We start from the raw sequence: 47,329 nt of genomic DNA on the forward strand, positions 1-47,329 counted from the left end.
TGCTGTATTTAACCCCTGTAATTTGGACTTTACAAACATTATCGTATAAATACTTAATACCAAAACAAACAGGCTTAAAATCACCCATAGGATTAAAGGCAGCTATAACGGAAATAGGCTGACGGCTATTATAATCAATTTTAAATTGCGGACTACGATCAGGTTCGAAGAATGGCATAGTAATTACCTCACAAGTTAGATTATTATATATTATACGAACATGTGTTCTTAAATACAACAGTTAATTGCTGGAAAGGAGAAGAATTATTGACAGAAAAGAATAAGGAATATATTTTGCGACGGCCTGATCCGTCAAGAGTTAGAAAATGTAGTGAATGTGAGCATGTAAACGAAAAAGGTTTTTGCAGTTTCTTCATGCTTTACGCAGGATTGAAAGGGGCGTGTTTGATTGAATCAACAAACAGCAGATGAATTAATTGAAAAGGCTGTAAAGTCAGCCATTAAGGAATATAGTAAAGAGCAGAAAGCGGAGCGTAAGAGAAAAGCATTACATAATACAAAGCTTCTGCTTAAGAATTATCATAAAATACAGACCAGCATAGAAGAAGCTGTATCTGATATAAAGCAGCTTGAACAGGATTATATTATCATGGATGATTCGGACGAGTTGTATATTGATAGTATAAGGCGAAGTAAATTAAAAAGTCTTATTGTTATAGCACATATTGATAAGGCCCTTGATCTAGTCCAGGAGGAATGTAAACGAAAAGGGGTTCCAGAAAAGTACAATGCGTTCGTTAGTTGTATGATGGATGGTATGACTTATGATGATGCGGCAAAAGAATATATGTCAAGCAAACCATCAATAAGCAGATGGATTAATGAAATTACAAAAGAAATCAGTATACAGCTATTTGGTGTAGAGGGCATAGACTTTATCTGAAATTACCATGAAATAAAAACGGAATTTACATGATATTTTAACCTGTGGTATTATTAAGGTGGAAAGTTTGAAAAGTTTTCAACCTCCTGCGGCTGCCAGGTGTCAAAAGCCTGGTGGCTGTTTTGCGTATAATTGCAAGTTAACTTAAAAGATGTTCTATTCATAAAAAAGCATAGATATTACATAATGTAACATAATTATTATTCAAACATATCATATATTGTCACAAAATATCAAAGGAGAGGATATAATGGATAATTATTATAATTATTGGAACAATCCAAGCTATTATAGAGATAATGTTATGTTACGTATCAGCAATTACGATAGAAGAATGGTTGGTCCAGATCAATTTCTTCCATTAACAGGAAGTTTGTTAGACATACCTAATAATAACAATAACGGTTATAGAATTAACCCTGATTATCTGCAATTTGAACCTGGAATATACTGTATATCATATAATGTGACTGCAAGAATACCAGTTGCTGCACCAACAACAATTCCTCTTATTATTTATGAATCTCATGGTGGAAGACCTGGTATGCGTTTTTATGCATCAGCATATAATATCGACAATACAGCTACTGTGTCAGGGACTACATTGATTAGGGGTATTGGCTTTGATGGCAGGGGCACTTCCTTTGAATTAAGAAATTTAACAAGAGATTTAAATGGGCAAGCAAGTTCAATTGAATTAGTAATGCTTGAAATAGCAGCTTTTAAAATATTAGATATATAACAATGGTTTATGGAAATTAATAAACTATACGGCTACTGGCTTTCATCGGTCGGTGGCTGTTTTCTCCATGATGGAGAGCCCCTAATTATTATACTCCCATAAAAAGACATTCAGCGTCCGGCATGTCCGGCTGGGTGTCTTTTTGCATTGAAAAATATTGGAAATAGGTATATAATTGGAAAAAAGGAGGATTATAAAATGAAGATATATTTGCATCAGCCTGTAGATATTCAAAATGATAGGTTCCCTCATTGGTGGAGTAAAACTTATAACAGTTTGGCTATTCCGCACAAAGGGGATTATATTGAAGATCCGATTTGGAAAGAGCCAGGTGAATTTGTGGTTGAAGATGTAACAATCAATTATTATGATGATAGTTGTTATGTTCAAATCGCAAAATATAATTATGTGATACCTCAAAGCAGAAAAGATGAAATGAGCCATATAGCAGAATTACATGGTTGGGAAGCAAGCTTTAGAAAAAAGATATGAGATTATAAGCATCCTCTTGGGTGCTTTTTTCACACAAAAAAAGAGTCATTTACACAATGGCTCTTTCCCTGTTAAGTTACTACTTCTGAGTATTACATATTGTAATAATAAGTATAAAAAATAAAATAAAACAGATAAAATTAAACATTGACTCATGCTTGAGTATGAACCTACGAAGTATTTTAAAAATATAAACTCCGTACACTCCCAAAAGTAATAAACTTAAGTCTTTTAAAATGATGGTATCCATCATGTAACTTCCTCCTTTCTTTAGTATTTGGGCTTACATCATAAATAGAATGCCAAATATTTTAAAGGTGAAGCTACATATGGTGTACTATCATTGCTACTGATTAGAGGATATTGCTATCCTTAATTAAAACTATGTATGTCAGTAGCGATAAACATTGTACCATAAAGCAAAAAAAATGGCAATATATTACTAAACTGAAGCGAGGTGAACCTGATGGCATTAACAGATAAACAGAAGTTATTTGCAGATGAATATTTGATAGACCTTAATGCCACCAGGGCTTATAAGGCTGTCTATAAGAACTGCAAGAATGATGAATCAGCGGCTGCAGCTGGTGCAAGAATGTTAAGAAATGTTAAGGTTGCAGAATATATCGATCAGAGGATGAAAGACCGGGAAAAGCGGACCGAGGTAACCCAAGATAAGGTTTTAAATGAGCTTGCAGCCATTGCCTTTGCTAAAGGTTCAGACTTTGCCCAGGTTGTTGAGGAACCAATTATACTGCATGGTCGTTATGTTATGGATCCGGATACTGGCAAGATAAGAACTGAGGATGTTGTAAGGATAACTCCTACTGATAAGCTTCCGGAAGATAAGCAAAAAGCCATATCCGGTATTAAGCAGGGTAAAAACGGAATAGAGATTAGTACCTGTGACAAGGTGAAAGCCTTGGAACTTCTTGGTCGTCATTTAGGTATGTTCAAAGATAAGGTTGAGGTTACCGGTAATATTAATAACCCTTATGAAAATTTATCAACAGATGAATTAAAGAAGCTGATAAGAGATGGATAAAGAACTGATAAAGCTTGGTGCTAAAGTGGAACTTGCGAAACGTGAGTTCTTTTTTTATTGCCAATTAAAAGCTCCAGACTTCTATAAATCCGATAGACAATACCTTGTATCCCTGTGTAATGAATTCCAGGAGTTCCTTGAATCGGATGAAGAGGTCATGATAGTAAATGAACCGCCCCGGCACGGCAAGTCTCGTACAGCTGGTAATCTGGTTGAGTGGGTGCTTGGTAGAGACCAGACACAGAAGATCATGACGGGATCCTACAACGAGACACTTTCCACTATGTTTTCTAAGAATGTCCGTAACAGCATTATGGAACAGAAAGCAGATCAATATAAACCAGTATTTTCGGATGTGTTCCCAGGGGTATCTATTAAGCGTGGTGACGGAGCTATGAACCTGTGGAGCCTTGAGGGTGGATATAACAATTATCTCGCTACTTCTCCGACCGGTACCGCGACTGGATTTGGCTGTTCCTTAATGATCATAGATGACCTTATCAAGAATGCGGAGGAAGCGAATAACGAGGCTGTAAAAGAAAAGCACTGGGAATGGTTCACGAATACAATGTTATCCCGTTTAGAAGAGGGCGGGAAGATAATTATTATTATGACCAGGTGGGCCAGTGATGATCTGGCCGGTAGAGCTTTGGAACATTATACGCAGCAAGGAGTTAAGATAAGGCATATCTGTATGAAAGCCTTAGTTGACAAAGAAAAGAAACAGATGCTTTGTCCGGAGGTGCTTTCCTATAAGTCTTATTTGGGCAAGATAAAAGCTATGGGTGAGGATATAGCCAGTGCAAACTATCAGCAGGAACCTATCGACCTAAAAGGTAAGCTGTATAGTAGCTTTAAGACCTATGCTAAGCTTCCGGTTGATGAAAAAGGTAATAGCCTATTTACTGGTATTTATTCATATACAGATACAGCTGATGAGGGTGACGATTGGTTGTGCTCTATTATATGGGGTGAATACATGAAAGAGGCTTATGTACTAGATGTGTATTATACCAGAGACGGCATGGAAATTACTGAAAAAGAGACCGCAAGAAGACATGCAGAATATAAGGTCAATAAAGCCAGAATAGAGAGTAATAACGGTGGTTCTGGATTTGCCCGGAGCGTAAAGCGGATATTAAGAGAGGTATTTAAAAGTCTATATACAGTAGTTACCTGGTTTCATCAATCAAAGAATAAGAAAGCAAGGATACTTTCTAATTCCAGCTGGGTTATGGAACATATCTATTATCCGGTTAACTGGAGAGATAAGTGGCCGGAGTATTATGCTGCTATGAATAAATATCAGCGTGACGGCGAAAACAAACACGATGATGCTCCGGATGCTACGACAGGGATTGCGGAAACGATGATAAAAATAGGAGGTTGATATTATGAGTACATTACACTTAGTTATTATTTGCTTTACAGTCTGTATATGCATCTGTGCAATCTGCAACACCATAGAGAAAGTGGGTAGGAAGTAATGGGATGGTTTAAGAACATGGTAATGAAATTACTTAAGATAACACCTGCCCAGGACCGTAAGATAACCATCATAGAGCCGTTGAGTTTTCAGGGGAATGTCCTTAAAAATCAGATCTGGTATCGTGGTGATCCGTCTGAGATAGAACAATTCTTTAAACAGGCTGCTTATGATGAAGTATCAAAAGCTAGGTTCTGGGCATCTGTACCGCAGACTAGGGTAAGAAAAATACATAGTGGTATAGTACAGATCGTTATTGACCGGCTAAAGGATATTGTTGTGGCTGATCTGGATAGTATTGATTTTGGCGAGAAAAAGAAAGGTGACGAGGATACAAAGACCCCTATCAAGGATCTATGGGACGAGATAGCAAAAGATAACGATTTTGAGGACATTCTCGGTCAGGCGATACAAGGAGCATTATCTTCCGGTGATGGAGCTTTTAAAATATCGGTTGATGAAGTAAGCAAATACCCGGTTATTGAGTTTTATGAAGCGGATTCAGTCGACTTTAATACAAAACGAGGACGTATCCAAGAAATATTATTTTACACTACATACACGAAAGGGAATAAGGATTATAGACTACAAGAGACTTATGGAAAAGGATATGTAAAATATAAGTTATTTAGTGAGGATGGCAAAGAGGTCCCACTGAATACCTTGGAAGAGACCGCTAATTTAATCGATGTAACCTTTGCTGGCGATTTCATAATGGGTGTGCCATTAAAGATTTTTTCCTCTACAAAATGGAAAGGTAGAGGAAAGGCCTTATTTGATTCTAAGACAGATGATATAGACGCACTGGACGAGGTAATCAGTCAATGGTTGGATGCGGTCCGGTCCGGTAGGGTAAAAAGATATATTCCAGAAGATTTAATCCCAAGAAATCCAAACACCGGTGAATTAATGGAATCTAACCCTTTCGATAATCAATTTATAAAAGTAGGCTCAAGCATGGCTGAAGATGATAAATCTAAGATTGATGTATCTCAACCGGATATTGCCTTTGAAGCTTATGTCAGCTCTTATGCAGGATGGCTTGACCTTGTCCTACAGGGTATTATTAGTCCTGCTACGCTTGGTATTGATCTAAAAAAGACAGATAATGCAGAGAGCCAAAGAGAAAAAGAAAAGGTTACTTTATATACCAGAGGACAGATAATAAATGCCTTAAATAAGACTATACCAGAATTAGTAGGCATAGCAATGATGGTTTATGATACTATGCAGGGTAAAGCTCCGGGTGAATATGAAGCATCTGTAAAATTTGGTGAGTATGCTGCTCCTGGATTTGATACCACTGTTGAGGTAGTTGGTAAGGCTAAAACTTACGGAATCATGTCAACTGAAAAATGCGTAGATGAGTTATATGGTGATACCATGACTGATAAAGAAAAGGATGATGAAGTAGCAAGGATTAAAGCAGAGAATAGCTTTAGTACTACTGAACCATTGATAAATCAGGATGATAATAATTCGGATGGTGATATGGATGAATGATTATGACGTTGGATCCATATTCCAAGAGATAGAAATTGAGCTTATTAAATCCATGCGCCGTAACCTTGGGAAACATCTTGACTGGGAAGAGGATGAGGGCTTTAAGTGGGAGCAGTGGCAGGCTAAAAAGATACGTGAGATAAGAAAGTACCGGGCGCAAAATGAAGCTATAATGAGCAGTTATTCTAAGAAACTGGACGTAGCTACAAAAAGATTGTTTAGATAAAAAAGATTATATTGATAAAAAAGCTCATAATCCGATTAATAAAATACCGGTTTATAATAATATGGTAGCTCAAAATATAAAACACCGTAATATTAATAGTAAGCATAATAAAACACAAAATATAATGAGTTCATTAAAGAACTGTTTAAGGTCATGGATTGATAACAGCAATAAGAATAAAGATAAAGTTCAGAATACGGCTGGAACACAGGAAGAAATAGAAGTAGACAGGGAGATCTGTTATTTTGGGTGGAAAATATATACACTGGCATCTGTCTCTGTTTTCGTTGGGGTTTTAACTTTTATATTTGCGTTACAGTTAAAATTATTGCATAATTCCTTTGGTACACACATTGATATGTTAAAACTCATCTGCTGTATAATTATTATAAGTTCTATTGAAGTGTTTATATTTATGAAATTATTTGATAAAAACAATAAACTCACCCGGATAAAAACGGAAGTGGAATACAGGGAGCCGTACGAAAACCAGCAAAGCATGGAGATTCATCAGTCAGATACAATTAATCAACTGAATTCATATTGTCAACCAGATATAATTCCTCAACAGTCATGCTCATACTATCAACGGGATACATTCTTTCAATCTGATCCATCCTTTCAAACCGAGTCATGTGATGAAGTAATAATACCAAAGAAGAATACTAAAGTTGATATGATACATGGTGAGACCCAGGTTTTATGGAGTGAACAGGATAATTCTGAGCAGGACAAAACTGTAATACTGTCAAAGATTATTCCAGCTATTAGTTATTTTCTGATTCCTTTGAATGATTCGGATGATAAAAAGATAATTGTGGATCGTTTCCCGTTTGTAATTGGTAAGCAAAAAACAGGAATAGATTTTACTGTAGAAAATATATCGGTAAGCCGCCGTCATGTGAGGTTTACAAGAGAGGAAAAGGGAGTATACCTTACCGATTTAAATTCAACCAACGGAACCTTTTTAAATGGAATCAAATTAACGGAAAATAGACCTTATCTGATTACAGATAAAGATGAAATCATGTTATCACAATTAAAATATGTATGGTCAGTCAGTAGTAAAGTGTAGGGAGGGAGTTTAATTACAAGTTAAATTGTACTTCTCTTGTAGAAATAATGAATATGGTATTATTTAAATAGATTTTCGATATATTATTGTATATTATTGACAATTTAGGCGGTTTTAGTATATTATAACAATATATATTGGTAATTTATAGAAATTTAATATTTTCTTTTGATTAATATTATCTAATGGATGGAAGGTGATATAAACAAATAACTAATCGTACTTTTCAGCTAGTTGTTTGTTAAAAAACTGAATATGTTTCCGTATATATATTTTATTTTTTAAAATCAAGGAGTAACATATGAAGAAAAAAATAATAAAATGTGTAATCCTTAGCTTTTTTTCTTATCCTATTGGTATAATTTTTGCAGTATTAATGAGCTATATAAGACTTTTATTTCCAGTAATGATTCGCTCTTTTATTAGCAAGGAAGATATTATAGTATCTACAGTTATAACAATTAATACAATAGTTTTAATATGTGCAGGTTATATTATTACAACTAAATAAAATGAATAAAAGAGTATATTTAAATATGATAGGAGTTGGTTATATGAAAAATAAAATTAAAATAGTAATAACATTTGCTTTATGTCTTATTTTTTCACTTTCAATTAAATCAATAGCATGTGCCCAAGAGTATAGTACCGATAATCAAGATGATATAAAAACCCAAATAGAACGAGATAATGAAAGGGCAAATCAGTTATGGCAAAAAGCTATAAGTAAAGGCGGACCGGTGTACTCATCAGATGATTTATCGACTATTATACCTTATTCTTATACAACCATTAAAGGAACTATGGGGAGCAATTAACTTAAAATTAAATTTTTATAGTTGCATTTACCAGTATCTTTTTAAAATCCCGGTTATACTGATAGGTAAGAGTTTATGTACCTTAATGTATGACTGGGATTTTGCTTTAGTAATATTATTTTATAGAGCAAATAGCTTTTTATAATTGGAAGTTCCCTTGTATTAAAAGCGAAAGAATAGTATAATCTAGCATAAGGAATCGTTTATTCCATTGTTTTTTAGGTATAAAAACATTAATTATGGAGGGAATTTACGTGAAAAAATATGTAATGGCGTTGGACCAGGGAACCACCAGTTCCAGATGTATACTATTTGATAAAAGGGGGCAAATTCTTAGTATTGCGCAGAAGGAATTTGAACAGATCTATCCGGTTGCCGGTTGGGTGGAACATAATCCTATGGAGATTTGGTCATCGCAGATTAGTGTAGCAGCAGAGGCCATGGCTAAAGTCGGAGCAAATGCGGAGGAAATTGTTTCGATCGGAATTACAAATCAAAGGGAAACAACGATTGTATGGAATAAATATACCGGTGAGCCTGTTTACAATGCTATTGTGTGGCAGTGCAGAAGAACCTCGGATATGATTCAGGAAATAAAAAAATCCGGGTTTGATAAGGTTATTCGCAACAAAACCGGTTTAATTCCAGATGCATACTTTTCCGGTACGAAAATTAAATGGATATTAGATCATGTAGAGGGTGCAAGAAAAGAAGCTGAGGCAGGTAATCTATTATTTGGTACGGTTGATACCTGGTTAATATGGAATCTTACAAAAGGAAGAGTGTATGTCACTGACTATACCAATGCTTCCAGAACGATGTTGTTTGATATTCATAAATTGCAATGGGATGAAGAAATTCTAAATAAATTAAATATTCCAAGGTCCATGCTTCCGGAAGTAAAACCCTCCAGTTATATTTACGGACATACGGATTCAGGACTATTAGGCGGCACGATACCTATCGCAGGGGTAGCAGGTGATCAACAGGCAGCTTTATTTGGCCAATGCTGTTTCGAGCAGGGAGAAGTTAAGAATACCTATGGAACAGGTTGCTTTTTACTTATGAATACCGGAGAGGAAGCGATTTTATCCCAAAATGGTTTATTAACCACCATAGCGGCAAGTGAAAAGGATAAGGCGCAGTACGCCTTAGAGGGCAGTGTATTCGTTGCAGGAGCAGCGATTCAATGGCTTCGTGATGAGCTGGGTATCATAAAAACAGCAGCTCAATCGGAAGAATTGGCTGCCTCAGTAAAAGACAGCAGTGGTGTTTATGTGGTTCCTGCTTTCTCGGGACTTGGCGCACCCTATTGGGATCAGTATGCAAGAGGTACCATAGTGGGCATAACGAGAGGTTTTAATAAAGAACATTTAGTTCGTGCAACGTTAGAGTCTATAGCTTATCAGACTTATGATGTACTAAAAGCTATGGAACAGGATGCAGGAAATACTTTAAAAACTTTAAAAGTAGATGGAGGTGCCTCTTCCAATAATTTTCTTTTGCAGTTTCAGGCAGACATACTGGATGTGGTTGTACATAGACCTTCCTGTATTGAAACCACGGCATTGGGAGCAGCATATCTGGCAGGCCTGGCTACGGGTTACTGGAAAGATAAAGGCGAAATTAAAGAGAACTGGGCTTTATCCAAAACCTTTACACCGGATATGATTAAAGAGCAGAGAGACCAACTAATACACGGATGGAAGAGGGCAGTACAACGTTCTTTTGAATGGACGGAATAAATTAGCCAGAATATATAGTAGAGTCCTATCTATAAACTTATAATATTTACGGGCACCGCCTTTAATCAGAAGATTGAACACCAATCCAGATAACATATTCGATAGGGCATCTATTATTTAAAGGAATATATTTGTATGATCATTGAGAAAATCAGAGACAAACTAGTTGATAAAGGATTTCAGAAGGTGGAGGTAAATGTCAACGGCATTTATCTTTTTTATCATGCCTATGACCAGTCAATTAATTTATTTGTAATATTTGACTTCCAATCAGGTACTGAATTTACTTATGACCAGTTTAAAAATATTCAAACACAGCTATATAAAAATTATTCGGAAAGAGGATTTACCGCTATCTACATTCAGGTTATAATCTGTACCGACAACGTGGAAGCCGCGCGTAACTTTACATTAAGCGGAAAGAATGTATGGATTATTGATACCTCAAATGTCAGATTAATTATTTATGAGGATCAGAATCCGGATTTTATGGGTATTCGTAGTGACTTAGAGGATATTCTATTAAGTCTGCAAATCTCCGGAATGGGGGCTGCCTTTACAGAACCATTTCTTAATACTCCTGATGAATACAAGAAAAATACAGTAAGCGGATCTTTTTGGACAAAATATTTTGCAAAGTGTAATACCTTTCTGGTATTTCTAAATATACTTGTGTTTTTTATCCTGGAAAAAGGTTATACCCCCTTTATAAATAATGGTATTGTAGATGCAGGGGCATTATATTGGCCTGCAATAAAATATCAGGAGGAATATTACCGTTTATTTACTTATATGTTTTTGCATGGGGGTATGGAACATTTAACTAATAATATGATTGTGCTGCTTATTATTGGTGATAATGTGGAAAGGGCCTCCGGTAAGTGGAAATACTTATTAATCTATTTTGGTTCAGGAATTATTGCAGGGATTGCATCCATGAGTTATAATATGGTAAATAATTTAAATACCATTTCTATTGGTGCTTCCGGTTCAATATTCGGAGTGGTAGGCGCTATGGCATATATAGTTACTGTAAATAAAGGCCGGCTGGAGGATATTAGTACCAGGCAGATTATACTATTCGTAATATTCAGTTTATATGGCGGACTGACAAGTCAGGGAGTGGATAATGCTGCTCATATCGGGGGACTGCTGGCTGGTATTATACTTGCAGCTATCTTGTATCGTAAACAAAAGAAAAAGAAACCGGAAAGGGGTTAAAGCATGAATGTAAATATATATTATGGCGGAAGGGGACTGATAGAGGACCCGACTATATACGTTATTAATAAATTAACCGAGGTATTAAATGAAATTCGTGTTAATGTTGTCAGGTATAACCTATACGAAGAAAAAAATGCAATAGCTGTTTTGCCTAAGACCTTAAAAGAAGCTGATGGTGTTATACTGGCTACAACAGTGGAGTGGATGGGTATTGGCGGGTATATGCAGCAATTTTTGGATGCCTGCTGGCTTTATGCAGATAAGGAACATATCAGTAAATTATACATGCTTCCTGTGGTTATGGCAAATTCTTACGGTGAAAGGGAAGCTGAATTATATTTAATTAAAGCCTGGGAAATGCTTGGGGGAATTGCCTGCAATGGTCTGCATGCTTATGTAGAGGATCATGTAGATTTTGAAACGAATGCTGCATATGGGCAGATTATTGAGAAGCAGGCAGAGTCATTCTATAAGATAATTAATCAGAAAACCAAGATGCTCCCGGTAAGTAATTCAATTATTCGAAACAATGTTTTAAGATCTGCATCCATTGATTTAACGCCTCAGGAAAGCGAACAATTGTCCATGTATGTATCGGATGATACCTATGTCAAAAAACAAAAAGAGGATATTGAGGAATTAGCCCAAATATTTAAGGGAATGCTTGGCAGTCAGGTAAATGATAATCATCAGGAGTTTATTCGAAACCTGAAAGAGAATTTCCATCCTCTGAAAGAATTTAAAGCCATTTATGCTATTACAATAACGGATACGGATAAGACATTGGTTATAGAAGTTGACGGAATAAAATTGAATTGCTTTTATGGGGAAAAAGAAGACGTCGATGTTAATGCTAAAACGACATATGATATTATTAATAAAATAATTAGCGGCCGCATGACGATGCAGAGAGCTTTTATGTCGGGTGATCTTACGGCAAAAGGTAATTTTAAAACACTACGAACTTTTGATCAGGTATTTCAATTTAATATTTTATAAATATTGATATATACTAACTTTGTAAGCAGGCTTAAATAGTCGCAAATTTCAAAGGATTAGCTATTAAGCTAATCCTTTGAAATTAACAGGTATTTGGGATCAAAATTATGTAAAGTGAGATTATGTCCTGAACATCAGAATAAGCAGTATGGGGGGAGTTCCCATATTGTTTAAACAGTTGTTATTCAAATAGGGGCAATTGGATAATAAAGCTTGTTTTTTCCTCAGAAGAGGTCACTTCGATCGTGCCGTTATGAGCTGCTATGATATTGGAAGAAATCGCTAGTCCAAGACCGGAACCACCAGACTTATAGGTTACAAAAGGTCTGAAAATAGTGGGCAATTCATCAGGGGGTATCATTTTACCGTTATTTTGGACTTCAATTGTCAGAAGTGATGGTGCAAATACTTTGCAAACTATGTTAATATAGCAGCCGCTTTCCGATGCTTCAAAAGCGTTACGAATTAAATTCGTAAAGACTTGGCTAATTTTAACTGAGTCTAAGGGATAGCTGATATAGTAGGGGATATCAGCTTCTGCTATCGTTAATGACAATTCAATACCGTTTTGCTCGGCTAGGGGTCGAAAGGTGCTTACTATCGATTTGAGTAAAAGAAGGAAATTTTGCTTTTGTTTGTTAACAGCCTCACTGTGATTGAATTTGCTAACCTCTATTAATAAAGTTTCTAATCCGTCAATATCTTCCTTTAATTGATTCCAGTATTTAAAACCCTTAACTTCAGGATTTGCGGTTTCAATTAATTGTGCAGTACTTTTAATTAGGGTTAGGGGGTTACGTATCTCATGTGAGATTTGTGAGGTAAGAAGCTTACTTTCATTTGTAACTTTGTTAAAATAATAAGCAAAATCATTGTTAGAATTTACTAATTCTGTTAGCTTTTGTTGTTCTTCCTTCGTAAACATTTTGTTCACCTCCTGAGCTAATAGTAGCAGAATATGGTGCATTATACAATAAAATCTCATTTACAAGAAACGACAGTAAACACTTTTAAAATACTTAATAAGAGATTATAAATGAAACAAAAATTGTAGAATTTTATATTATAAGATTTTGGAGGCAGAAATATGAATAATAATTGTATATTTTGTAAGATTATTGGGAATGAAATTTCTTCTGTTTCGCTGTATGAAGATGACGATTTTAAGGTAATAATGGATATTTCCCCCGCAGTGAAAGGACATGCCGTCTTGATACCGAAAAAACATATTGCCAATATTTTTGAAATGGATGAGAATACCGCATCTAAAATTTTCGTTGTTGCAGCTAAAGTAGCAAAAGCCATGCAAGAAGAGCTTAAGTGTGACGGGCTTAATATTCTGCAGAACAATGGAGAAGCAGCGGGACAGACAGTTTTTCATTTACACATGCACCTGATCCCCAGATATTTAAACGATACCGTACGTATTACCTGGGCACACGACAGTTACAAAACCGGAGAAGCAGAGGTGATTGCCGCTGCGATAAATAAGAGAATCAAATAAATTGATATTACGTTTAAGAAACTTTTTATAGCAAAAAGCTGCCCTCCATCAATCGGTTTTAACCCTTTTATCAGATCTCTTCTAACAGATGGAGATTAGGTTAACCGGTTTATGCGTGGCAGCTTTTTCCTGTATATATGACATATTAAATAGCACAGACTCATACCGGACAGGCGCAGAAACAAAGTGACAGCGCGTCAGCACTAGAGTCTTTAAAGCCAGACTCTTTCTTGTTGCATAGGAAAGTTCTTCGAACTTACCTATGCAATAAAAAAGCCTTCCAGGCAGGATGCGCATGACGCACTTAAGGAAGATGTCACTGTCGTGACAGTGCGTCAGCGCTAGAGTTTGGCGAGCCAGACTCTTTCTTATTTAGAAACTTCAATAATTAACTGTATAATTGTTTCAATGGAGTTATTTAAATTACTCTGATTCATGGCATCCGTATATACTTTTCTATTACTATAAACGGTTTCAACTGCATTTAATAAGGATTCCCCGTTCAAAGCCTCTTCTTTTAAAACATAGCTGTATCCTTGCCGTTCAAAAGATTCTGCATTTAAAATCTGATCACCGCGGCTTGACGCTGCGGATAACGGTATCAGAATATGCGGTTTTCTAAGTGCCAGTAACTCGCAGATAGCGTTAGCACCGGCTCTTGAGATCACAACATCGGCAGCATCCAAAAGATCACTTAATTCTTTTTTGATATATTCATACTGAACATAACCGGACGTGTTAGCATATTTCTCATCTACTTTATCTTTACCGCATAAATGAACTACCTGATACTTCTCTAGCAGGGCAGGAAGAATTGACCTTACCGCTTCATTTACAACTACGGAGCCGGTACTGCCGCCTACTACAAGGAGAACCGGTTTATTGCGGCTGAAACCGCAAAAATCCAGGCCCATCATTTTATTACCGGAAAACAGTTCCTGTCTTATGGGAGTACCGGTTAATATAGCCTTCCCCTCCGGCAAATATTTTACCGTTTCCGGGAAGTTGGCGCATACTCTTTTGGCAGAGGGTATGCATATTTTGTTAGCCAGTCCCGGTGTCATATCCGATTCGTGAATAATAACCGGAATACCTTTTCTTTTTGCAGCCAAAACGACAGGAACTGCAACAAAACCTCCTTTTGAAAAAACAACATCAGGTTTTAAGTGTTTCATTAGCTTAACTGCTTCAAGATAACCTTTCATTACCTTAAAGGGATCACTGAAATTTTTGGGATCAAAATATCGTCTTAATTTACCGGAGGAAATGCCGTAATAAGGAATATTAAGTTCCTCAATTAACTTTTTCTCAATTCCATCATAGGATCCGATGTAATTAACTTCATATCCTTCTCTCTTAAGTGCAGGCAGCAGGGCTATGTTAGGTGTTACATGTCCGGCAGTTCCACCACCGGTTAAGACAATACGTTTCATCTCTTATTTCCTCCATTCCTTTAGGGCTTTCGTTAACTGATCCGGACAAGAGGTTGATTTATAACCGCATTTTGTTCCTTCTAATTTGGTTATTACCTCATCAACAGGCATACCTGCCACTAATTTAGAGATGCCGGCTGCATTACCGGAGCATCCTCCTTTAAAATTAACGTTTTTAATTATATTATCCTCTACCTCAAAAGTGATTTCGGTGCAGCATACACCGGAAGCCTTATATACCATAATTGTCAGTCCTTTCTTTATGTACAAAATGATTCATGAATGCTATCAAAACTTGATAAACCCAGGTTCTTTCTTATTATATCATTTTTTAGAGACGGTGCAAGAATGAATTTATGATAAATAGTAAACCGATAGGGCTGACTTGATATATTAGTTATTGTTCACAACACTGCTGTTTAATCAGGCGTGTGAACAGTAATATACATTAAAATAATATGTAGTTAGAAAAATGAATAACCTTGCAGGATCATAATAATTCAGCTATAATACTTTCATTAGATAAAATATGGTATTCTAAGGAGATTAATCATGGATAAAATCGGCATTATTGGTGCGATGGACGAAGAAGTAAATCAGTTAAAAGATAAAATGACCGGAGTTCAGGTTAAAAGTAAAGCAGGGATGGATTTTTATTCCGGTAAATTAGAAGACCGGGATGTTGTGATTGTACGTTCCGGTATAGGAAAAGTAAACGCAGCTGTTTGTACACAGATTCTGGCAGATGAATTTCATATAGATGTGGTTATTAACACAGGTATCGCCGGTTCTTTAAAAGCAGAGATAAATATAGGAGATATGGTGATTTCAACGGATACCCTACAGCATGATGTGGATGCAACCGGATTTGGTTATGCATATGGAGTCATTCCCCGAATGGATACTTCTGTATTTAAAGCCGATGAAAAACTCACGAAAAAAGCACAGGCTGTATGCAGCCTTGTTAATCCGGATATATCCGTATTTCTTGGCCGAATTGTAAGCGGTGATCAATTTATAGGGGATAAGGATAAAAAAACCTGGATAGCGGCACAATTTGATGGGTACTGTACTGAGATGGAAGGTGCAGCGATTGCTCAGACTGCTTATTTAAATAAGATACCTTTCTTAATCGTACGTGCCATATCCGATAAAGCGGATGACAGTGCACATATGGATTATGGACAGTTTGAAGCCGGTGCCATAGCTCATACGGTAAAATTCATAACAGCCCTGGTTACTGATTTATAGAATCCGTAATTATATATTATTAAGAAAATATGGTTGGTTAAAACAACTTTTCATAGACACTATACGACAGGATTAACCAAATTATAAAATAATACAATAAAAACCAATAAAAATAATGGTGAACGAAACAGGCTCATGTGTACCCATGACCGGATTTGTCAACCGATTTTTGGGTCTCCTCTCTTTTCAAATGGAAAGTTATTCGTTATAATAACTGTAAATTAATGGGAAGAAAGGGGACCTTTTTGTGGTACAAGAGTTATTTGACAAAAATATTTTTTCTTACATAATGTTAGCTCTTTGCGCGTGCGGAATATTATTAAAGTTAGTATTAAATCTGGTTTATTCAAGGCTGATTAAAGCTTCTGATAATATGGCAAAGTCAAAGAATAAATTGACTCAAATGATGAAAAAAAAGTTTGAAACCTGCTACAAACTGAAAATTGGTGTGAATAATGTGGATATCTTTGTGGATAAGTATGTTTTTCGCCATAGATTTTGTGGAATTCTTTTATCAACATGGGAAAACATCGGTGGACAAATTTTAATGTTATGTATTTTGATTGGCTCAATCAGTACGATTGTAGGGCTCATTTATGAATGTGGAAAACAACAGATTTTAAGTACATTTTCTGTGGGTATTTTAACTAGCGGGTTGTTGATATTTCTAGAAGGATTAATTAATCTCTCCGGTAGAAAAGAATTAATCCGTCTGAATATGAAAGATTATCTGGAAAATATATTGAAAGTTCGTTTGGAACAGGAACAGGTTACACCTGAATTAATCGAACAATATAAAAAAGAATATCTTCATGAAGAGGAGCAGGCTTTAAATAGTGCCGAACTTCTGGCAGCGGCAAGTGAGAAAGCAGGAAAGCTGACCAGAAAAGAAAAGAAGGACAAGCTCTTAAGACTAAAAGCCGAAAAAAGGAAAGAGAAGCAGCAGCGAAAGGAAGCTATAAAGGCTGAAAAGGTTAATAAAAAAGAAGAAAAACGTCTTGCACAAGAAAAGAAAAAGGCGCTTAAAATTCAGAATAAACAAAAAGCCCGGGAAGAAGAAGAACGAATTAAGCGGGAAACTAAATTAGCCTTAGAAAGAAAAAGAGAAGCAGAAAGAGCTGAAATAGAGCGGATCAAAGCGGAAGTTAAAGCAAATGAGGAACGTAAAAAGGAAGAAAAACTGAAACAGGAAGAAATTAAAAAAGCATTAGTCTTAGAAAAGAAAGTCTTAAAAGAAGAAAAACGCAAAACTCAGCCGATTGAATATAAAACCATTGCACAGGAAAGAAAAGAAAGTTTGAAGAGAGAAATCAGAGAGCGCAGAAATATAGAATCCCATGAAGATGAAAAGGATGTAATTATATATAACAGGGAGGATAAAATAGCAGTTACATTAATGGATGAAAAACCGGCGGCTGAAAAGGAAAAAGGGGTAAAGGCTGCAGTTAATAATCCTGAGAAATTACATACCGAAAAAGCATTTGTTGAAAAAGCAAATGTTGAACTGGCTCATGTAGAGAAACCAAAGGTAGAAAAAGGACAAATTATTAAAACCGGAACAGCTAAAGAAGAAAAAGTAAAACCGGCTGTTAAAAAAGCCAAACAAGCTGTGTCTTTGGATGATAAATTAATTGAAGATATATTAAAAGAATTTTTAGCGTAATATATGGTAATAATTCAGTCACTGCGATACTTTTATATCATACATTTAAATTATATGCTTACAAAGTGGGGCTGCCGCAAATCAAAATGATATACGGCGCCCTTTTTGTTACGGTTCACAGGCAATAAACGCGGCGTGTTTTTTGTGAATGTAGGGAAGCGAAAGTCACTAAAAACCAAAGAATTGAGGCGCCAAAACGCTGCATTTTATTACATAGGAAAATTCTCCGAACTTCCCTATGTAATAAAAAGCCCGACCGGCAGGATGCACATGACGCGTTTAAGGAAGATGTCACTGTCGTGACAGCGCGTCAGCGCTAGAGTCTGGTAAACCAGACTCTTTCTTATTTTGTGTGCATCCCGAAGCGTGTTGTTGTTCACAAAACGGCTGCTTTTTCAGGGGAATGAACAGTAACCCTTTTTCAATATAATACATCCCTTATACAAAAAAAGATATTGATTAACCTGCCTCACTTTGATAGAATAAATAGGAATATGTAATAATAACCCTATAAATGACTATTAAAGGAGTGCATGAAATGAGCAAAGTAACGTTTGATTATTCAGCAGCAAAAGGGTTTATCACCGAAACTGAATTAAAGATGATAGAAAGCATTGCAGAAAACGCAAAAGCAGAGTTACTGAATAAAACAGGTGCAGGAAATGATTTTTTAGGTTGGATTGATTTACCGGTAGATTATGACAAAGATGAATTTAAACGCATTCAGACAGCTGCAGAAAAGATTAAACAAGATTCCGAAGTATTATTGGTAATCGGAATTGGCGGATCTTATTTGGGCGCCAGAGCAGCAATTGAATTCTTAAGACACAGCTTTTATAATTCTGTTTCAAAAGAAATCAGAAAGACACCGGAGATCTATTTTGTAGGTAACAATATCAGCAGTACTTATATCAGCCATTTAATAGAGGTAGTCGGGGACAGAGACTTCTCTATTAATATTATAAGTAAATCCGGTACAACCACGGAACCGGCAATTGCATTCCGTGTATTCAAAAAGTTACTGATTGAAAAGTACGGAAAAGCGGAAGCTGCAAAGAGAATTTATGCAACCACTGATAAAGCGAAGGGAGCCCTAAAGAACCTGGCAACAGAAGAGGGATATGAAAGTTTTGTAGTTCCGGATGATGTAGGCGGACGTTATTCCGTATTAACCGCAGTTGGTTTATTACCAATTGCAGTCAGCGGTGCGGATATAGCTAAATTAATGGAAGGCGCACAGAGTATGAGGGAACGTTGCCTTAACAATTCTTTTGCCTCTAATGATGCCATGCTGTATGCAGCCGTACGTAACATTCTTTTAAGAAAAGGTAAGAACATCGAAATCGTTGCTAACTATGAACCATTTCTTCATTATGTTTCTGAATGGTGGAAACAGTTATATGGTGAGAGCGAAGGAAAAGACCAGAAGGGTATCTTCCCTGCAGCAGTTGATTTAACAACCGATCTTCACTCCATGGGACAATTTATCCAGGACGGACAGAGAACCATGTTCGAAACAGTTATTAATCTTGAAAAATCTCCTGTTGAGATTATTATGGAAGAGGAAGAGGTTGATTTAGACGGCTTAAATTATTTAGCCGGTAAGAGTGTGGATTTTATCAATAAGAGCGCTATGAACGGAACCAGATTGGCTCATACCGACGGAAATGTTCCTAATTTACTGGTTAATCTTCCGGAACAGAATGAATTTTTCTTAGGTGAACTATTCTATTTCTTTGAATTTGCCTGTGGTATCAGCGGTTACATTCTTGGTGTTAATCCATTTGATCAACCGGGTGTAGAAAGTTATAAGAAGAACATGTTTGCACTTCTTGGCAAACCTGGATTTGAAAAACAAAGAGAAGAATTATTAAAGAGATTATAATTTTATATAACATTTATTAGTTTAAAATAGCGGCAGCCTGAAATATAATTTTACTATTTCAAGCTGCCGCTTTTTTACGTTAGGAAAGTTCATTCATTCTATTCGATAAAAACCCTCCGGAGGATGCACCTGACGCGCCAGATGTAGAAGTAACTGAAGTGCCGTGTGTACTTCGATTATAAGCTTTTCTGAAAATGTTGAAAATCAGGTTCAGTTTCCCAAAACCCGCCCCAGGTAAAACCTCTCCTGGTAAAAGCTTTGTAACATAAATCATCCTCATTTATGTAATAAGGGCAGTCCAATGTGCGGTCAGCGTATTTACTTCCCTCTTCAGGCAGTATAATATTTCCTTTATCCGTATACTGGATATAAGGGTTATATAAAGGATTAATATCAATCGCCAATCCAAGTGCATGCCTGGATAAATGGGTAGATCCCGGTACTGCACGGTAATTAAAGGAGGAAGTATTGTTAGCAGCCATTGAAGCATTATCATCCGCATCATATTCATCTACCAATACCATCCGTTCAATGGGATATTTACTTTCATATAATTCGATAAAGATAGAAACAATATCAGAAGCAATTGCTTTATTAACAATTAATTCTCCGATATGGGTTTTTTTATCAAAACCATAATATAATACTCGCAGATATCTTAATTCTTCAAAGGGAACAGTACAGTCTTCTTTGTAGGATTTTCCCAGGATCCTTTCCTTTATATCAGCCTTAATTATTTCAGAATAAAAACAGTTATCCATTAGGTTATCTCCTAGTTCTTTTACCTTTATAACACTACCGGCAGGTATTTTCCGGAGCGCTTCCTTAGTTTTAAATACGGTAACCGTCTCCTGACTTGATTTATCGGTGATATCGTTACTATTATGAGATATAGCTGGTGGTGTTTCGGAGGAGTTATTATCTTGATTTGCAGATATGGAATCTGCTGTTTCTACGGTGTTTTCCTTTTGTCTTTTTTCAGAATTTATTCTGCCCGTATCAGAAATATCCGATTGGGAAGAGGATTCACGGTTTTTGGTATTATCAGAAGTTTCCTGTATCTTGTCTGAATCCTGTATAACAGTAAGTTTATCTAATTTATGAATAACCTGACTCATAAATAAAATAAGCAAGATTAAAATCATTAATACCAGGAAGTTTAACTTTCTCTTCATACTAAATTACCATTTCTTTAACCTTCCTCTATTACATGAATTTCTAAATAATCAAAATCAATTCGATCTATAAAATTATCCTGTGTAAATCTTGTTTTATCATGCTTTTTAAAATCCGCAATGGTGGAATCCAGCCAGATCGGTTTGGATAAATCATAGGTGTAACAGATTTCATCCACAGCAGCAAATATTTTCTGAGTGCGGTTTAAATTTTTATTGTCATTACAGACAACCATATCACGTAACATGCGGTTATCTTTAAATATTTTGGCCCATAACCGGAACATAACATTCTCCATTCATGAAAGGTCAGCAGCCATAATGGCAGCTGTAAAAATAAGTTTCATTTACAAGTTCCTATTATAGCATAACTATATTGAAGATGTATAGCGTTTGGTATGTTATTTCCCTTGCAAATTTATAAAAAAAACTGTATATTTCCGGAATATTCTATTATAATTGTTATGTTTTAATAATTTAATAACTAGAATTGTTATTGGCATACTTAAGGAAAACCATAGATTACATAGGATTACGGAGGAATTATAATGATAGGTGTTTTAATAAATGGCGCGGCTGTTTTATTCGGTGGTTTTATCGGTTTGTTATTTAAAAAAGGTATCCCGGAAAGCATTGAAAAAAGCATGAATAAGGCGCTTGGACTTGTAGTTATTATCATAGGTATCAACGGAGTCATATCTAATATGTTCCGTACCCAGACAGACGGAGTCTTACACTCATCCGGTGAACTGTTATTGGTGGTCAGTTTTACCTTAGGTACATTAGCAGGGGAAATATTTAAGCTGGATGATAAAATAAACGCTTTCAGTAATAAAATTGAACATAAATTTAAAATTCAGGGATTTACAGCCGGTTTTATTACCGCCTCCAGTATATGCTGTATAGGAGCAATGGGGATCATCGGATCCTTGACCAGTGGATTGACGGGAGATAACAGTATCTTAATCACAAAGAGTATATTGGACTTGGTAATTACTATCGTTTTAGCCGCAAGCCTTGGGTTTGGTGTTATGTTTTCCTGTATACCCCTGGTTATCTATCAAGGCAGTATATGTTTATTCGCAGGATTTTTAAGTAATATTTTAGTAGGTGAACTGCTTGCCCAGGTTTGTATGGTTGGATTTACTTTGATAATATGCGTTGGATTGAATCTAATGACCAATATCAAATTTAAAACAGTTAATATGCTGCCGTCCCTTTTGATACCTGTTATTTATTATGGAATCCGTACGCTTTTTAAGTTTTAGCATAATTTATTTGCTAATTGGGAAAAATAAGGGCAAATAAATTAAAGGAGCAAAAGTAATGATTGGATTTCAGCCACAAGAAGCGGATATAGAAAATGATGATTCTATAAAATCAGTTACAGGTATAAAACCCGGAGAGAAAGAAGTACCTGCTCCTAAACCGGGTATAGAGATACCCTCTCCAAATCCCTCTTCCGTACCCAGTCCCCAGCCTGATACTATTGAAAACAGTCCGAAACCGGAAATACAGCCGATACCGGAAGAAACGCCTATACCCGGTACAGTACCTGAAATTTCGCCAGTTCAACCGGTAGAATTATCATAGAATAAAAAATTAGATAGGTAATCAAAAGCGTTCGAATAATTTTCTAAGAAATATTCGGGCGTCTTTTTGATGTAGACTTATCCGCTTTGTTACATATAGTATGGGGGTGAACCGGAATCAAAGTTGTACGTGGGGAATACCTTGCATTTCCAACGAAGATATTATAGAATTATCTTAATAACGGATTTATAACAGAATGAAACTGTTTCGTAATCATCTAAAAGTCAAAGGAGGAGTGTTGTTATGGAAGGGCAGGAACGACGGGACAAAATAATTGAGTTGTTGTATTATGCCAAAGAGCCGATCTCCGGAACGGAACTTGCTAAAAAGCTGGGTGTCAGCAGACAGGTGATTGTACAGGATATCGCTTTGCTGAGGGCAGTAAATAAGAATATATTGTCTACAACAAAGGGGTATATGATATATCTGCAGGAAAAGCAGAAAGTGAACCGCTGCTTTATGGTTAAACATACTACCGATGAGATTGAAGATGAATTATGTGCCATAGTAGATAACGGAGGAAAGATATTAAATGTTATTGTTGCTCATGATCTTTATGGAGAAATAGCTGCGGATTTAATTATAAAAAACCGTCAGGATGTATATGATTTTGTAAAGAAGGTAAAATTTAAAAATACAGTTCCGTTAAAAGAATTAACAGATGGGGTACATCTGCATACAGTGGAAGCTGATTCGGAAGAAATCTTAGATCATATTGAAACAGTATTAAGAGAGAAACAGTATCTGATAGACCCTTGAAGAATAAGATAAATCTTTTGACAATCTGTCGTGATATTGGTAAAATAATAACGAAAGTAAGATAGACAAAGCCGTTAGTCAATACGGCTTATGTTAATAAGAGGAAGTGCAAGCATGTCATATACTGCTCTTTACAGAAAGTTCCGGCCTGGTGATTTTAATGATGTAAAAGGTCAGGATCATATCGTAACTACCTTAAAAAATCAGGTGAAAGCGGACAGGATAGGCCATGCCTATTTATTTTGCGGAACCAGGGGTACGGGTAAGACCACAATAGCCAAGATATTAGGTAAAGCGGTAAATTGTGAGCACCCGGTGGATGGAAACCCCTGTAACGAATGCGCTATGTGCAGATCCATAAACAACCAGACGTCAATGAATGTGATTGAAATAGATGCGGCTTCCAATAACGGTGTGGATAATATTCGTGAGATTATTGATGAAGTAAGGTATTCACCTACAGAGGGAACATATAAGGTATATATTATAGATGAGGTTCATATGCTTTCGGCAGGAGCCTTTAATGCCCTTTTAAAAACCCTGGAAGAACCACCGTCTTATGTTATCTTTATACTGGCGACAACGGAAGCACATAAAATTCCCATAACGATTCTTTCCAGATGCCAGCGGTATGATTTTAAGAGGATCACAATAGATACCATAGCTGCCAGATTAACCGATTTAATAGAACGCGAGGGTGTGGAAGCGGAAGAAAAAGCAGTCCGGTATATTGCCAGAATGGGTGACGGTTCCATGCGTGATGCTCTAAGTCTTTTGGACCAATGCATTGCTTTTTATTTCGGGCAGAAGCTAACCTTTGACAATGTCTTGGAAGTCTTAGGAGCGGTGGATATTGAAGTATTTGCCAGACTGCTTACTATCATTCAAAAAGGTGATGTGACCGGTGCAATGGTACTCTTAGAAGAGCTTATTATTAAAGGTAAGGAATTGACCCAGTTTACGGTAGACTTTACCTGGTATTTACGAAATCTTCTTTTAGTAAAAACATCGGATGAGGTTAATGAGGTCATTGAAGTATCAACAGATAATCTGGTTATCTTAAAACAGCAGGCAGCAGAGATTGATATGGAAACCTTAATACGGTATATCCGAATATTTTCTGATTTATCCAATCAGATTAAATATGCTTCCCAGAAACGAGTCATGGTCGAGGTGGCATTAATTAAATTATGCAAACCTCAGATGGAAACAAATTATGAGGATATTATCAACCGTCTTAAGATAATTGAAAGCAAAATAGAAAACGGTACAATAACGGCTGCAACGGCTGACAGAGATATAAGCATACCGGTAAAGCAGGAGAGGGAAGAAAAGGTACCGATGATACTGCCTAAGGCTATTTCAGAGGACCTGAAGGAAGTAGCAAAAAATTGGCATACTATTGTAGCCGGTACATCCCTTTTAACAAAAGCCTCATTAATGAATGCCAAACCAAGTATCGGAAATAATGATACGCTTCTGCTGGTATTTACCGAATCCATGGATAAAGAACTGATTTCTCAGGAAAATCATATGGAAGAATTAAAAGATGCCATAGCTAAGGTTATAAATAAAAAAGTAGAAGTACAGACAAAACTGTTAACAGGGGGAAAAGAATCGATAGAAGACATCCCGGATTTAACTAAAATAATAAAAAATATAGCGATTGAATATGAGGATTAACAATCGGAAGGAGAATAAACATGGCAAAACGTGGTGGATTTCCGGGAGGAGCTATGCCCGGCAACATGAATAATTTAATGAAACAGGCTCAGAGAATGCAAAAGCAGATGGAAGAGAAAACGAAAGAAATAGAAGAAAAAGAGTGGGAAGCATCTGTTGGCGGCGGTGCAGTTACGGTTAAAGTTTCCGGTAAGAAAGAAATCACCTCTGTAACTCTATCCAAAGACGTAGTAGATCCCGATGACATTGAGATGCTTCAGGATCTTATTATGGCAGCGGTTAATGAAGCATTCCGTAAAATGGAGGATGAATCTCAGGCTGCTATGAGTTCAATCACCGGAGGTCTTGGCGGTTTAGGAGGATTTCCTTTCTAATGAACTATTACAGCAGTCAGATCAGCAAATTAATTGAAGAATTATCCAGGCTGCCGGGGATTGGAGCTAAGACTGCCGGGAGACTGGCATTTCATATTATTAATATGCCACAGGATCAGGTAAATAACTTATCCCAGGCAATAACGGCAGCAAAGCAAAATGTCAGATACTGTTCCAATTGTTATACCCTGACAGATAGTGAGTTATGTCCTATCTGTTCCAGTGAAAAACGAAATCAACATATCATTATGGTAGTTGAGAATCCCAGAGATTTAGCGGCCTATGAAAAGACCGGTAAATTTGAAGGGGTATACCATGTACTTCATGGAGCGATATCACCCATGTTAGGCATTGGTCCGGATGATATTAAATTAAAAGAATTAATACAACGTCTGCAAGGAGATGTTGAGGAAGTTATTATAGCAACGAACTCCAGTCTCGAGGGTGAAACTACCGCTATGTATATCAGCAAACTGATTAAGCCCACCGGAATTAAGGTCAGCCGTATTGCAAGCGGTGTGCCGGTAGGCGGAGATTTGGAGTACATTGATGAAGTAACATTACTTCGTGCGCTGGAAGGGCGAGTGGAATTATAATATACCCTTTTCGATTGTGTCGCGAGCTACATCGTATTATCCAAAAGGCACCCGCAATTATCCTCGTCGACAGTAGAAAATGTAATAAAAAATCATGCGAAAGCAATGCTATCAAAAGCTATAGCAAATTAAAAATGCAGACCTAGATAGGGCCTTAAACTGCCCCGTCTCAGGTCTGTTTTTTTTGTCTTTTCAATTACAGACCACGCGTAGCTTCTAACAATTCAACACAGGAAAATCAAGCATCCTAACTCTTTTCGGCTTTTTGAAAGAAAGAAGAAAGAATGTTACTTCTGAAGAAAAGAAAACCCTTTCCCTCATGAATGAAGGGCCAGGGGGAGTTGAGAGTGCCGGAGGTACTTTGTTCTATGTGTAAGCAAACCACCCGTTTAATGAGTGATCATGATTTGCAAGAGAGTATTAAGTGGATTGCGTCATATTTTGTTATTAATATGACTAGGCTGTAACTGCATTCGAGTATAATTCTGAGAAGTTTGTTTTTTAAACATTTTGGTTTTTTTTGATTGTATTTTAATATAAGTGATTTTGATATAATAAGTTTAAATTAAACAAAGTGCATTTATGATAGCCAATTGAATGAGAGAGGGAAAATAGCATGGAATATTTTGAGGAGATTACTTTAGGAATCTGTTATTATCCGGAACATTGGGATGAAAGCATCTGGAGAGAAGATCTAAAACGAATGTGGGATGGCGGTATCAGAATGATACGTATTGCAGAATTCGCATGGAACAAGTTTGAAATAAAAGAAGGGGTTTTTGACTTTTCCTTTTTTGATCATTATTTAGATGTAGTAGAAGAAACAGATATGAAAGTTATCTTTTGTACACCAACAGCAACACCACCGGCGTGGTTGACCGAGAAATATCCTGAGGTATTGGCAGTAGATCTTGATGGAAGACAATACAAGCATGGAGTAAGAAGACACTATAATTATAATGCACCAATATGGAAAGAAAAGACAAGGATAATTGTGACTGAAATGGCAAAGCACTACGGACACAGGTCATGTATCATTGGTTGGCAGATTGATAATGAGCTTAACTGTGTAGTTGATGAGTTTTATGCTGAGGCAGATCATATAGCATTTAGAGAATTTTTGAAAAATAAATATGGAAACCTTGATGCATTAAACGATGCCTGGGGAACAGTTTTCTGGAATCAGACATATATGGACTGGACAGAAGTGTATTTGCCAAGATATGGGCAAAGAGGTACCTGCAATCCACATTTACAACTGGATTCAATCAGGTTTTTTTCGGCTAGTTGCTTAGAGTATTGTAAACTCCATTCTGATATTTTAAGAAAATATATAGGAAAAGATGTTTTTATTACTACAAACGGTATGTTTAATCATGCGGATTATAAAAAAATGACAAAGGAATCATTAGATTTCTTATCCTATGATTGTTATCCGGCTTTTGGAACAATGAATGGTGCAGATGAATTACATGACAGGAAGTGGAGTATGTATCTTGCAAAAGTAAGGGCTGTATCAAAAAAGTATGGCATAATGGAACAACAATCCGGCCCAGGGGGATGGTATAACTTTCGAATAGCTCCATCACCGAAACCTGGACAGATGCGTTTGTGGGCACTTCAGTCTATTGCTAACGGAGCTGACTTTGTAAGCTTCTTCCGCTGGAGAACCTGTACATTTGGAACGGAAATCTATTGGCATGGAATTTTAGATTATGATAATCGTGATACAAGGCGTTTAAAAGAATTAAAAGACATTGCGGAAGATGTTAAAAAAATTAAAGATTTAGCTGGCAGAGAGTATGAGGCCAAAGTGGCTATCCTTATAGATTATGACAATGAGTGGGATGGTGAACATGATGTTTGGCATGGTCCGATTAGGCGATATTCTAATATGCAACTTTTTAAGGCTTTACAGGAAGAGCATATTCCATTTAATTATTTAAATATGGATGCAGATACTTCTACAGAAGAACTTCAGCAATATGATTTGATATTTGCACCGCATATGAGTATTGTAACTTCATCAGTAGTCGATAAAATCAAACAATATGTAGAGAGAGGCGGGCATTTTATTTCTGGAGCGAGAACGGGCTATAAGGATAAATACGGAAGATGTCCAATGGAAACAATGCCCATTTCTATGCAAGACTTGTTTGGAGTGGAAGTAAAAGATTTTACGTCTGTGAATGAATCAGGACCACAGGAATATGCTTTTTTCGGAAAAGACAAAATAGAAATGCCTCTTTTTAACGATATTTTGCTACCGATTAGTGACAGATGCAAAGTGTTGGCTACGTATGTGGGAGATTATTATGATGGCAGTCCTGCTATAACAGAAAATAGTTATGGATGCGGAAGCGCCATTTACTTTGGTGCGGCCTTTGAGGCAAATGCCACAAAGGTATTACTTCATAATTTCATAGAAGAATGGCAGGAGAATAAGGAGGCAATATTACTGATACATTCATTGGCCTCCATTCCTAAAACCTGTGAAACTTCACTATGCAATAAAGACGGACAGAAGTATTTGTTTATTCTAAATTATGAAAAAGAACCTGCTACAATAAAATTTAACATAGAGGCAGAGGATGTGCTGATAGGTGAAAAAATATGTGGTAACTTTGAATTAGAACCATACGGTGTTATGGTTTTAAGAATATAAAAATTGTAAACTATAAATACAAGGGAGGAAGAAAAAGTATGAAAAGAAAGATGGTAGCATTAGTACTTTTAGTAATGATGGTAGTTAGTAATCTTGCTGGATGCGGTAAGAATACTGGAACAGAAGATGGAACTACAAAAGGAACAGCGGCAACTTCAAGCGGAGAAAAAACACAAATGACGTTGTCTTGCGTGAATGGAGGCAGCAACGAAGTATTTGCACAATTGACGCAGAAATATGTGGATGAATTTAATAAATCAAATGAGTATAATGTTGAAATTATACTAGAAGCTATTCCAAATGAAAATTACAAAACAAAACTAACAACACTTATGGCATCCAATGCACAACCAGATATCTTCTTTACTTGGGAGGCTGGTTTCCTGAAACCAATGGTTGAAGGCGGGAAAGTATATCCGGTAGGTGATATTTTGACAGCAGATGCTGAATGGTATGACAAGTATGATGATAAGAGTATATTTGGACCAGTTACCTATGACAATAAGATTTATGCAGTACCGAATACCAGACAGGTAGTTGTTCTTGCTTGTAACAAGGATCTGTTTGATAAGGCAGGTGCTAAAATCCCTGATGATTATTCGGAATTCCTTGACGCTTGCGATAAGTTAAAGGCAAATGGAATTGCTCCGCTTATTATACCTTGCACTGAAACTTGGTATGCAGGACAGTTTCTACAGCAGCTTGACAACATTGTAGGTGGAAAACAATTATTTGAAGAAACCTGTAAAGCGGGATTTCAATGGAATAATGAGCAGTTTGTTGAAGGCGGCAAAATGCTGAAGAATATCGTTGATAGCGATTATTTGTTAAGCGGTTATCTTGGAATGACACCCAGTGAAGCATTTGAAAAACTGAATAGTAAAGAAGTCGCAATGATGGTGATGATTACGTCTGGTATTGCAGCAATTGATAATGGAGAGAACGCAAAACAGATAGAATTCACAGTATTGCAATCTGATAAAGAAGAAAATAAGGGTGTAAATGTTGGAAGTATTGGTCAGGCACTTGCAATCAGTAGTAAAGCAAAAAATCCTGAAGCGGCAGCAGCTTTCTTAAAGTTATTAGCGGGTGCTGAATACCAGCAGGCGCTTACCGATTTAGGACAGGTAGTTGTAACAAATACAAAAGTAGATACAAGTAATCTAAACCAACTTGCACTAAAGGCACGGGAGGTATTTACCAAGGTCACTTTATATACACCATGGCTAGATCGTATTTATGGTGCTGGTGAGGGTGTAGAATTTAATAATGCGGCAGTTGCAATTATGGGAGGAACAGACCCACAGGAAGCTATGGATAATTTACAACAATTTTCACAAGATAACGCAGTACAGTAACTAGAGACAAAAGAGGCCATCGTTAATGGTTGCGATGGCTCTTTTTATGAAAAGTAACAGAGAGGTGGAAAGGCTTTATGAACCGCGTTTTAAGCAACAAAAAAATTATAGCAATTTTCATACTTCCTACATTGATTTTATATACCATTTTTGTATTAATTCCCATAGGTTATAACGTCTATTTGAGTCTTTACCAGACCGATTTAATAAGTAAAAATAGGTTTATTGGATTTAGAAATTATACAAATTTAATAAGCGATAAAATTTTTTTGCAATCACTAAAGAACAATGGTTTACTTGTATTAGGATCATTGATTGCTCATTTGCCGTTAGCTTTGTTTTTTGGGAATATGATATTCAAGAAAATTCAAGGAAGTCATTTTTTTCAGTCTGTGTTTTTTCTTCCGTCAGTTATCTGTGGAGCTGGTGTTGGAATGTTATTCAATATGGTTTATAATTCTGAGTTTGGTATTGTGAATGCTTTACTAAAAGCAGCTCATCTGGAAAATTGGCAGCATGCATGGTTAAGTGAAGAATCCACAGTAATGATTGCTCTTATAGTAGTGGTTATGTGGAAATATGTAGGATATCATATGGTAATTCAGCTGGCAGCGATGAAATCTATTCCTACCAGCTTGTACGAAGCAGCAGAAATTGATGGTGCTACTTCCTTTCAGCAGTTTACAAAAATAACTTTTCCCCTTATAAAACATGTTATTAAAATTGATACAGTACTAATTATCACTGGTTCTCTGAAATACTTCGATCTAATTTGGTCTATGACAAAAGGCGGTCCAAACCATGCCAGTGAAGTTTTAGCAACCTATATGTATTATCAAGGCTTCAGGACAATGAAATTTGGTTATGCCAGTGCAATTGGTGTTGTACTGTTGGTTTTATGTGTCCTTGTAATTTGGATTGTCAATCATATAATCAAAACAGAAAAAATTTCGTATTAGGAGGAAACAGTATGAAAAAGAAAATAGTCTATGGAATGGAATTGCTCCTGATGTCATTGTTTGCGCTCTGCTGTTTGTATCCACTAATTTGGCTAACACTAAGTTCATTCAAATCAAATAAAGAATTATTTAGTAATACATGGGGATTACCAGCTTCTTTTAGCCTGGAAAATTATAACCGAGCGGTATCAAAAGGTAATCTGGGAATGAGTTATTTGAATTCGGTTATTATTACGGTCTGTGCTGTTGCTCTTGCAGTTTTTTTGGGAGCCATGGTATCATATGGTATAGCGAGATTACGTTTTCGTTCATCAAAAATAGTGAAAAATTTATTTTTGCTTGGTATGAGTATTCCGGCATATGCAGCGATTATTCCACTATTTTCTATGTTTAGTAAAATAGGTCTTTTGGATACTTATGCATCTGTTATTATTGCGCATATGGTGTTCGCTTTTCCCATTACGATTTACATATTGGAAGGGTTTTTTTCAACGATTCCAGAAGAACTGGAGGAAGCAGCAATTGTTGATGGATGCTCTATCATAAGGGGCTATTTTAAGATTATTTTACCTATTGCAAAGCCATCTATTGCAACAGTTGCGGTAATTAATTTTATCAACGCATGGAATGATTTGCTATTCCCGCAGATTTTTCTGACATCAATGGGAAAAATGCCGTTGCCAGTCATTTTGACACAATTTGCAGACTTGGATTCTGTTGATTATTCTGGTATGCTAGCAGCAGTAGTATTGACTGTTATTCCTACAATAGCAGTTTATATATTTTTTCATGACAAGATTATTGAGGGCATGACTGCTGGAGCTGTAAAGGGATAAGCATTTAAGGAAGCGTTCAGGGAGGGTTGCTATGAGAATTTTGATTGCAGATGATGAACAGATAATCCGAGAGGGACTACAGCATCTTAATTGGTTATCTATTGGCTTGAATGTATGTGGAATTGCAAAAAATGGAAAAGAAGCATTACAGCTTGTGGAAAAAGAGAAGCCGGATATTATACTTACAGATATTAGGATGCCAATCATTGACGGAATTGAAATGACAGAACAAATTCTAAAAAAATATCCCTTATGTGCGGTTATTTTCCTGAGCGGATATAAGGATTTTGATTACGCTAAGCGGGGGTTGCAACTTGGTGCTTTTGATTATCTGCTAAAGCCTACTTCGCCGGAGGAAGTTTTTTCTTGTTGTGAGCGTGCAAAAAAACTGATAGAAAAGCAGATTCTCCTTAATAAAAATTACCTGGAATTTAAAAATAAAGCAATTGAGGCAAAAATACAGCAGATACCGGAAGTAGAAACAAAAGAAAAAATGGATCATATTTCTGCAAAAAAAGTGGTAAATTATATTGAAGAACACTACAATGAGGAATTGACACTTACCAGGCTTTCCCAGGAATTTCATTTTAATGCTATTTATATTAACCGTGTCCTAAAAAAAGAAACAAACTATACATTCTTGGAAATTTTGAATAATAAACGAATGCAAGAGGCAATGGAACTGTTGAAACAATCAGAGGTACATTTTGGAGAAGTGGCAAATGCAGTAGGCATTTCAGATCAGAGGTATTTTAGCTCTATTTTTAAGAAATATTTCGGACAATCTCCAAGACAATACCACAATAGCTGGCAACGTGACAAGAAATATATAAGAGGATAATGAGATGAAAAGAAAGAGACGCAGATTTCGATTTCAACTGGGAGCAAAGTATGCATTTACATGCATTACGCTTTGTCTGCTCATCACGTTATTCTTAACGACTCTTTATTATAGTTATTTTAATAAAAAGATTACAGATCAGACAGAAAACTACCTAATAAATATGTCTGTTCAGACGTCCAAACAAATAGAGAAAAGCATGATAGACGTTAATGAGGTTTTATTTTGTTTGCAGAAGGAAAATATCGTACAAAACTATTTATATGCTGTCAATCATGACAGCTACACTGACTATCAGGAATATCTTGCAAAGCAGTTACTGCAAAAAAAAGTGTATGATTATATTTTATTCGACGATAATATCTCACATGTGTGTTTTGTATCAGAAAGTGGAAAGGGAGCTTATTTCACGAAAACGGCGAAGCTACTGCAACAGGACCCCTCTATTAAACCACAAATTTACAGGGCTGGGGGAAGTCCTGTGTGGGAGGGATTTGATGAAACGAGACAGTATATTCGTGTCGCAGCGCAGATTAACAGCTTACTGACAATGAAACCTTTGGGATATGTAGTGTTATATGTTCCGCGGGAAAGGATAGAAAACAACATTTCTGGTTTAAGCTATGTTAGAAACGGGAATGTCTTTTTAGTAGATAATAACTCTAATATCATATCATGCTCATCGGAAGATTTAGTCGGAAAAAAGATGGAGAACAGATATCTGGATTATCTCAACTTGGCGAAAACAATGAAATTTCAAACAATATCAAATGATGGTTATAACGAGTATATTTATTATATCCGTTTACAGGCCTCCGGCTTGACTTTACTGACTTCGATACCAAAGGTTAGTTATCAAAACACAATATATGATATGCGTGGCTTTCTGCTTTCGGTGGTACTTAGCGTATTGAGTGTGGGTGTAATATTTGCAATTGTTTTTGCTAAGTCTATCGGACATAATATCAGACGGCTTCAGAGAGCGATGAATGAATTTGGTGAAGGTGAATTTAATATTATCTGCACAGTAAAGTCTAGTGATGAAATTGGTATGCTATCTCAGCAGTTCAATATGATGGTTTACAATATAAATGATTTAATGGATCGTGTCTACAGGGAAACAATGTTAAAACAGGAAGCAGAACTAAAATCTTTACGTATGCAGATTAACCCTCATTTTTTATATAATACATTGGATACTATTAACTGGATCGCACGAGAGAAAAATATACCTCAGATTGGCTGGATTGCAAAATCTCTTGGAGATATGATGCGTTATACTATCAATGGTACAGACTTTGCATATGTCAAAGAAGAAGTAGAGAATATTCATAATTATATTAAAATACAGGAAGTTCGTTATGGAACAGGACTTCAATTTGAGGAATTAGTTGATTTGTCGTTGTATGAGTATCAAATTCCTAAACTGATAATTCAACCATTAATTGAAAATGCTATTATACACGGACTGGATGGGAAAGAAGAAACTGGAATAGTACGAATTGCTGGTAAAATGGAAAACGAGGTTTTGAGATTTTCTGTAATTGATAATGGCATCGGCATGGAACAGAAGAAAATAGATCAAATCCTTACAGATAACAATGAACTTCTAGGTTCTGAAAGAGGGGCTATCGGATTAAAAAATGTAAATCAAAGATTAAAACTTTATTATGGAGAGTACCATGGACTGCTAATTCAGAGCATCGTAGATGTGGGAACTGAAGTATCATTCTGCATTCCATTACTTTCTCTAAATCGTGTGTCAGATGCAAAGCTGTAAAGATAAGAAAATCGAAAGAATAGGAAGAAGCCGTCCATTAAAATATAATTTTTCATACCACAAAAAGGGGAAAATGGCATAAATAGAAATGAAAATAATTCATGTCGATTGTGATGGACTATTATAAATTAAAGCAGGAGGAAAATAAAATGAAAATTACAAAAATTGATGTGTTTTATGTAGATGATAAGGAAGCACCATCCATTCATCCTGTATTGTGCAGGGTATATACGGACACTGGGCTATATGGGGATGGAGAGGCAGCAATGTCGTACGGTGTTGGTGCAAAAGCAGCATTTGGGATGGTTCAAGATTTAGCTAATATTGTGGTAGGGATGGATCCTTTAGAAAATGAAATAATCTGGGACAAAATGTATCGAACAACATTTTGGGGACAAAATGGAGGAGGAGTATTTACTGCTGGTATGAGTGCGATTGATATTGCGTTATGGGATATCAAAGGAAAATTTTTCAATGTTCCAATTTATACGTTACTAGGAGGTAAGTTAAACGATAACCTTCGTACTTATGCATCTCAGATTCAATTCGGATGGAAGAATATGATGGGAGCCATGTTTACGATTGATGATTACGTAGGTGCAGCAAATCGTGCTCTTGCAGATGGATATGATGCTATTAAGGGTGATTTCTTTACCTTCAAAGAAACCCCATCAGAAGGTGGTTTTTCGGATAAGGAAAGAACAACAATATTAACATCAAAGAATCTTAAATTAGTTGTAAATCGTGTTGCGGCGGTAAGGGAAGCCGTTGGACCAGATGTTGATATAATTATTGAAAACCATAGCTTCCTGGATGTAAATACTGCAATTCAGTTGGCTGAAGCATTGAAACCATACAATATTATGTATTTTGAGGAACCAAATACACCAGATCCGCATACTGCTGAACGATTAGCAAATCATATTGATATTCCAATTGCAAGCGGAGAAAGAATTTATACTCGTTGGCAGTACGAGAAATACTTTGCAACCAACAGTCTACAAGTTGCACAACCAGATATGGGAACTTGTGGAGGTTTTACTGAAGTAAAAAAAGTGTGTGATTTGGCTTATATCCATGATGTTAGTATTCAAATTCATGCTTGCGGTAGTCCTATTAGTACTGCAGCAAGTCTTCAGATGGAAGCGGCGATACCAAACTTTGTAATTCATGAACACCATCAATGTAATATGGTTCATAGTCATATTAAACTGTGTAAATATGATTACCAGCCAGTAAATGGTAAATTCAAGGTGCCAGATCTTCCGGGATTAGGTCAGGAATTATCTGATTTTGTGTTGAATGACCGCGAAAACGTAGTGAAAGTTACTGTTGATGGAAGTGCATCTACTTGGACTATGTCATAAACAGGCAAAGTGAGATAAAATAATTCCGAAGCCAGACGGAAATTTTTAAGGAGAGAGGGCATAGTGAAATCACCTCTGTTTCATTGCTTCCAGACAACGACTCTACGGTTCTATTTATGACATCCGGCATGGGATAATAAAGAGAAATTAATAGAAAAACTACATATTAAATATGAAGAAGAGTTGTTAAGGCTGAAAATTGACGATGTTGTTTTTCCTAAATATTTGTATATGTCATAAAGAAGGGTTTTTAAACAAACGTCATGTAATCAAACTATTGAAAATTTATATACGACATATTATAATAATCTTATGGTCTGATATACTATGTCGCAGGACACACCTCAATATCCAAAAGGCAACCTCGTATTATCCTCGTCGATAGTAGAAAATGAAATAGAAAATCATGCGAAAGCATCTAAAAATTCAGACCTAGATAGGGCTATAAAACGCCCCGTCTCAGGTCTGTTTTTTTGTCTTTTCAATTACAGACCACGCGTAGCTTCTAACAATTCTAGTCTTACGTCTGTTTTAAGACCAATGGTGAAAGTGGAAGAAGAGAAATTGGAACAGGTTAAGGATTATATCATGGCACATCCGAAAGCAACAATTGTACAAATAGCCGAAGCCAATGAAATAACACCAACAAAACTTTTTGAATGGATTCGGGAAGAAAGATTGGAATTTTCAGAGGAATCAAAAAATGCATGGTTTATGTGTGAAAAGTGCGGGGTTAAAATTAAAAGCGGAAGATTTTGTAATCACTGTAGAGGCAGATAAATCTAGAATAAAAAACCATAAAGAATTATTAAAATATAAGATCATGGTAAAAGGGGTAAAATCCTATTTACCATGGTTTTTTATCGTATAGAACGTTTATCCGATTCGATAAAAACCTTCGGGGATGAAACATGAGATGCCCGATAGCTGTTTCTGATAATTCATTATCTTAGCTGCCACATAATAATAATATTGCAGGAAACAAAGATAAATTAGTTCGTAAATATAATAATCCATATTGTAATCAACAGTAAAAAGATGGTAAGATATCAAATATAAATATTGAAAAACTATATAGTTTCACATTTGCCTAGATATATCTTCAAATAGGATTGAAGTGAAAGGAGATATCCATGATAAAACTTAGAAATATGGCAACGGCATATTTGATGAGCGGAAGTGAAATTTTATTAATGAAGCGTGCAGCAGGAAGGAAACTTGCTCCCGGTCTGTGGGCAGGTGTAGGCGGGCACCTGGAACCGGAGGAATTAAATAATCCAATGGAAGCTTGTCTGCGGGAAATATATGAGGAAACGGGAATAACACAGGAACAATTAACGGACATAAAATTAAAATACATAGTACTAAGAAGATATAAAGATGAAATTAGGATTCAATATATCTATTTTGGACAGAGTCGAACGAAAAAAGTTATAAATACAGAAGAGGGCGAGTTATTTTGGATAAACCGCGATAAACTGTTTGAAAGAGTATTTACTGCTACTAACAAAATTGTTTTACAACATTATATGGAGTTTGAGGACGAAACCAAAGACGTATTGGTGGGGACTGTAAGTGCAAAGGATGATAGCCCGGTTATGAACTGGTGTCCTTTAAAGGATTGGGAGATTAGTCTAAAGGAGTAGGTCTGCTGTAAAAAATTTATATTAATTATGGGAGAGTATATTTTATATAAATGTAAGTTGAGGTTATCTTTACAGCAGACCAGTTATGAAAAGGTATAATATATGTTAACAAGGGAGAGGGACTTCCTTGATTGATGATTAAATTATAAAGGGAGAATGTGTAGAAAATATGTTGTAAATTTGAAAAAAGTGTGAAAAGGAATTTTGAAAAGGCCAAAATTCTTTCGAAGAACTCCGAAATGAGCACGGAGGGTGCTCATTCAAAACTTCTTCCCTAATTATTTGAGCTGCTGCTTTGCGGCATCATGTTTGGAAGTGTGAACAAGTACTGTATTTGATTTACACATTAGGTAATATTGTCTATATTATCCTTAGATAAGTATCTAAGATGAATAAAAAATTATTTTTTTATCATTACTCCTTGCATAATAGTTTAAAGTAAGGTAATATATAAATCGTAATTCGACAAAAAACGAAAATTTTTTCATTTATAGAAGCATTACTAAAAAGGGCAAACTTATCGAAAGGTAAGGACGCAAAGCCAAGGGCCTACGTTAACGAACATGGCAGCCGGTTGCATTATAATGGTATTAACCCCTTTTTTTCTGTTGCTTATGAGAAAAAAGGGGTTTTTTATGTTATTTTTGTAACAAACATGTAAATAGAAAAAAGAATCGGAGGAATTTTTTTTGAAATGAAAAGCATTAAGACAAAATTAATACTCAATTTTTCGGTATTGGTTTTATTGGTTTCTATTCTATTGGGAATGATCTCAATTGAAAGTTCCAGTAAATCTTTAACTGGGGAAGGAGAAAAGGCATTGGCCTCCTTATCAACGGAAGATGCTAAGTTAACAGAAAGCAGAGTTGATATTCTGAAACGTACTTTAGAGATGATTGCCCTTAATGAAGTCATTCAAAGTATGGATTGGACTAATCAGGAGAGTTTATTAAAACCAATGGTAAGCTCCACAGATTTTCTGGACATTGCTATTGTAGGAATGGATGGTACTGCAAAATATACGGATGGAACCACCAGTGATCTGGCTGACAGAGATTATATCCAAAAAGCCCTTAAAGGGGAAACCGCAGTATCGGATGTAATTATAAGCAAAGTAACAAATGAACCGGTTATAATGGTAGCAGCACCAATCCGCCAAAATAATCAGGTTGTCGGAGCGATCATCGGAAGACGGGATGGCAATGCACTAAGCGCACTTGTATCAGATACAGGTTATGGTAAAAATGGTTACGGTTATCTCATAAACAGTAAGGGAACAGTAATCGCGCATCCGGATAAAGATAAAGTTTTAAAGCAATTTAATCCTATTGAGGAATCGAAAAAGGATTTAAGCCTAACCTCCCTTTCGCAATTATTTCAGACTATAACAAATGAAAAGAATGGCATTGATTTATATTCTTATCAGGGAAAAGATTTGTATGCAGGTTATTCGGCCATTGAGGGAACTGACTGGATTTTTGTTATAACTGCGGATAAAAACGAAGTATTATCTGCAATTCCTGTATTGCGTAACACGATTATCATTATAGCATTCCTTATATTTGTTCTTTGCATTATTATAGTATATATCATTGGTAATACGATTACCAAGCCGATTAAAAACACAGTTAGACATGCTGAAAAAATAGCAGCGTTAGATATAACGGAAAACGTTAATAAGAAGTACCTGGATAAGAAAGACGAAATAGGAACTCTATCCAAGGCATTACAAAGTATAACGGACAGCCTAAGAGGTATTATCGGTGAAATTAATAATTCCTCAGAACAGTTGGCCGCTGCATCTGAAGAATTAACTGCAACTACCGAACAGTCGGCCATGGCATCTGAGGAGGTGTCATCTACCGTTGAAGAAATTGCCAGGGGAGCAATGGATCAGGCAAAACATACGGAAGATGGATCCATAAAAGCTGATTTGCTGGGAGAGGCAATCGAAAAAGACCAGAACTATTTAGCCGGATTAAATGATGCCACGCAAAAAGTTTCTGAAGTTCTTGAAGAGGGACTAAAAGGGATTGATTTCCTGATCAAGAAGACAGAAGAAAATAATCAAGCATCTAATGCGATAAAAGAGGTTATTTTTAAGACAAATGAAAGTTCTAACAGAATTGGACAGGCAAGCAGTGTAATTTCCTCCATTGCCGAACAAACCAACCTTTTAGCCTTAAATGCAGCAATTGAAGCGGCCAGGGCAGGAGAAGCAGGCAAAGGGTTTGCTGTTGTGGCAGAAGAAATCAGAAATCTGGCGGAACAGTCTACTGCTTCTACAAAAGAAATTGATGAAATGGTTAAGGAGTTGCAAAGTAATTCCCAGAATGCTGTCCAAACAATGGAAGAAATTTCAGTCGTTATTAAAGAACAGACGGATAGTGTAGAGGTTAATAAAAAGAAATATATGGAAATCGCCGAAGCGATTAATAATGCAAAAGAAGCAGTCGAAAAATTAAATGTATCGGGACAGGAAATGGAAAAAATGAAAAATGATATCCTGGACACCTTACAAAATCTGTCTGCAATTGCCGAGGAAAATTCTGCATCTACCGAACAGGTAACATCTTCGCTGGAAGAAGAGACAGCTTCTGTTGAAGAAATAGCAAAAGCAAGTGAGGGATTAGCTGCAATGGCGCAGGACCTTCAGACGATAATAAATAAATTTAAATTATAGATTATTACATTAGTATTAAATAGTTGTATATAAATAGCTGGGGAGCTTAATATATATATTAAAACAGGACGAAAGAGGAGAAATTCTTTTCTTAAGTCCTGTTTTTGCTTGTAAAGAGGAGCATTATTGTAATATCCATTGACCTTTCCTGTCATATCTAGTAAAATCGATTATAGAGATATTTTGTAAAAAACAGTTGATAAACATATTACCTATTACCTAATATATTAGGAGGAAAATTATATGGAAAGTAATATATTATCCGGTGGATTAGAAGATATAAACAAATTAAAAGATACATTGACCGAGCTAAATGATTACATAGATCGTAATGATGCCTTGGCAGCCGAAGAATCCCGTTTGGAAAAAACCATCAAAAATAAAGAAAAAGCGATAACAGAAGAGATTGCAGGTACAACCAAAAAACGAAAAGATGAAATTGAAGCAACTTATGACGATCAGCTGGAGAAAACACGTTTAAGGGCTAAAAAAATCCGTAATAAAAAGGAAAAATCAAAAAGTGTAAAAATCTCTGAACGTATTGAGGCAGAAACGGCGCAGCTTAAAGAAGAATACAGGCAGATGGTGTTGGAAACGAAAGCCGTTTTAAAGCAAAAGAAAGTGCCGGCTTTTTGTAATACCAAATTATTTTATTCTTTATTTCTTCCAACAGGTATGGGGGATTTGGCAGTAATCATACTGTCTTTAATTATAATTCTGCTGATTATTCCCTGTTTCTTTTACTTTTATGTAATTCCGGATGAAAAAATGATATATTTAATTTTAATTTATTTTATTACCGTCATATTTTTCGGGGGCGCCTATATGCTCATTGATAATAATGTGAAAGATAAGCATATGCAGACGATTAAACGGATTTACAGTATTCGAGTACAAATCAGTGATAATAAGAAAAAAAGAGAGAAAATCCGAAAGAGAATTTTAAAGGATAAGGATGAAAGCCAATACGGACTGGATAATTTCGACCAGGAGCTGTCGGAACTGGATAATGAACTGAAATTTATAATGGATCAGAAGAAAGAAGCACTGAATACCTTTGAAAATAATACCCGTTATGTAATCAGTGATGAAATTAAAGCCAGGAGTCAGGAAGAATTAAATACACTAAAGAAAGAATACGGCGAAGTATACGTCAAAATAAAAGATACGGAAGAAAAGATTAAAGTATTATCCATGGAAATAGCCAATAAATATGAAGCCTATCTGGGCAAAGAATTTATGTCCGTAGAAAAATTAAATATTCTATCTGATATTATAATGGAGAATGATTTAAAGACCATTTCGGAGGCACTTGGTTATTATAAAGAAGGAAATTATTAATAATAAACCTGTTTAGATTAAGTTTGATAAACTTGACCTGAACAGGTTTATTTTATGTTTAGTTATTTTTCATTCCGCTGCTAATTTATAAAAGCAGTAGTTTATTCCGGTACATATATAATCTGCTAAGATCATTACTATATTTAACCGTGTAGTCTGAAGCAGCATATGATCTAACATCCCTGAGAAATTTACTATACCGGTAATAAAGATATCTCCAACCGGCGGAAGAGCCTTATCCACCCCGGCTCCGGGTAATAAAGGTCCTTCTCCCAGAGTAATATATCCGATATGGCCGGATTTTCCCAAGGAGGCATCTATTGCAATGACAAAAGCATTTTGATGATGTGCATAAATGTAACTCATGGTTTCACCGAGATTTTTAGCGTGCACAGGCTGCTCTAATGTTCCATATAAGATAATATTATGAGGAAGTTTTGATAATTTATAACCAACAATAGGACCAAGACAGTCGCCGGTTGCCCTATCAGTTCCAATACATAAGAAAACGATTTGCTTGTTATGATAAATGTTTTTCTGTATCAATTCTTGCAAAGTCCTGCTAAAATCATACACAGAATAACGATCTTTTGTATTAAAATAATATAACTTTTTCTCAGCCTCTAACTCTCTATTCATTATAACCTCCTATTAATACTCGTACACTACAACCATATTCTGTAATAACAAAAGTATTACCTTAAAAAAGTAAAATAGTCAGAATATAGCAATGTTTTCAAAGCCAAATTCCACCATGATTAGTAATAAATCCTGCCTTGTAATATGAAATGCAGTAAAAAAAATGAAGAACCTGAAAATAAAAGGCGAATAAGAGAATATAAAACAGGTAAGATATCTTAATCTGCTTTATCATTTTGACATATTATTCAAAACGGCTATGATACGATAAACGTTAGTAATATTTATATCATTGTCTGAAATAGACTGTGGTTAGGAGGGAAAAAGATATGGACAACTTAAACAATAAGGGCGGAAATACGAATAACCAGCCAGAGCCTGTTAATACCGTACCCATTAAAATTCCTAAAAATATTAGACAAGTAGGAAATATGGGATCTCGTAATAGGGTGGTTTATGTAGAAGATTATGTAATGACATATATTAAGCAATTATCCGATAAAGAACATTCCGGCTGCAGAATCGCAGTTCTGCTTGGGTACTATGTAAGGACGGAAGAGGGAAAAAATATATTCATCAAAGGTGCAGTTGAAATGATGAATACGGACTTTGGCAGCGGAATTACATTTTCAGACGAGGGTTGGACAAGTATCTACGAGAATATAAAAAGATATTTCAGTGATGTGGAAATTGTAGGATGGTCTCTGATCGGTCCGGAATTTTTTATAGAAAGTGGAGAAAAAATACGAAAAATCCATATTGAGAACTTCTCGGGACCAGATAAAGTCTTTCTCAAGATGGATAGTATGGAGAAAGAGGAAGCTTTTTATATAAATGAAAATAATCAGTTGGTAAAGCTAAACGGCTACTACATATATTATGAAAAAAACGAAGAAATGCAGAATTATATGGTGGAAAATAAGGAGGTAGTAAGTGAAGAAAAAAACTACACGGATCGTACCACCAAAAAAATCCGGAATGTAATTCAGGAAAAGAAAGAAATTAAAGATGACAGAAGTATTATTCGGCTATTGTATGCCGCCAGTACACTGTTGGCAATCATTGTGTTAGTTATTGCTGCAACGATGTTAGATAATTATGATAAAATGAAGAGTATGGAAACAGCCCTGACTACTATATCCAAAAGTCTGAATTTAGCTCAAAATGACGGAAATACTTTAGATGAGGAGACCGCAACAGGTGAGGAAGAAAAGCAAGGGGATAAGACCCAGGCAGCAGATGGATATAAAGACAATAAAAAACAGGTTGCAAATGCAGATTCTCAAACCGGAGATGGGAATAAGGACATAAAGGATGATACAACCGGTAAAGAAGCTGATACAGAGGAAGTACTGGACTCGGACAACGGCCAAGAGACAACGGTGGAAACGATTGAGGGTAATGTAAACAGTATAGAAGAAACAGATAACAAACCGGCAGATGATCCGGATAATACCGAAAGTGTTAATACAGATAAAAATGTAGATACTGCCAAAACAGATGGACAGAAGACCACTCATACGACAAAAGCGGAAGATAATTCCGATAAAGACAATAAGGAGTCCGTGCAGGCTTCAGCTCCGGTAAAATATTATATCGTACATGCGGGAGATACTCTTGCATCTATTAGCTATCAACTTTATAATACATTCAGTTATATGGATGAGATCAAAAAATTAAATAAGATAGAAGATGAAAATAAAATTTTTGAAGGTCAGAAATTAATCGTACCTTAACCCGCGCCAGGTTCTTGAAATACGGATTAGGTATTATTCCCTATTTATATGATTATTTCATAATATGTTAAAAGCTGTCGAAAAAAGCCTGTTTATCTAAGCTTAGATTGGCAGCTTTCCTAATTTAAAAATATGAAAAAGGTAGTGTCAATAAGAGGCAAATAAGGTATAATTATCATACGTGTATAAAAGAATGTATTAAAAGGTTTAAAGTTTTCAGAAAAAACAGAAGGAGAAATCATGGCGATAGAATTAGAAAAGCGCGATTTAAGAAGCTATGAACTAAGAAAGCGTAAACATAAGCAGATAGTAACCATAATAACAATTATATTAATAATTGCCGCTGTCGGTATTATTATATTTGCAGTAAATTTATTTTTACATAAAAATTATACAAGCTATCAGGTCATCCATAAAACGGAAAGGAGTGACAGCAGTTCGGCTAAATATGAAAGTTATGGTACGGGTATCCTCCGTTACAGCAGAGATGGTGCTATGGCTATGGACGGAGCGGGTAATCTCCTGTGGAATGGTACGTTTGAAATGAAAGATCCCATTACAGATATTTGTGATAAATATGTGGTTATCAGTGACAGGGGTTATAAATTATTAGAGATTTTTAACGGAGAGGGTGGCATGACCACAATTAATGTACCTAACCCCATAATAAAAAGTGTAATAGCCAATCAGGGAGTGGTTGCGGTATTAATGGACGGGGATGATGTAAATTACATAAAATTTTACAGTGAAGACGGAGAAGAGCTGGTAAGTACCAGAACGATCAATGAAAAAGACGGATTTCCCATTGATCTCTCCTTATCAAATGACGGAAGAAAGCTGGTTACCAGTTATTTATCTATAAGCAGCGGCAAAGTACAGAGTAAAGTAACTTTCTATAATTTTGGCGGGGTAGGTCAGAACTATGTGGATAATGTAGTAGCTGGAATTGATTATGGGCAGACAATTATTCCTAATATTGAATTTATCAATAATGACACAGTATGTACGTTTGGGGATAACCGTTTTAGCCTGTATTCCATGAATCAGACACCAAAAGTTGTATATGAAGAAACCTTTAAATCAGAAATCAAGAGTATATTTCATAGTGATAAAAGTGTAGGATTTGTTTTAGATAATGGTGACAAAGAGGATAAATATCGTATTCTCCTTTATGATTTAAAAGGTAATGTAATACTTGATAAAGCAATTAATTATAATTATGACAATATATATATATCCGGTGATGAAGTTACACTTTATTCCAATCTGGAGTGGATTATTTTGCGTAATAACGGAGAGGAGAAATTCCATTATACCTTTGACAGTGATATTTCATATATTCTGCCGGTTAATAATACGAATAACTATATTATTATCGATAATCAAAACATTGAAGAAGTAAAACTAATTGAAGCGAAAAAATAAAACCCTCTGGGTTAATTCTTTACATAAGAAAATTCCTTAATTGACAATATGAATAAATTAATCTTTATAAGCATAAAACAGGAGGATATTATGAATTGGTTAGTGATCTTGGTAATGGTAGTTTTAGCCGGATACTCATTAAATGGACGGCGAGTAGGATTTATCCGAACTGTATTTACCCTATTTTCCACTATCATAGCACTTGTAGTGACAAGCTGGGTCAGTCCGGCTATCAGTAAAGAACTTCAGAAAAATGATAAAGTGATGGGATTTGTTACGGAGAAAGTTTCAAAAGTGATAGAGTTTAAAGACATGGGTGATAAAAAAACCGACCAGGTTAATTTCATTAATAAACTTCCGCTTCCTAAGATAATGAAACATACGCTGGTAGAAAATAATACAAAAGATGTCTATGCTGCCATGGCTGTTAAAAATTTTAAAGACTATATCATAAATTCCATAGCACGAATAATAATAAATGCAGCCGTTTTTCTAATTGTAGTACTTTTTATAATAATTGGATTGGCATTGCTTTGCGAAACTCTGGATATAATCAGTAAACTACCCCTTATAAACGGTCTTAATAAGACGGCCGGTTTACTGGCCGGACTTTTACAAGGAATCATCGTAATATGGATAGGATGTATATTTATAACTATATTAAGCAGTACAAAATGGGGGGAAATTGTTTTTAAACTAATAAATGAAAACACGTTTTTAAGTACCATATATAATAATAATTTACTCCTGCAATTTATCATGAATTTGGGAAAGATTTTATTTTAAATAATATTGTATAAAAAAGCAATGCTTGATACATTGAATTTACTTTTTCAAAAGTGTATACTAAACACAAGATAGTTATAAAAACTTATAGATTATACAAAAAGGGAGAAAAAAATGAATGACGTTTTACAAAGCATAAGAAAAATGGGTATTGTCCCGGTAGTAAAACTGGACAGGGTGGAAGATGCCGAACCTTTGGCTAAGGCTCTGTGTGAAGGCGGGCTTCCTTGTGCCGAAGTAACTTTTCGAACGGATGCAGCAGAAGAAGCGATTCGTATTATGTCTGCCAAATATCCGGACATGTTAGTAGGGGCAGGAACAGTACTTACAACGGAACAGGTTGATAAAGCAATAAAAGCAGGGGCGACCTTTATTGTAAGTCCCGGCTTAAATCCTAAAATCGTTAAATATTGTGTCTCCAAGGGAATACCGATTACACCTGGATGCGCTAACCCCAGTGATATTGAGCAGGCAATCGAATTAGGACTTGAAGTGGTTAAGTTCTTTCCGGCCGAAGCAGCAGGCGGATTAAATATGATCAAAGCAATGTCTGCGCCTTATGTTAACATGAAGTTTATGCCTACCGGTGGTATTAATGAGAAGAACCTGATTACTTATCTGGATTTCCCTAAAATCATTGCATGCGGCGGAAGCTGGATGGTTAATGACGAAATGATTAAAGCGGGTGAATTTGATAAGATAAAGCAATTAACCAAAGAAGCGGTAACCAAAATGTTAGGGTTTGAATTACGTCATGTTGGTATTAATGCGTCGGATGAATCGGAAGCTGAGCAGATTGCATCGTCTTTTGAGAATATATTTGGATTTACTAAGAATTCAGGTGTAAGTTCCGTTTTTGCCGGACTTGGAATTGAAGTAATGAAAGCACCTTATTTAGGTAAAAACGGCCATATTGCCATCCTGACCAATTATATTGAAAGAGCCATATATCATCTTGAGATGCAAGGTGTTGCCTTTGATATGAACACTGTAAAATATGATAATAAAGGTAACATGGCTGCAATCTATCTGGCAGAAGAAATTGGCGGCTTTGCGGTACACCTGCTTCAGAAGAAGTAATTTATAGATATT

45 protein-coding genes and 1 riboswitch (1 of these 46 only partly in view) are annotated in these 47,329 nt (G+C 35.8%); of the genes, 38 read left to right on the forward strand and 7 right to left on the reverse strand.

Annotation, left to right across the window (positions count from 1 at the left end):
• Window positions 1-178, reverse strand: the 5' portion of a protein-coding gene (locus RBU59_RS15520) for a hypothetical protein (protein WP_308143421.1). The gene continues 113 nt to the left of window position 1, outside the view; 178 of the gene's 291 nt are visible here — the first part of the coding sequence; the start codon lies at window positions 176-178; its stop codon lies off the left edge, out of view.
• Between the two features lie 231 nt (window positions 179-409).
• Between RBU59_RS15520 and RBU59_RS15525 the strand changes: the two genes are divergently transcribed.
• The 13 genes from RBU59_RS15525 (at window position 410) to RBU59_RS15585 (ending at window position 12,259) form a co-directional block, all read left to right on the forward strand.
• Complete coding sequence (locus RBU59_RS15525) at window positions 410-904, forward strand: hypothetical protein (protein WP_308143422.1); 495 nt, start codon at window positions 410-412, stop codon at window positions 902-904.
• Between the two features lie 250 nt (window positions 905-1,154).
• Window positions 1,155-1,646: a hypothetical protein gene (locus RBU59_RS15530; RefSeq protein WP_308143423.1), complete on the forward strand. Its 492-nt coding sequence runs from the start codon at window positions 1,155-1,157 to the stop codon at window positions 1,644-1,646.
• A 198-nt stretch (window positions 1,647-1,844) separates the two neighbouring features.
• A complete protein-coding gene (locus tag RBU59_RS15535; protein ID WP_308143424.1) occupies window positions 1,845-2,138 on the forward strand; it encodes a hypothetical protein in 294 nt (97 codons plus the stop codon).
• A 466-nt stretch (window positions 2,139-2,604) separates the two neighbouring features.
• Window positions 2,605-3,183 (forward strand): terminase small subunit, encoded by a 579-nt coding sequence (locus RBU59_RS15540; RefSeq protein ID WP_308143425.1) that lies wholly within the window; start codon window positions 2,605-2,607, stop codon window positions 3,181-3,183.
• Complete coding sequence (gene terL, locus RBU59_RS15545) at window positions 3,176-4,573, forward strand: phage terminase large subunit (RefSeq protein ID WP_308143426.1); 1,398 nt, start codon at window positions 3,176-3,178, stop codon at window positions 4,571-4,573. The genes RBU59_RS15540 and terL overlap by 8 nt, the downstream gene beginning before the upstream one ends.
• A 96-nt stretch (window positions 4,574-4,669) precedes the next feature.
• Window positions 4,670-6,172 carry a capsid protein gene (locus RBU59_RS15550; protein WP_308143427.1) on the forward strand — a complete coding sequence of 501 codons (1,503 nt, stop codon included), beginning with the start codon at window positions 4,670-4,672 and terminating at the stop codon, window positions 6,170-6,172.
• Complete coding sequence (locus RBU59_RS15555) at window positions 6,165-6,398, forward strand: phage minor capsid protein (protein ID WP_308143428.1); 234 nt, start codon at window positions 6,165-6,167, stop codon at window positions 6,396-6,398. Before RBU59_RS15550 ends, RBU59_RS15555 begins: the two co-directional genes overlap by 8 nt.
• A 61-nt stretch (window positions 6,399-6,459) precedes the next feature.
• Window positions 6,460-7,473, forward strand: a complete 1,014-nt coding sequence (locus tag RBU59_RS15560) for an FHA domain-containing protein (protein WP_308143429.1) — start codon at window positions 6,460-6,462, stop codon at window positions 7,471-7,473.
• A 301-nt stretch (window positions 7,474-7,774) separates the two neighbouring features.
• Window positions 7,775-7,984: a hypothetical protein gene (locus RBU59_RS15565; RefSeq protein WP_308143430.1), complete on the forward strand. Its 210-nt coding sequence runs from the start codon at window positions 7,775-7,777 to the stop codon at window positions 7,982-7,984.
• Between the two features lie 43 nt (window positions 7,985-8,027).
• Entirely contained in the window at window positions 8,028-8,291 is a 264-nt protein-coding gene (locus RBU59_RS15570) for a hypothetical protein (RefSeq protein WP_308143431.1), read from the forward strand.
• A 254-nt stretch (window positions 8,292-8,545) separates the two neighbouring features.
• The gene (gene glpK, locus RBU59_RS15575; RefSeq protein WP_308143432.1) at window positions 8,546-10,036 is read left to right on the forward strand and encodes a glycerol kinase GlpK; all 1,491 of its coding nucleotides are present in this window, start codon (window positions 8,546-8,548) and stop codon (window positions 10,034-10,036) included.
• A 135-nt stretch (window positions 10,037-10,171) separates the two neighbouring features.
• Window positions 10,172-11,257, forward strand: a complete 1,086-nt coding sequence (locus RBU59_RS15580; RefSeq protein ID WP_308143433.1) for a rhomboid family intramembrane serine protease — start codon at window positions 10,172-10,174, stop codon at window positions 11,255-11,257.
• Between the two features lie 3 nt (window positions 11,258-11,260).
• The gene (locus tag RBU59_RS15585; RefSeq protein WP_308143434.1) at window positions 11,261-12,259 is read left to right on the forward strand and encodes an SCP2 sterol-binding domain-containing protein; all 999 of its coding nucleotides are present in this window, start codon (window positions 11,261-11,263) and stop codon (window positions 12,257-12,259) included.
• A gap of 181 nt (window positions 12,260-12,440) precedes the next feature.
• Here the strand turns inward: RBU59_RS15585 and RBU59_RS15590 are convergent, their stop codons facing one another.
• Window positions 12,441-13,184 (reverse strand): sensor histidine kinase, encoded by a 744-nt coding sequence (locus RBU59_RS15590; protein ID WP_308143435.1) that lies wholly within the window; start codon window positions 13,182-13,184, stop codon window positions 12,441-12,443.
• A 162-nt stretch (window positions 13,185-13,346) separates the two neighbouring features.
• On the opposite strand from RBU59_RS15590, the gene RBU59_RS15595 reads away from it, so the two are divergent.
• Window positions 13,347-13,763, forward strand: coding sequence for an HIT family protein (locus RBU59_RS15595; protein WP_308143436.1), 417 nt, complete (start codon window positions 13,347-13,349; stop codon window positions 13,761-13,763).
• 368 nt (window positions 13,764-14,131) lie between these two features.
• Here the strand turns inward: RBU59_RS15595 and RBU59_RS15600 are convergent, their stop codons facing one another.
• Both RBU59_RS15600 and RBU59_RS15605 read right to left on the reverse strand, forming a co-directional pair.
• On the reverse strand, window positions 14,132-15,196 hold the full coding sequence (locus RBU59_RS15600; protein WP_308143437.1) for an undecaprenyldiphospho-muramoylpentapeptide beta-N-acetylglucosaminyltransferase: 1,065 nt from the start codon (window positions 15,194-15,196) through the stop codon (window positions 14,132-14,134).
• Window positions 15,197-15,199: 3 nt separating this feature from the next.
• Window positions 15,200-15,439: a TIGR03905 family TSCPD domain-containing protein gene (locus tag RBU59_RS15605; protein ID WP_308143438.1), complete on the reverse strand. Its 240-nt coding sequence runs from the start codon at window positions 15,437-15,439 to the stop codon at window positions 15,200-15,202.
• A 309-nt stretch (window positions 15,440-15,748) separates the two neighbouring features.
• Here RBU59_RS15605 and RBU59_RS15610 point away from each other — a divergent pair, with 309 nt between their 5' ends.
• The 3 genes from RBU59_RS15610 to RBU59_RS15620 all read left to right on the forward strand — a co-directional run bounded on the left by RBU59_RS15610 (window position 15,749) and on the right by RBU59_RS15620 (window position 19,995).
• Entirely contained in the window at window positions 15,749-16,447 is a 699-nt protein-coding gene (locus RBU59_RS15610; protein ID WP_308143439.1) for a 5'-methylthioadenosine/adenosylhomocysteine nucleosidase, read from the forward strand.
• A 247-nt stretch (window positions 16,448-16,694) separates the two neighbouring features.
• Window positions 16,695-18,110, forward strand: coding sequence for a hypothetical protein (locus RBU59_RS15615; protein WP_308143440.1), 1,416 nt, complete (start codon window positions 16,695-16,697; stop codon window positions 18,108-18,110).
• A gap of 538 nt (window positions 18,111-18,648) precedes the next feature.
• Window positions 18,649-19,995 carry a glucose-6-phosphate isomerase gene (locus tag RBU59_RS15620; RefSeq protein ID WP_308143441.1) on the forward strand — a complete coding sequence of 449 codons (1,347 nt, stop codon included), beginning with the start codon at window positions 18,649-18,651 and terminating at the stop codon, window positions 19,993-19,995.
• Between the two features lie 176 nt (window positions 19,996-20,171).
• Here the strand turns inward: RBU59_RS15620 and RBU59_RS15625 are convergent, their stop codons facing one another.
• Both RBU59_RS15625 and RBU59_RS15630 read right to left on the reverse strand, forming a co-directional pair.
• Window positions 20,172-21,170: a M15 family metallopeptidase gene (locus RBU59_RS15625; RefSeq protein ID WP_308143442.1), complete on the reverse strand. Its 999-nt coding sequence runs from the start codon at window positions 21,168-21,170 to the stop codon at window positions 20,172-20,174.
• A gap of 17 nt (window positions 21,171-21,187) precedes the next feature.
• Window positions 21,188-21,457 carry a hypothetical protein gene (locus RBU59_RS15630; protein ID WP_308143443.1) on the reverse strand — a complete coding sequence of 90 codons (270 nt, stop codon included), beginning with the start codon at window positions 21,455-21,457 and terminating at the stop codon, window positions 21,188-21,190.
• Between the two features lie 261 nt (window positions 21,458-21,718).
• On the opposite strand from RBU59_RS15630, the gene RBU59_RS15635 reads away from it, so the two are divergent.
• From RBU59_RS15635 to RBU59_RS15715, 17 genes are all read left to right on the forward strand, one after another.
• Entirely contained in the window at window positions 21,719-22,438 is a 720-nt protein-coding gene (locus tag RBU59_RS15635) for a DUF554 domain-containing protein (protein ID WP_308143444.1), read from the forward strand.
• 58 nt (window positions 22,439-22,496) lie between these two features.
• Complete coding sequence (locus RBU59_RS15640) at window positions 22,497-22,763, forward strand: hypothetical protein (RefSeq protein WP_308143445.1); 267 nt, start codon at window positions 22,497-22,499, stop codon at window positions 22,761-22,763.
• Window positions 22,764-23,006: 243 nt separating this feature from the next.
• Entirely contained in the window at window positions 23,007-23,522 is a 516-nt protein-coding gene (locus RBU59_RS15645) for a transcription repressor NadR (RefSeq protein WP_308143446.1), read from the forward strand.
• A 114-nt stretch (window positions 23,523-23,636) separates the two neighbouring features.
• Window positions 23,637-25,205, forward strand: a complete 1,569-nt coding sequence (gene dnaX, locus RBU59_RS15650) for a DNA polymerase III subunit gamma/tau (protein WP_308143447.1) — start codon at window positions 23,637-23,639, stop codon at window positions 25,203-25,205.
• A 20-nt stretch (window positions 25,206-25,225) separates the two neighbouring features.
• Window positions 25,226-25,579: a YbaB/EbfC family nucleoid-associated protein gene (locus tag RBU59_RS15655; protein ID WP_161837051.1), complete on the forward strand. Its 354-nt coding sequence runs from the start codon at window positions 25,226-25,228 to the stop codon at window positions 25,577-25,579.
• A complete protein-coding gene (gene recR / locus RBU59_RS15660) occupies window positions 25,579-26,175 on the forward strand; it encodes a recombination mediator RecR (protein WP_308143448.1) in 597 nt (198 codons plus the stop codon). Before RBU59_RS15655 ends, recR begins: the two co-directional genes overlap by 1 nt.
• Before the next feature lie 616 nt (window positions 26,176-26,791).
• Window positions 26,792-28,840 carry a beta-galactosidase gene (locus RBU59_RS15665; RefSeq protein WP_308143449.1) on the forward strand — a complete coding sequence of 683 codons (2,049 nt, stop codon included), beginning with the start codon at window positions 26,792-26,794 and terminating at the stop codon, window positions 28,838-28,840.
• A gap of 38 nt (window positions 28,841-28,878) precedes the next feature.
• On the forward strand, window positions 28,879-30,198 hold the full coding sequence (locus RBU59_RS15670; RefSeq protein ID WP_308143450.1) for an ABC transporter substrate-binding protein: 1,320 nt from the start codon (window positions 28,879-28,881) through the stop codon (window positions 30,196-30,198).
• A 77-nt stretch (window positions 30,199-30,275) separates the two neighbouring features.
• Entirely contained in the window at window positions 30,276-31,157 is an 882-nt protein-coding gene (locus RBU59_RS15675; protein ID WP_308143451.1) for a carbohydrate ABC transporter permease, read from the forward strand.
• A gap of 11 nt (window positions 31,158-31,168) precedes the next feature.
• The gene (locus RBU59_RS15680; protein ID WP_308143452.1) at window positions 31,169-31,993 is read left to right on the forward strand and encodes a carbohydrate ABC transporter permease; all 825 of its coding nucleotides are present in this window, start codon (window positions 31,169-31,171) and stop codon (window positions 31,991-31,993) included.
• 31 nt (window positions 31,994-32,024) lie between these two features.
• Window positions 32,025-32,834 carry a response regulator transcription factor gene (locus tag RBU59_RS15685; protein WP_308143453.1) on the forward strand — a complete coding sequence of 270 codons (810 nt, stop codon included), beginning with the start codon at window positions 32,025-32,027 and terminating at the stop codon, window positions 32,832-32,834.
• 4 nt (window positions 32,835-32,838) lie between these two features.
• A complete protein-coding gene (locus tag RBU59_RS15690) occupies window positions 32,839-34,614 on the forward strand; it encodes a cache domain-containing sensor histidine kinase (RefSeq protein ID WP_308143454.1) in 1,776 nt (591 codons plus the stop codon).
• A gap of 149 nt (window positions 34,615-34,763) precedes the next feature.
• Window positions 34,764-35,981 (forward strand): mandelate racemase/muconate lactonizing enzyme family protein, encoded by a 1,218-nt coding sequence (locus RBU59_RS15695; protein ID WP_308143455.1) that lies wholly within the window; start codon window positions 34,764-34,766, stop codon window positions 35,979-35,981.
• Between the two features lie 327 nt (window positions 35,982-36,308).
• Window positions 36,309-36,761, forward strand: a complete 453-nt coding sequence (locus RBU59_RS15700) for a hypothetical protein (protein ID WP_308143456.1) — start codon at window positions 36,309-36,311, stop codon at window positions 36,759-36,761.
• A 353-nt stretch (window positions 36,762-37,114) separates the two neighbouring features.
• A complete protein-coding gene (locus RBU59_RS15705) occupies window positions 37,115-37,627 on the forward strand; it encodes an NUDIX domain-containing protein (protein WP_308143457.1) in 513 nt (170 codons plus the stop codon).
• Between the two features lie 500 nt (window positions 37,628-38,127).
• Window positions 38,128-38,209: riboswitch (cyclic di-GMP riboswitch) on the forward strand.
• 112 nt (window positions 38,210-38,321) lie between these two features.
• Window positions 38,322-40,310, forward strand: a complete 1,989-nt coding sequence (locus RBU59_RS15710) for a methyl-accepting chemotaxis protein (protein ID WP_308143458.1) — start codon at window positions 38,322-38,324, stop codon at window positions 40,308-40,310.
• Between the two features lie 243 nt (window positions 40,311-40,553).
• Window positions 40,554-41,651 carry a hypothetical protein gene (locus tag RBU59_RS15715; RefSeq protein WP_308143459.1) on the forward strand — a complete coding sequence of 366 codons (1,098 nt, stop codon included), beginning with the start codon at window positions 40,554-40,556 and terminating at the stop codon, window positions 41,649-41,651.
• Between the two features lie 69 nt (window positions 41,652-41,720).
• Here RBU59_RS15715 and yyaC read toward each other — a convergent pair whose 3' ends face one another.
• Window positions 41,721-42,290, reverse strand: a complete 570-nt coding sequence (gene yyaC / locus RBU59_RS15720) for a spore protease YyaC (protein ID WP_308143460.1) — start codon at window positions 42,288-42,290, stop codon at window positions 41,721-41,723.
• A 329-nt stretch (window positions 42,291-42,619) separates the two neighbouring features.
• Here yyaC and RBU59_RS15725 point away from each other — a divergent pair, with 329 nt between their 5' ends.
• The 4 genes from RBU59_RS15725 to RBU59_RS15740 all read left to right on the forward strand — a co-directional run bounded on the left by RBU59_RS15725 (window position 42,620) and on the right by RBU59_RS15740 (window position 47,317).
• Complete coding sequence (locus tag RBU59_RS15725) at window positions 42,620-44,026, forward strand: LysM peptidoglycan-binding domain-containing protein (protein ID WP_308143461.1); 1,407 nt, start codon at window positions 42,620-42,622, stop codon at window positions 44,024-44,026.
• A 240-nt stretch (window positions 44,027-44,266) separates the two neighbouring features.
• Window positions 44,267-45,451, forward strand: coding sequence for a DUF5711 family protein (locus RBU59_RS15730; protein ID WP_308143462.1), 1,185 nt, complete (start codon window positions 44,267-44,269; stop codon window positions 45,449-45,451).
• 90 nt (window positions 45,452-45,541) lie between these two features.
• Complete coding sequence (locus tag RBU59_RS15735; RefSeq protein ID WP_308143463.1) at window positions 45,542-46,237, forward strand: hypothetical protein; 696 nt, start codon at window positions 45,542-45,544, stop codon at window positions 46,235-46,237.
• A gap of 114 nt (window positions 46,238-46,351) precedes the next feature.
• Entirely contained in the window at window positions 46,352-47,317 is a 966-nt protein-coding gene (locus tag RBU59_RS15740; RefSeq protein ID WP_308143464.1) for a bifunctional 4-hydroxy-2-oxoglutarate aldolase/2-dehydro-3-deoxy-phosphogluconate aldolase, read from the forward strand.
• Window positions 47,318-47,329 lie beyond the last annotated feature (12 nt).

The organism is Anaerocolumna sp. MB42-C2, assembly GCF_030913705.1.
In the GTDB taxonomy this organism is placed as follows: domain Bacteria; phylum Bacillota; class Clostridia; order Lachnospirales; family Lachnospiraceae; genus Anaerocolumna.

What these genes read in the sequence shown, in the direction of transcription:
- RBU59_RS15530 (WP_308143423.1), top strand. Translation starts at nt 1,155, where the DNA reads ATGGATAATTATTATAATTATTGGAACAATCCAAGCTATTATAGAGAT.
- RBU59_RS15535 (WP_308143424.1), top strand. Translation starts at nt 1,845, where the DNA reads ATGAAGATATATTTGCATCAGCCTGTAGATATTCAAAATGATAGGTTC.
- RBU59_RS15540 (WP_308143425.1), top strand. Translation starts at nt 2,605, where the DNA reads ATGGCATTAACAGATAAACAGAAGTTATTTGCAGATGAATATTTGATA.
- terL (WP_308143426.1), top strand. Translation starts at nt 3,176, where the DNA reads ATGGATAAAGAACTGATAAAGCTTGGTGCTAAAGTGGAACTTGCGAAA.
- RBU59_RS15550 (WP_308143427.1), top strand. Translation starts at nt 4,670, where the DNA reads ATGGGATGGTTTAAGAACATGGTAATGAAATTACTTAAGATAACACCT.
- RBU59_RS15555 (WP_308143428.1), top strand. Translation starts at nt 6,165, where the DNA reads ATGAATGATTATGACGTTGGATCCATATTCCAAGAGATAGAAATTGAG.
- RBU59_RS15560 (WP_308143429.1), top strand. Translation starts at nt 6,460, where the DNA reads ATGGTAGCTCAAAATATAAAACACCGTAATATTAATAGTAAGCATAAT.
- RBU59_RS15565 (WP_308143430.1), top strand. Translation starts at nt 7,775, where the DNA reads ATGAAGAAAAAAATAATAAAATGTGTAATCCTTAGCTTTTTTTCTTAT.
- RBU59_RS15570 (WP_308143431.1), top strand. Translation starts at nt 8,028, where the DNA reads ATGAAAAATAAAATTAAAATAGTAATAACATTTGCTTTATGTCTTATT.
- RBU59_RS15580 (WP_308143433.1), top strand. Translation starts at nt 10,172, where the DNA reads ATGATCATTGAGAAAATCAGAGACAAACTAGTTGATAAAGGATTTCAG.
- RBU59_RS15585 (WP_308143434.1), top strand. Translation starts at nt 11,261, where the DNA reads ATGAATGTAAATATATATTATGGCGGAAGGGGACTGATAGAGGACCCG.
- RBU59_RS15590 (WP_308143435.1), bottom strand. Translation starts at nt 13,184, where the DNA reads ATGTTTACGAAGGAAGAACAACAAAAGCTAACAGAATTAGTAAATTCT.
- RBU59_RS15595 (WP_308143436.1), top strand. Translation starts at nt 13,347, where the DNA reads ATGAATAATAATTGTATATTTTGTAAGATTATTGGGAATGAAATTTCT.
- RBU59_RS15600 (WP_308143437.1), bottom strand. Translation starts at nt 15,196, where the DNA reads ATGAAACGTATTGTCTTAACCGGTGGTGGAACTGCCGGACATGTAACA.
- RBU59_RS15605 (WP_308143438.1), bottom strand. Translation starts at nt 15,439, where the DNA reads ATGGTATATAAGGCTTCCGGTGTATGCTGCACCGAAATCACTTTTGAG.
- RBU59_RS15610 (WP_308143439.1), top strand. Translation starts at nt 15,749, where the DNA reads ATGGATAAAATCGGCATTATTGGTGCGATGGACGAAGAAGTAAATCAG.
- RBU59_RS15620 (WP_308143441.1), top strand. Translation starts at nt 18,649, where the DNA reads ATGAGCAAAGTAACGTTTGATTATTCAGCAGCAAAAGGGTTTATCACC.
- RBU59_RS15625 (WP_308143442.1), bottom strand. Translation starts at nt 21,170, where the DNA reads ATGAAGAGAAAGTTAAACTTCCTGGTATTAATGATTTTAATCTTGCTT.
- RBU59_RS15630 (WP_308143443.1), bottom strand. Translation starts at nt 21,457, where the DNA reads ATGTTCCGGTTATGGGCCAAAATATTTAAAGATAACCGCATGTTACGT.
- RBU59_RS15635 (WP_308143444.1), top strand. Translation starts at nt 21,719, where the DNA reads ATGATAGGTGTTTTAATAAATGGCGCGGCTGTTTTATTCGGTGGTTTT.
- RBU59_RS15640 (WP_308143445.1), top strand. Translation starts at nt 22,497, where the DNA reads ATGATTGGATTTCAGCCACAAGAAGCGGATATAGAAAATGATGATTCT.
- RBU59_RS15645 (WP_308143446.1), top strand. Translation starts at nt 23,007, where the DNA reads ATGGAAGGGCAGGAACGACGGGACAAAATAATTGAGTTGTTGTATTAT.
- dnaX (WP_308143447.1), top strand. Translation starts at nt 23,637, where the DNA reads ATGTCATATACTGCTCTTTACAGAAAGTTCCGGCCTGGTGATTTTAAT.
- RBU59_RS15655 (WP_161837051.1), top strand. Translation starts at nt 25,226, where the DNA reads ATGGCAAAACGTGGTGGATTTCCGGGAGGAGCTATGCCCGGCAACATG.
- recR (WP_308143448.1), top strand. Translation starts at nt 25,579, where the DNA reads ATGAACTATTACAGCAGTCAGATCAGCAAATTAATTGAAGAATTATCC.
- RBU59_RS15665 (WP_308143449.1), top strand. Translation starts at nt 26,792, where the DNA reads ATGGAATATTTTGAGGAGATTACTTTAGGAATCTGTTATTATCCGGAA.
- RBU59_RS15670 (WP_308143450.1), top strand. Translation starts at nt 28,879, where the DNA reads ATGAAAAGAAAGATGGTAGCATTAGTACTTTTAGTAATGATGGTAGTT.
- RBU59_RS15675 (WP_308143451.1), top strand. Translation starts at nt 30,276, where the DNA reads ATGAACCGCGTTTTAAGCAACAAAAAAATTATAGCAATTTTCATACTT.
- RBU59_RS15680 (WP_308143452.1), top strand. Translation starts at nt 31,169, where the DNA reads ATGAAAAAGAAAATAGTCTATGGAATGGAATTGCTCCTGATGTCATTG.
- RBU59_RS15685 (WP_308143453.1), top strand. Translation starts at nt 32,025, where the DNA reads ATGAGAATTTTGATTGCAGATGATGAACAGATAATCCGAGAGGGACTA.
- RBU59_RS15690 (WP_308143454.1), top strand. Translation starts at nt 32,839, where the DNA reads ATGAAAAGAAAGAGACGCAGATTTCGATTTCAACTGGGAGCAAAGTAT.
- RBU59_RS15695 (WP_308143455.1), top strand. Translation starts at nt 34,764, where the DNA reads ATGAAAATTACAAAAATTGATGTGTTTTATGTAGATGATAAGGAAGCA.
- RBU59_RS15700 (WP_308143456.1), top strand. Translation starts at nt 36,309, where the DNA reads ATGTCGCAGGACACACCTCAATATCCAAAAGGCAACCTCGTATTATCC.
- RBU59_RS15705 (WP_308143457.1), top strand. Translation starts at nt 37,115, where the DNA reads ATGATAAAACTTAGAAATATGGCAACGGCATATTTGATGAGCGGAAGT.
- RBU59_RS15710 (WP_308143458.1), top strand. Translation starts at nt 38,322, where the DNA reads ATGAAAAGCATTAAGACAAAATTAATACTCAATTTTTCGGTATTGGTT.
- RBU59_RS15715 (WP_308143459.1), top strand. Translation starts at nt 40,554, where the DNA reads ATGGAAAGTAATATATTATCCGGTGGATTAGAAGATATAAACAAATTA.
- yyaC (WP_308143460.1), bottom strand. Translation starts at nt 42,290, where the DNA reads ATGAATAGAGAGTTAGAGGCTGAGAAAAAGTTATATTATTTTAATACA.
- RBU59_RS15725 (WP_308143461.1), top strand. Translation starts at nt 42,620, where the DNA reads ATGGACAACTTAAACAATAAGGGCGGAAATACGAATAACCAGCCAGAG.
- RBU59_RS15730 (WP_308143462.1), top strand. Translation starts at nt 44,267, where the DNA reads ATGGCGATAGAATTAGAAAAGCGCGATTTAAGAAGCTATGAACTAAGA.
- RBU59_RS15735 (WP_308143463.1), top strand. Translation starts at nt 45,542, where the DNA reads ATGAATTGGTTAGTGATCTTGGTAATGGTAGTTTTAGCCGGATACTCA.
- RBU59_RS15740 (WP_308143464.1), top strand. Translation starts at nt 46,352, where the DNA reads ATGAATGACGTTTTACAAAGCATAAGAAAAATGGGTATTGTCCCGGTA.